Annotated in this window: 44 protein-coding genes, 4 tRNA genes, 3 rRNA genes and 1 riboswitch (2 of these 52 running past the window's edge); of the genes, 31 read left to right on the forward strand and 20 right to left on the reverse strand. The window is 55.5% G+C overall.

Annotation, left to right across the window (positions count from 1 at the left end; translation table 11 throughout):
* From hslU to priA, 5 genes are all read right to left on the reverse strand, one after another.
* On the reverse strand, nucleotides 1-353 hold the 5' end (the start) of the coding sequence (gene hslU / locus KTJ90_RS00805; RefSeq protein WP_003851236.1) for an ATP-dependent protease ATPase subunit HslU. The gene continues 985 nt to the left of window position 1, outside the view; only the first 353 of its 1338 coding nucleotides appear in the window; its start codon is at nucleotides 351-353; the stop codon falls past the left edge of the window.
* 10 nt (nucleotides 354-363) lie between these two features.
* The gene (hslV, locus tag KTJ90_RS00810; protein WP_003851234.1) at nucleotides 364-894 is read right to left on the reverse strand and encodes an ATP-dependent protease subunit HslV; all 531 of its coding nucleotides are present in this window, start codon (nucleotides 892-894) and stop codon (nucleotides 364-366) included.
* 88 nt (nucleotides 895-982) lie between these two features.
* The gene (gene ftsN / locus KTJ90_RS00815) at nucleotides 983-2005 is read right to left on the reverse strand and encodes a cell division protein FtsN (RefSeq protein WP_499025813.1); all 1023 of its coding nucleotides are present in this window, start codon (nucleotides 2003-2005) and stop codon (nucleotides 983-985) included.
* A 152-nt stretch (nucleotides 2006-2157) separates the two neighbouring features.
* Nucleotides 2158-3195 carry a DNA-binding transcriptional regulator CytR gene (cytR, locus tag KTJ90_RS00820; RefSeq protein WP_008926938.1) on the reverse strand — a complete coding sequence of 346 codons (1038 nt, stop codon included), beginning with the start codon at nucleotides 3193-3195 and terminating at the stop codon, nucleotides 2158-2160.
* 164 nt (nucleotides 3196-3359) lie between these two features.
* Nucleotides 3360-5555, reverse strand: coding sequence for a primosomal protein N' (priA, locus tag KTJ90_RS00825; RefSeq protein WP_438477457.1), 2196 nt, complete (start codon nucleotides 5553-5555; stop codon nucleotides 3360-3362).
* A 225-nt stretch (nucleotides 5556-5780) separates the two neighbouring features.
* Here priA and rpmE point away from each other — a divergent pair, with 225 nt between their 5' ends.
* A complete protein-coding gene (gene rpmE / locus KTJ90_RS00830) occupies nucleotides 5781-5996 on the forward strand; it encodes a 50S ribosomal protein L31 (protein ID WP_003851227.1) in 216 nt (71 codons plus the stop codon).
* 80 nt (nucleotides 5997-6076) lie between these two features.
* On the opposite strand, the gene metJ is transcribed toward rpmE, so the two are convergent.
* Nucleotides 6077-6394: a met regulon transcriptional regulator MetJ gene (gene metJ, locus KTJ90_RS00835; RefSeq protein WP_003851225.1), complete on the reverse strand. Its 318-nt coding sequence runs from the start codon at nucleotides 6392-6394 to the stop codon at nucleotides 6077-6079.
* A 273-nt stretch (nucleotides 6395-6667) separates the two neighbouring features.
* Here metJ and metB point away from each other — a divergent pair, with 273 nt between their 5' ends.
* The 3 genes from metB (at nucleotide 6668) to metF (ending at nucleotide 11365) form a co-directional block, all read left to right on the forward strand.
* On the forward strand, nucleotides 6668-7828 hold the full coding sequence (metB, locus tag KTJ90_RS00840; protein ID WP_003851223.1) for a cystathionine gamma-synthase: 1161 nt from the start codon (nucleotides 6668-6670) through the stop codon (nucleotides 7826-7828).
* Nucleotides 7829-7830: 2 nt separating this feature from the next.
* Nucleotides 7831-10266 (forward strand): bifunctional aspartate kinase/homoserine dehydrogenase II, encoded by a 2436-nt coding sequence (locus KTJ90_RS00845; protein WP_499025816.1) that lies wholly within the window; start codon nucleotides 7831-7833, stop codon nucleotides 10264-10266.
* A gap of 202 nt (nucleotides 10267-10468) precedes the next feature.
* Nucleotides 10469-11365 carry a methylenetetrahydrofolate reductase gene (gene metF / locus KTJ90_RS00850; RefSeq protein ID WP_499025818.1) on the forward strand — a complete coding sequence of 299 codons (897 nt, stop codon included), beginning with the start codon at nucleotides 10469-10471 and terminating at the stop codon, nucleotides 11363-11365.
* A gap of 94 nt (nucleotides 11366-11459) precedes the next feature.
* Here the strand turns inward: metF and ppc are convergent, their stop codons facing one another.
* Both ppc and argE read right to left on the reverse strand, forming a co-directional pair.
* Nucleotides 11460-14111 carry a phosphoenolpyruvate carboxylase gene (ppc, locus tag KTJ90_RS00855; RefSeq protein ID WP_499025820.1) on the reverse strand — a complete coding sequence of 884 codons (2652 nt, stop codon included), beginning with the start codon at nucleotides 14109-14111 and terminating at the stop codon, nucleotides 11460-11462.
* 353 nt (nucleotides 14112-14464) lie between these two features.
* On the reverse strand, nucleotides 14465-15613 hold the full coding sequence (argE, locus tag KTJ90_RS00860; RefSeq protein WP_003851216.1) for an acetylornithine deacetylase: 1149 nt from the start codon (nucleotides 15611-15613) through the stop codon (nucleotides 14465-14467).
* Nucleotides 15614-15780: 167 nt separating this feature from the next.
* On the opposite strand from argE, the gene argC reads away from it, so the two are divergent.
* From argC to argH, 4 genes are all read left to right on the forward strand, one after another.
* Nucleotides 15781-16785 (forward strand): N-acetyl-gamma-glutamyl-phosphate reductase, encoded by a 1005-nt coding sequence (argC, locus tag KTJ90_RS00865; protein ID WP_039660601.1) that lies wholly within the window; start codon nucleotides 15781-15783, stop codon nucleotides 16783-16785.
* A gap of 14 nt (nucleotides 16786-16799) precedes the next feature.
* The gene (gene argB / locus KTJ90_RS00870) at nucleotides 16800-17576 is read left to right on the forward strand and encodes an acetylglutamate kinase (RefSeq protein WP_039660602.1); all 777 of its coding nucleotides are present in this window, start codon (nucleotides 16800-16802) and stop codon (nucleotides 17574-17576) included.
* Nucleotides 17577-17600: 24 nt separating this feature from the next.
* Nucleotides 17601-18818, forward strand: coding sequence for an argininosuccinate synthase (locus KTJ90_RS00875; RefSeq protein WP_003851209.1), 1218 nt, complete (start codon nucleotides 17601-17603; stop codon nucleotides 18816-18818).
* Nucleotides 18819-18909: 91 nt separating this feature from the next.
* The gene (gene argH / locus KTJ90_RS00880) at nucleotides 18910-20283 is read left to right on the forward strand and encodes an argininosuccinate lyase (RefSeq protein ID WP_003851207.1); all 1374 of its coding nucleotides are present in this window, start codon (nucleotides 18910-18912) and stop codon (nucleotides 20281-20283) included.
* Between the two features lie 120 nt (nucleotides 20284-20403).
* Here argH and KTJ90_RS00885 read toward each other — a convergent pair whose 3' ends face one another.
* A complete protein-coding gene (locus KTJ90_RS00885) occupies nucleotides 20404-20550 on the reverse strand; it encodes a thioredoxin domain-containing protein (protein ID WP_153574532.1) in 147 nt (48 codons plus the stop codon).
* 180 nt (nucleotides 20551-20730) lie between these two features.
* Here KTJ90_RS00885 and oxyR point away from each other — a divergent pair, with 180 nt between their 5' ends.
* Nucleotides 20731-21648 (forward strand): DNA-binding transcriptional regulator OxyR, encoded by a 918-nt coding sequence (gene oxyR / locus KTJ90_RS00890; protein ID WP_003851204.1) that lies wholly within the window; start codon nucleotides 20731-20733, stop codon nucleotides 21646-21648.
* Here oxyR and sthA read toward each other — a convergent pair.
* Entirely contained in the window at nucleotides 21631-23031 is a 1401-nt protein-coding gene (gene sthA, locus KTJ90_RS00895) for a Si-specific NAD(P)(+) transhydrogenase (RefSeq protein ID WP_003851201.1), read from the reverse strand. The two genes, oxyR and sthA, sit on opposite strands and share 18 nt — an antisense overlap.
* Nucleotides 23032-23223: 192 nt before the next feature.
* Here sthA and fabR point away from each other — a divergent pair, with 192 nt between their 5' ends.
* A complete protein-coding gene (gene fabR / locus KTJ90_RS00900; RefSeq protein WP_003851200.1) occupies nucleotides 23224-23871 on the forward strand; it encodes an HTH-type transcriptional repressor FabR in 648 nt (215 codons plus the stop codon).
* A gap of 14 nt (nucleotides 23872-23885) precedes the next feature.
* Nucleotides 23886-24239, forward strand: coding sequence for a YijD family membrane protein (locus KTJ90_RS00905; protein ID WP_003851197.1), 354 nt, complete (start codon nucleotides 23886-23888; stop codon nucleotides 24237-24239).
* A gap of 49 nt (nucleotides 24240-24288) precedes the next feature.
* On the opposite strand, the gene trmA is transcribed toward KTJ90_RS00905, so the two are convergent.
* Nucleotides 24289-25392: a tRNA (uridine(54)-C5)-methyltransferase TrmA gene (gene trmA, locus KTJ90_RS00910; protein ID WP_003851194.1), complete on the reverse strand. Its 1104-nt coding sequence runs from the start codon at nucleotides 25390-25392 to the stop codon at nucleotides 24289-24291.
* A 110-nt stretch (nucleotides 25393-25502) separates the two neighbouring features.
* Nucleotides 25503-25685, forward strand: a riboswitch (cobalamin riboswitch).
* Between the two features lie 69 nt (nucleotides 25686-25754).
* On the opposite strand from trmA, the gene btuB reads away from it, so the two are divergent.
* From btuB to KTJ90_RS00955, 9 genes are all read left to right on the forward strand, one after another.
* Nucleotides 25755-27635, forward strand: coding sequence for a TonB-dependent vitamin B12 receptor BtuB (gene btuB, locus KTJ90_RS00915; protein ID WP_078805334.1), 1881 nt, complete (start codon nucleotides 25755-25757; stop codon nucleotides 27633-27635).
* Nucleotides 27580-28431 carry a glutamate racemase gene (murI, locus tag KTJ90_RS00920; RefSeq protein WP_033762375.1) on the forward strand — a complete coding sequence of 284 codons (852 nt, stop codon included), beginning with the start codon at nucleotides 27580-27582 and terminating at the stop codon, nucleotides 28429-28431. Before btuB ends, murI begins: the two co-directional genes overlap by 56 nt.
* Before the next feature lie 396 nt (nucleotides 28432-28827).
* Nucleotides 28828-30370, forward strand: a 16S ribosomal RNA gene (locus tag KTJ90_RS00925).
* Between the two features lie 73 nt (nucleotides 30371-30443).
* A tRNA-Ile gene (locus KTJ90_RS00930) sits at nucleotides 30444-30520 on the forward strand.
* A gap of 142 nt (nucleotides 30521-30662) precedes the next feature.
* Nucleotides 30663-30738 (forward strand) — tRNA-Ala (locus KTJ90_RS00935).
* 208 nt (nucleotides 30739-30946) lie between these two features.
* Nucleotides 30947-33854, forward strand: a 23S ribosomal RNA gene (locus KTJ90_RS00940).
* 94 nt (nucleotides 33855-33948) lie between these two features.
* Nucleotides 33949-34064: ribosomal RNA gene (rrf, locus tag KTJ90_RS00945) — 5S ribosomal RNA — on the forward strand.
* Together the 16S, 23S and 5S rRNA genes with 4 tRNA genes alongside form the textbook arrangement of a ribosomal RNA operon.
* An 87-nt stretch (nucleotides 34065-34151) precedes the next feature.
* Nucleotides 34152-34228 (forward strand) — tRNA-Asp (locus KTJ90_RS00950).
* 7 nt (nucleotides 34229-34235) lie between these two features.
* Nucleotides 34236-34311, forward strand: a tRNA-Trp gene (locus KTJ90_RS00955).
* A gap of 118 nt (nucleotides 34312-34429) precedes the next feature.
* Here the strand turns inward: KTJ90_RS00955 and hdfR are convergent.
* Entirely contained in the window at nucleotides 34430-35263 is an 834-nt protein-coding gene (gene hdfR, locus KTJ90_RS00960) for an HTH-type transcriptional regulator HdfR (RefSeq protein WP_008926363.1), read from the reverse strand.
* A 120-nt stretch (nucleotides 35264-35383) separates the two neighbouring features.
* Here hdfR and KTJ90_RS00965 point away from each other — a divergent pair, with 120 nt between their 5' ends.
* Nucleotides 35384-35722 (forward strand): MaoP family protein, encoded by a 339-nt coding sequence (locus KTJ90_RS00965; RefSeq protein WP_008926362.1) that lies wholly within the window; start codon nucleotides 35384-35386, stop codon nucleotides 35720-35722.
* Between the two features lie 26 nt (nucleotides 35723-35748).
* Here the strand turns inward: KTJ90_RS00965 and KTJ90_RS00970 are convergent, their stop codons facing one another.
* Entirely contained in the window at nucleotides 35749-37269 is a 1521-nt protein-coding gene (locus KTJ90_RS00970) for a YifB family Mg chelatase-like AAA ATPase (protein WP_182630277.1), read from the reverse strand.
* Between the two features lie 330 nt (nucleotides 37270-37599).
* On the opposite strand from KTJ90_RS00970, the gene ilvL reads away from it, so the two are divergent.
* From ilvL to ilvA, 6 genes are all read left to right on the forward strand, one after another.
* Nucleotides 37600-37698: an ilv operon leader peptide gene (ilvL, locus tag KTJ90_RS00975; protein WP_072101316.1), complete on the forward strand. Its 99-nt coding sequence runs from the start codon at nucleotides 37600-37602 to the stop codon at nucleotides 37696-37698.
* A 150-nt stretch (nucleotides 37699-37848) separates the two neighbouring features.
* Nucleotides 37849-39495, forward strand: coding sequence for an acetolactate synthase 2 catalytic subunit (gene ilvG / locus KTJ90_RS00980; protein ID WP_039661108.1), 1647 nt, complete (start codon nucleotides 37849-37851; stop codon nucleotides 39493-39495).
* A complete protein-coding gene (ilvM, locus tag KTJ90_RS00985) occupies nucleotides 39492-39749 on the forward strand; it encodes an acetolactate synthase 2 small subunit (RefSeq protein ID WP_008926359.1) in 258 nt (85 codons plus the stop codon). The genes ilvG and ilvM overlap by 4 nt, the downstream gene beginning before the upstream one ends.
* A gap of 18 nt (nucleotides 39750-39767) precedes the next feature.
* Nucleotides 39768-40697, forward strand: coding sequence for a branched-chain amino acid transaminase (locus tag KTJ90_RS00990; protein WP_008926358.1), 930 nt, complete (start codon nucleotides 39768-39770; stop codon nucleotides 40695-40697).
* A gap of 62 nt (nucleotides 40698-40759) precedes the next feature.
* Nucleotides 40760-42610 carry a dihydroxy-acid dehydratase gene (ilvD, locus tag KTJ90_RS00995; RefSeq protein WP_008926357.1) on the forward strand — a complete coding sequence of 617 codons (1851 nt, stop codon included), beginning with the start codon at nucleotides 40760-40762 and terminating at the stop codon, nucleotides 42608-42610.
* Nucleotides 42611-42612: 2 nt separating this feature from the next.
* Nucleotides 42613-44160, forward strand: a complete 1548-nt coding sequence (gene ilvA, locus KTJ90_RS01000) for a threonine ammonia-lyase (protein WP_499025829.1) — start codon at nucleotides 42613-42615, stop codon at nucleotides 44158-44160.
* Here the strand turns inward: ilvA and ilvY are convergent, their stop codons facing one another.
* On the reverse strand, nucleotides 44161-45042 hold the full coding sequence (ilvY, locus tag KTJ90_RS01005) for an HTH-type transcriptional activator IlvY (protein ID WP_008926355.1): 882 nt from the start codon (nucleotides 45040-45042) through the stop codon (nucleotides 44161-44163).
* Nucleotides 45043-45204: 162 nt separating this feature from the next.
* Here ilvY and ilvC point away from each other — a divergent pair, with 162 nt between their 5' ends.
* Entirely contained in the window at nucleotides 45205-46680 is a 1476-nt protein-coding gene (ilvC, locus tag KTJ90_RS01010; protein ID WP_008926354.1) for a ketol-acid reductoisomerase, read from the forward strand.
* A 593-nt stretch (nucleotides 46681-47273) separates the two neighbouring features.
* Here ilvC and KTJ90_RS01015 read toward each other — a convergent pair.
* From KTJ90_RS01015 to KTJ90_RS01025, 3 genes are all read right to left on the reverse strand, one after another.
* Nucleotides 47274-48605 carry an MFS transporter gene (locus KTJ90_RS01015; RefSeq protein WP_003852017.1) on the reverse strand — a complete coding sequence of 444 codons (1332 nt, stop codon included), beginning with the start codon at nucleotides 48603-48605 and terminating at the stop codon, nucleotides 47274-47276.
* A gap of 272 nt (nucleotides 48606-48877) precedes the next feature.
* Nucleotides 48878-49897, reverse strand: coding sequence for an inner membrane protein YhjD (yhjD, locus tag KTJ90_RS01020; protein ID WP_003852018.1), 1020 nt, complete (start codon nucleotides 49895-49897; stop codon nucleotides 48878-48880).
* Between the two features lie 45 nt (nucleotides 49898-49942).
* Nucleotides 49943-50842: a LysR family transcriptional regulator gene (locus KTJ90_RS01025; protein ID WP_008926352.1), complete on the reverse strand. Its 900-nt coding sequence runs from the start codon at nucleotides 50840-50842 to the stop codon at nucleotides 49943-49945.
* Nucleotides 50843-50957: 115 nt separating this feature from the next.
* Between KTJ90_RS01025 and KTJ90_RS01030 the strand changes: the two genes are divergently transcribed.
* Nucleotides 50958-51716, forward strand: a complete 759-nt coding sequence (locus KTJ90_RS01030; RefSeq protein ID WP_008926351.1) for an SDR family NAD(P)-dependent oxidoreductase — start codon at nucleotides 50958-50960, stop codon at nucleotides 51714-51716.
* Between the two features lie 39 nt (nucleotides 51717-51755).
* Here KTJ90_RS01030 and KTJ90_RS01035 read toward each other — a convergent pair whose 3' ends face one another.
* Nucleotides 51756-52604 (reverse strand): PhzF family phenazine biosynthesis protein, encoded by an 849-nt coding sequence (locus tag KTJ90_RS01035; protein ID WP_008926350.1) that lies wholly within the window; start codon nucleotides 52602-52604, stop codon nucleotides 51756-51758.
* A 106-nt stretch (nucleotides 52605-52710) separates the two neighbouring features.
* Between KTJ90_RS01035 and KTJ90_RS01040 the strand changes: the two genes are divergently transcribed.
* Nucleotides 52711-53334 (forward strand): glutathione S-transferase family protein, encoded by a 624-nt coding sequence (locus KTJ90_RS01040; RefSeq protein WP_003852022.1) that lies wholly within the window; start codon nucleotides 52711-52713, stop codon nucleotides 53332-53334.
* On the opposite strand, the gene KTJ90_RS01045 is transcribed toward KTJ90_RS01040, so the two are convergent.
* Nucleotides 53301-54788 carry an aminotransferase-like domain-containing protein gene (locus tag KTJ90_RS01045; protein ID WP_078805091.1) on the reverse strand — a complete coding sequence of 496 codons (1488 nt, stop codon included), beginning with the start codon at nucleotides 54786-54788 and terminating at the stop codon, nucleotides 53301-53303. The genes KTJ90_RS01040 and KTJ90_RS01045 overlap by 34 nt on opposite strands.
* A 134-nt stretch (nucleotides 54789-54922) precedes the next feature.
* Here KTJ90_RS01045 and KTJ90_RS01050 point away from each other — a divergent pair, with 134 nt between their 5' ends.
* Nucleotides 54923-55510, forward strand: a complete 588-nt coding sequence (locus tag KTJ90_RS01050; RefSeq protein WP_003852024.1) for a LysE family translocator — start codon at nucleotides 54923-54925, stop codon at nucleotides 55508-55510.
* On the opposite strand, the gene KTJ90_RS01055 is transcribed toward KTJ90_RS01050, so the two are convergent.
* Nucleotides 55507-57671, reverse strand: partial view of a phosphoketolase family protein gene (locus KTJ90_RS01055; protein ID WP_003852026.1) — the 3' portion only. 220 nt of this gene lie beyond the right edge of the window; 2165 of the gene's 2385 nt are visible here — the last part of the coding sequence; its start codon lies beyond the right edge, outside the window — the gene reads right to left on this strand; the stop codon is at nucleotides 55507-55509. The genes KTJ90_RS01050 and KTJ90_RS01055 overlap by 4 nt on opposite strands.

A 57671-nucleotide genomic window follows, 5' to 3' on the forward strand; every position in this document is an offset into this window, starting at 1 on the left:
TTTTCAATCGCCTGACTGCGCACCATCTTGATGGCGGAATCAGTCAGATCACGAATGATAGAGTCCACTTCCTTACCGACATAACCGACTTCGGTAAACTTGGTCGCCTCGACTTTGATGAACGGTGCATTCGCCAGCTTTGCCAGACGACGTGCGATCTCGGTTTTACCGACACCGGTCGGACCGATCATCAGGATATTTTTTGGGGTCACTTCATGGCGCAGCTCTTCGTCGAGCTGCATGCGGCGCCAGCGGTTGCGCAGTGCAATAGCCACGGCGCGCTTGGCGCTGTCCTGGCCGATGATAAAGCGGTTCAGTTCGCTAACGATTTCGCGTGGAGTCATCTCAGACATATTTATACCCTTACGCCTTAGACGTTAATTCTTCGAAATTAACGTTGTGGTTAGTGTAGATGCAGATATCACCCGCGATATTCAGCGACTTCTCGACGATGTCGCGTGCGCCCATTTCGGTATTCTCCAGCAGCGCACGTGCCGCTGCCTGGGCGAAAGGCCCACCGGAGCCGATGGCGATCAGATCGTTTTCAGGCTGGATGACATCACCGTTACCGCTGATGATCAGTGAGGCTGACTCATCCGCGACGGCCAGTAAAGCTTCAAGGCGGCGCAGCATACGGTCGGTACGCCAGTCTTTGGCCAGCTCCACCGCTGCTTTCACCAGGTGGCCCTGATGCATTTCCAGTTTACGTTCGAAAAGTTCAAACAGGGTGAAGGCGTCTGCGGTGCCGCCAGCAAATCCGGCAATCACCTTATCGTTGTATAAACGACGCACTTTTTTAACGTTGCCTTTCATCACGGTATTGCCGAGCGTAGCCTGGCCATCACCGCCAATCACTACCTGGCCGTTGCGTCGTACACTTACTATTGTTGTCACGGGCAGACCCCTTGTTGCTGTCGGAAAAGGACTCCGCGCACGGGGCGCGGAGTATCATGCAACAGATATGGGGCGGGTTTGACGGGTTTCAACCCCCAACGGAGAGCGGAATACAGCTGGAGTGTCCGGAACTGCGAAGACGTTTCAGGGTGCTGTCAGCGGATGCGCGATCTTTATACGGACCGATCACCACACGATTCCAGCCGCCACCGGTGGTAATGCGGCTTTCAAAGCCTTCAAAGGCTAAGCCCGCACGTACCGACTCAGCCTGGTCAGTGCCTTTGAACGAACCACACTGCACCATCCAGCGCTGCGAAGAGGCTTTCTCCGCCGGTTTCGCCTTCGCGGTCTCCTGTGGCTTTGTCTGCACGTCTGGTTCCCGCGTTACTGGCGCAGGTTGCGACTGGCGCTGTACGTTTTGCTGCTGCTGCTGCTGCTGCTGCTGCTGCTGCTGCTGCTGCTGCTGACGTTGCAACTGCTGCTGTTGTTGACGCTGTTGTTGTTGCTGCAACTGCAGCTGGCGTTGCTGTTGTTGCTGAGCCTGCAACTGCTGACGTTGTTGCTGAACCTGTTGCTGCTGCTGAACCTGCTGCTGTTGCTGAACCTGCTGCTGTTGACGTTGCAGCTGTTGCAATTGCTGCTGATGCTGCAGCGTCTGCTGACGTTGCGCCGGCGTCTGTTCATTCCACGGCACTTCATTGAGCTGTGTTGGCTGCTGACGCATATCAGCCTGCATCTGCTCCAGCAACTGGCGCTGTTCATCGGTCAATTGGGTCTGCGACTTCACTTCGCCACCCGAAGAGGGTTCGATCGGTGTCGGCACAGTAACCTGACGGTTTTCCAGCTCTTTAATGTATTTCCAGCGTTCTTCAGGCTTCGGCGGTAAGCCATTGCCGTTGGCTTTATGATCCGTAATGACCGGCACGTCTTCTTTCTTATGATGCGCCAGGAACCATAAACCACCGGCAAAGGTCACCAACACAGCGACCGCCAGTACAATCATCAATTTAGAAGTTCCCGAACCGCCTTTGCTCTTCTTGCCACGGCTGGGGCTTTTTTTGCGACGCGTCCCTGTTGAACGCCCGCGGCCTACATAATCTTTTTGTGCCACTCTCGTTCTTATACCCTTCAAAAATAGTGCCAGTTGGGCGAAATGATGATTTTTACGCGCCCGGCAAGGAGTCCGCCATGTTACTTAAGGGCCGGAACTTTGACCAGCTGTGTTCGCCTTAAGAATCTACTGAAAAAACCAGACGAATACGCTTATTTTTCACGCTTTTTTGCGCGTGCCGTACTGCCCCGAATCGTTAAACCGGCATCCAGCAGCCGCGAGCCGCTGATCACCCGTTTGCCATTTAACTCATCCAGCAGCAGAAGCATCGCTTCCCGGCCTATCTGATAGCGTGGTTGTGTGACCGTCGTCAGCGGTGGCTCGCAGTAACGTGATAACTCAATGTCATCAAATCCCACCACAGAGAGATCTTCCGGTATCCGCAGCCCGCAGCGTCTGGCCTGATTCATCGCGCCCAGCGCCATAATGTCGCTGTGACAGAACAACGCGCGCGGCGGTTGCGGCAGAGTCATCAGCTGATTCATGGCGGCAACGCCTGCTTCAAAGGTGAAGTCACCGCGCACAATATAGGTGGGATCGACCGTCAGCCCGCTGCGACGCATCGCCTGGACATAACCCTGTAAACGATACTGACAGAGTGGCATCTCTTCCGGCCCGGCGATACAGGCGATCTGCGTATGACCTAACTGCAGCAGATGATTTACCGCTTCAAACGCGGCAGTCAGGTTATCAATGTGAACCGTGGGCAGCGACATTTCCGGTGCAAACTCATTCGCCATCACCATGGGTGGCAAGTTGCGTTGCTCATCAATGCTGGCATCAAAAGGCAGTTGTGAGCCAAGCAGCACCATGCCATCGATCTGTCGTGTGACCATCAGGTTAAGAAAGGTTCTCTCCTGCTGATTCTGATGGGCGCAGTCGCCGATCAGCACCAGATAGCCCTCTTCGGCGGCTGTGACTTCGACGCCGCGAATGATTTCACTAAAGAAGGGATCGCAGATGTCAGGGACAATGACCAGAATGGTACGCGTCTCATTACGACGCGCGTTGCGTGTGGGGCCATGGGCCGCATAGCCGACGGCGGCAACCGCCTTCTCGACTTTATGGCGGGTAGCCGCAGAAACCTTCTCTGGATTCATCAGCGCACGCGATACGGTGGCGGTTGAGACGCCCGCGTGTTCCGCGACATCCTTCATCGTGGCGGCGGGCGGTTGTTGATTCTGCTCCAACACATGCTCCTGACGCGTTATGGCGCGTTCGATTTTGTTTTTGCCTGACCTGAAAGCAAACCGGGCAACATTGTTAACGATTGCCCGGCTGGTTGTTACTTAATTTGCATAAAAATTGTGACTTATGCGACATTTTTCGATCTGGCTCGCAGTGTCAGAAAAAATCAGCTCTCTGTCGGGTCAATATCCAGCGTCCATTTCACTTTGCGCGCGGCGGGTAGCGTGGAAACCAGCGGCAATGAACTGCTCAGCAGCTGTTGCAAACGCTGTCGGGAAGGATGCTGCAGCAGCAGTTGCCAGCGCCAGCGTCCGCTGCGTTTTGGCTGCAGAGCCGGCAATGGACCCATAAACCACATCGCCTTGTCATTGAGCGGGCTCGCCTCCAGCAAGTTACGGAGTTGTTGCAGAAATTCCGCCGCCTGCTGATTGTCCATATCTTCCGCGCGGAACAGCGCATGGCGGCTCCAGGGCGGCAGGTGAACTGCCTGTCGCTCCAGCAGCGCCTGCTGCGCAAATGCCGAATATCCCTGGTGCAGCAGTGTCTGAAGCAGAGGATGTTCCGGATGATGCGTCTGTAATAACACCTCGCCCTGCTTGCCAGCGCGGCCAGCACGACCGGCGACCTGAGTATAGAGCTGCGCAAAGCGTTCTGCCGCGCGAAAATCGGCTGAGAACAGTGCGCCATCAACATCCAGCAGCGACACCAGGGTGACATCCGGGAAATGATGCCCCTTGGCCAGCATCTGGGTGCCGACCAGAATGCGTGCGCCGCCGCGATGAACGTCAGCCAGATGCTGCTCCAGCGCCCCTTTGCGGCTGGTGGTATCACGGTCAATTCGCGACACCGGCACGCCAGGGAAGAGTGTACCGAGCTGCTGCTCCAGCTGTTCGGTTCCGACACCTACCGGCAGCAGATGCGTTGAACCACACTGCGGGCATTGATTAGGCAGCGGACGCTGGCTGTCGCAATGGTGGCAGCGTAACTGGCGATGATGCTGGTGCAGCGTGTAATAGCGATCGCAGCGGGTACATTCGGCAATCCAGCCGCAGTCGTGACAGAGCAGGGCGGGCGAAAAGCCGCGGCGGTTAAGAAACAGCAGCACCTGATTATCGGCCTGCAGATGCTGGCGCATTTTACCAATCAGGCCCGGTGCCAGGCCGCCGATCAGCTGCACACCTTTTAAGTCGATAAGCTGTTGCAGCGCCGGTCTGGCATTGCCGGCGCGCTTTGTCAGATCGAGCTGGCGATACTTGCCGCTGCGGACATTGTGCAGCGTCTCCAGAGCGGGGGTCGCCGATCCCATAACAATCGGGATATCCTCTTCATGCGCACGGAAGACGGCCAGATCGCGCGCCTGATAACGCCAGCCCTCCTGCTGTTTGTAAGAGCTGTCATGCTCTTCATCAATGATGATGACGCCAGGACGGGCCAGCGGCGTAAACAGCGCCGATCGCGTGCCAATCACAATCGCCGTTTCACCGCGCCGTGCACGTAACCACACCGCCAGCCGCTCACTGTCATTTAAGGCGGAGTGCAGCACATCGATGGGCGCATCGAAACGTTCGCGAAAGCGGGCGATAGTCTGCGGAGTTAAGCCAATCTCCGGCACCAGCACCAGCGCCTGTTTACCGCGTGCCAGCACATTTTCCAGCACGCTGAGGTAAACCTCGGTTTTGCCGGAACCGGTAATGCCCGCCAGCAGCCACGCAGCATAATGCTCATCATCTGCCCGAATCGCACCTACGGCCATCGCCTGATCCGTATTCAGTCGCAGACGCTCGCCTTTCACAGCATAGGTAGTACGCCAGTCGTGCATCTGCGGCTGATGCTCATGCAGTTCGCACAACCCTTTGGCCCGCAGCGCCTGCAGCGTGGCTTCCGTAAGGTCATGTTCACTGACCTGATGACGATAGAGGGGTTGCTGACGCAGTGCTGCCAGTGCCTGCTGCTGTTTCGGGGCCCGCTTTAAACTTTCGGGTGCCGTTGCCCGGCCCTGCTCGGTAATTTCCCAGCGCCATAAGGGATTATCCTGCGCCGCTTTGCCCTGGCGCAGCAGCACTGGAATGGCATGACTCAGCACTTCTCCCTGCGGAGAATGATAGTAGCTGGCGGCCCAGTTAAGGATGCGCCACAGCGACGGCGGATAGAGTGACTCACTATCCAGCACCTCGATCACTTGCCTGAGTTGTGCTTCCGGCAGATCGCTGCTGTCACGAAAGGTGACCACAATCCCGATCATCCTGCGATTGCCAAAGGGCACACTTACGCGACCGCCGATGACCGGCTGCGCACCCTGTGGCGGCAGATAGTCAAACAGGCGGGGCAAGGGGACGGGCAGGGCGACCTGGACTACGGGCATAACTCTCTCTTTCCGGCATCATCATCGGGGAAGCTAGTGTACACGCTGACCCTGATGGCGGGTATCTCAGCAGATATTTGCAGCAATCGAAACTTACCTGTATAATATGCCGCCTTCGGTGAGAAATATCTGGCCGGAGTACACCCTATAATGTTCAACCGCGTGTGGTGCTGTGCAGGTCAAAGCCTGGCACGGAGAGCGACACGGCCTTCTATGAGGTTTCCCATGAAACAAGGTATTCACCCGAAATACGAAGCAGTTACTATCAAATGTACCTGCGGCAACGAGATCCACACCCGTTCAACACTGACTCACGAACTGAACCTGGACGTTTGTGGCAAATGCCACCCGTTCTATACCGGTAAGCAGCGTGAAGTGGCAACTGGTGGCCGTGTTGACCGCTTTAACAAGCGTTTCAGCGTGCCAGGCGCTAAAAAATAAGATTAAAAGGCACCTGAACCTGCGGGTTCGGCGGCAAGAAAAAACCCAGCTTCGGCTGGGTTTTTTTATGCGCTGACGAATTAATATTCCCAGGTGTCGGGATCGATGCCCATATCGCGCATGATCTTTTTCGCTTCTTCAGGAATTTCATCGCTGCGTTCTTTACGCAGGTCCACGTCGTCTGGCAACGGTTGCCCGGTAAAGGCATGCAAAAAGGCTTCGCAAAGCAGCTCACTGTTGGTGGCGTGACGCAGGTTGTTCACCTGACGACGGGTACGCTCATCCGTTAAAATCTTCAGCACGCTCAATGGGATAGATACTGTAATCTTCTTGACCTGCTCGCTCTTCTTACCGTGCTCAGCGTACGGGCTGATATATTCGCCGTTCCATTCAGCCATGGGTTACCTTAATTAATAAACGTTAAATGTGAGGAAATCAGCGAATTATGCCTGATTTTTTCCTGCCTGACCCCTGATATGGCGGGTTTTCTTCGCTCACTGCCTCTGCATCACAGAGGGGAACGCCAGGCGATGACGCATAATTTTAGCGGTTATTGCGTTTTTGCTCAATCTATACGCAAAGACATTTAGATGTCCAGATGTATTGACGTCTAATTAGAGGGTGATATCCTGTGGCCTACATTTTATTCACTCTTCAGGAACAATTCGCTCATGACGCGTAAACCGGCAACCATCGCAGTGCGCAGCGGTCTGAATGATGACGAGCAATATGGCTGCGTTGTCCCGCCAATCCACCTCTCTACGACCTACAACTTCCTGGATTTTAATGAGCCTCGTGCGCATGACTACTCCCGTCGTGGCAACCCCACGCGTGATGTCGTACAGCGTACCCTGGCCGAACTGGAGGGAGGAGCGGGCGCGGTTTTAACTAATACCGGGATGTCGGCGATTCACCTGGTGACGACGGTGTTCCTGAAGCCTGGCGATCTGCTGGTTGCGCCACACGACTGTTATGGCGGCAGCTATCGGCTGTTTGACAGCCTGAGCAAGCGCGGCGCGTATCGGGTTAAATTTGTCGATCAGGGCGACCCGGTGGCGCTGCAGGCGGCACTGGATGAAAACCCTAAACTGGTGCTGATTGAAAGCCCCAGCAATCCGCTGCTGCGCGTAGTGGATATCAGCGCGATTTGCGCCGCTGCCCGCGCAGCAGGTGCTATCAGCGTGGTGGACAACACCTTTATGAGTCCGGCGCTGCAGAACCCTCTGGCGTTGGGTGCCGATCTGGTGATCCATTCCTGTACCAAATACCTCAATGGCCACTCCGATGTGGTAGCGGGCGCAGTGATTGCCAAAGATCCGCAACTGGCAACCGACCTGGCCTGGTGGGCGAATAATATTGGTGTAACCGGCGCGGCATTTGACAGCTATCTGCTGCTGCGCGGAATTCGTACCCTGTCGCCGCGCATTGCGGCCGCACAACGCAACGCACTCGCGATTGTTGAGTATCTGAAGCAGCAGAAGCGGGTGAAAAAGTTGTATCATCCTTCGCTGCCGGAAAACGCCGGACACGAACATGCCGTACGTCAGCAGCGCGGCTTTGGTGCCATGCTGAGTTTTGAAATCGACGGTGATGAGGCACTGCTGCGCCGCTTCCTGAAAGCGTTGCGGCTCTTTACGCTGGCGGAATCGCTGGGTGGCGTGGAAAGTCTGATCTCCCATACCGCCACCATGACGCACGCGGGTATGTCAGCAGAAGCACGCGCGGCAGCGGGCATTTCCGATACGCTGCTACGGGTTTCTGTTGGTATTGAAGATCACGAAGATTTAATTGCCGATCTGGATAATGCATTCCGGATCGCAGCCGAGGGTTAAGTATGACGATTTCAGCAGGCGCGGGAACGCCGACTATCAGGCAGTTGCATAAGTTTGGTGGCAGCAGTCTGGCCGATGCGCGTTGCTATCAGCGCGTTGCCAGCATTATGGCGGATTACAGCCAGCCGGGCGACCTGATGGTGGTCTCTGCGGCAGGTTCAACCACCAACCAGCTGATTAGCTGGCTGAAGCTGAGCCAGAGCGATCGCCTCTCTGCGCACCAGGTGCAACAGGCCTTGCGTCGCTACCAGAGCGAACTGATCGGTGCGCTGCTGCCTGCTGAGATCGCCGAACCTTTAATTACTGCGTTTATTCGCGATCTGGAAAAGCTGGCGGCCCTGCTGGATGCGCCGATTACCGATGCGGTCTATGCCGAAGTGGTCGGGCACGGTGAAGTCTGGTCAGCACGCCTGATGTCAGCGGTCCTGAGCCAGCGTGATCTGCAGGCCTGCTGGCTGGATGCGCGTGAGTTTTTGCGTGCTGAACGTGCCGCTCAGCCACAGGTGGATGAGGGTAAATCCTGGCCACTGCTGCAGACTTTGCTGGCGCAGCATCCCCATAAGCGCATCGTGGTCACCGGCTTTATCAGCCGTAACGATGCCGGTGAAACCGTCCTGCTTGGCCGTAACGGCTCCGACTATTCCGCTACGCAGATCGGTGCGCTGGCGGGTGTCGGACGTGTGACGATCTGGAGCGATGTGGCGGGCGTTTATAGCGCCGATCCCCGCAAAGTCTCTGATGCCTGTCTGCTGCCGCTGTTAAGGCTGGATGAGGCCAGTGAGCTGGCGCGTCTGGCGGCACCGGTGCTGCATACCCGTACGCTGCAGCCGGTTTCCGGCAGTGATATCGATTTGCAATTGCGCTGCAGTTATCAGCCGGAGCAGGGCTCAACCCGAATTGAACGCGTGCTGGCCTCCGGAACAGGCGCGCGCATTGTCACCAGCCATGACGATGTTTGCCTGATTGAGATTCAGCTGCCAGAGCAGCGTGACTTTGCCATCCTTCACAAAGAGATCGACCTGTTGCTGAAGCGCGCGCAGCTGCGACCGCTGGCGTTTGGCGTTCATCCTGACCGTCAACTGCTGCAGCTCTGTTATACCTCCGAAGTGGTTAACAGTGCCTTTACGCTGCTACAGGATGCCGGTTTACCGGGCCATCTGCAGCTGCGCGATGGCCTTGCGCTGGTGGCGCTGGTTGGCGCAGGCGTTACCCGCAATCCGCTGCATACCCATCGCTTCTGGCAGCAGTTAAAAGATCAGCCGGTTGAGTTCATCTGGCAGTCAGAAGAGCACATCAGCGTGGTCGCGGTGCTGCGCGTCGGCCCGACGCAGCATCTGATTCAGGGACTCCATCAGTCGCTGTTCCGTGCAGAAAAGCGCATCGGCCTGATGCTGTTTGGCAAAGGGAATATCGGTTCGCGCTGGCTGGAGCTGTTTGCCCGCGATCAGGAAACGCTGTCAGCGCGGACCGGCTTTGAATTTGTGCTGGCGGGTGTCGCGGATAGCCGTCGCAGTCTGCTGAGCTATGAAGGTCTGGATGCCAGTCGGGCACTCGCCTTCTTTGATGATGAAGCGGTGGAACGCGATGAAGAGTCGCTGTTCCTGTGGATGTGCGCGCATCCGTTTGATGACCTGGTAGTGCTGGATGTCACAGCCAGCACACCGCTGGCACAGCAGTATCTCGACTTTGCCAGCCACGGCTTTCACGTGATCAGCGCCAATAAGGTCGCGGGTGCGTCAGACAGTCAGACCTGGCGGCAGATTCGTGATGCCTTTACCAAAACCGGGCGTCACTGGCTCTATAACGCCACCGTAGGCGCAGGCCTGCCGATCAACTACACGGTACGCGACCTGCGCGACAGCGGCGATACCATCCTGGCAATCAGCGGGATCTTCTCCGGTACGTTGTCCTGGCTGTTCCTGCAGTTTGATGGCACGGTGCCGTTTACCGAGCTGGTGGATCAGGCCTGGCAGCAGGGCTTAACCGAGCCGGATCCGCGCGCCGATCTCTCGGGTCAGGATGTGATGCGTAAGCTGGTGATCCTGGCGCGTGAAGCAGGCTACAACATCGAGCCGGATCAGGTACGGGTGGAGTCGCTGGTGCCAGACAACTGTCAGCAGGGCTCAGTAGACCACTTCTTTGAAAATGGTGAAGAGCTGAATGAGCAGATGCTGCAGCGTCTGGAAGCCGCGCAGGAGATGGACCTGGTGCTGCGTTACGTTGCCCGGTTTGATGCCAACGGTAAAGCACGTGTCGGTGTCGAAGCGGTGCGTCCGGAACATCCGCTGGCTTCGCTGCTGCCGTGCGACAACGTCTTTGCGATTGAAAGTCGCTGGTATCGCGACAATCCGCTGGTCATCCGCGGACCCGGTGCAGGCCGTGATGTTACCGCAGGTGCAATACAGTCAGATATTAATCGCCTCGCACAGTTGCTGTAATTTCTCTTTAACAGGCGCTTCGGCGCCTGTTTTCAATGCGTTATCTCTCCTCTGTTGAAACTTCTTCAAGTTGATTGAAAATTGATCACGTCTGTTGATCATTTTTAAGTTGACGACATCCGCAGATTACGTCATTTTGAACATCTGGACGTCTAAACGTGTAGATGTTCGCAGGCCGATTGTTAATCGATGAGGGTGCAGGATGAGTTTCTTTCATGCCAATCAGCGCGAAGCGCTAAACCAGAGCCTGGCTGAGCTGAACGGGCAAATTAATGTTTCATTTGAGTTCTTCCCGCCGCGTACCAGCGAAATGGAAGAGACCCTCTGGAGCTCCATCGATCGTCTGAGCAGCCTGAAACCAAAATTCGTTTCCGTTACCTACGGCGCGAACTCAGGGGAACGCGACCGCACCCACAGCATTATCAAAGGCATTAAAGATAGAACCGGGCTGGAGGCTGCACCCCATCTGACCTGTGTTGATGCCACGCGGGATGAACTGCGCACCATTGCTCAGGATTACTGGAACAATGGCATTCGCCATATTGTGGCGCTGCGCGGTGACCTGCCTACCGGCAGCGGCAAGCCTGAGATGTACGGCAGCGATCTGGTGTCGCTGCTGAAAGAGGTCGGCGATTTTGATATTTCCGTCGCCGCCTATCCTGAAGTCCATCCCGAAGCGAAAAGCGCCCAGGCCGATCTGATTAACCTGAAGCGAAAAATTGATGCCGGCGCAAACCGGGCAATTACCCAGTTCTTCTTTGACGTTGAAAGCTATTTACGTTTTCGCGATCGCTGTGTTTCGACCGGCATTGATGTAGAAATTGTGCCGGGCATTCTGCCGGTCTCTAACTTTAAACAGCTCCAGCGCTTTGCCACGCTGACCAATGTGCGTGTGCCGGGCTGGATGAACGCGATGTTTGCCGGTCTGGATGATGATCCGGAAACGCGCAAAATGGTGGGCGCCAATATCGCGATGGACATGGTAAAAATCCTGTCACGCGAAGGGGTGAAAGATTTCCATTTTTACACGCTGAACCGTGCCGAAATGAGTTACGCCATCTGTCACACGTTAGGTGTGCGTCCTGCCGCTGCGGCTTAAGCCTCTTGTTACAGCCAATAAAAAAGTCGGGAACGTCCCGACTTTTTTGTTTTTCTGGCGGGCAGCGCTGACCGTTGTCAGCGCCTGACCACGATTAACCGGTATTGCGCATACCTGCCGCCACACCTGCAATCGTCACCATCAGCGCCTGCTCTACGCGGGCATCCGGCTCCTCACCACGGGCTTCCTGCGCACGTGAACGATGTAGCAGTTCTGCCTGGAGTACGTTGAGCGGATCGGTATAGACGTTACGCAGCGCAATCGACTCGGCAATCCACGGCTGGTCAGCCATCAGGTGTGAGTCATTGGCGATGGTCAGTACCGCTTTGATATCCGCAGCAAGCTGTTCGCGCAGTTGTTTACCCAGCGGCCAGAGTGATTTATCGACCAGACGCTGATCGTAATATTCCGCCAGCCACAGGTCGGCTTTCGAGAAGACCATCTCCAGCATCCCCAGACGGGTGGAGAAGAATGGCCAGTCGCGGCACATCGCTTCCAGCTGATCCTGATGACCGGCTGCCATCGCCTGCTGCAATGCAGCACCGGCACCCAGCCAGGCAGGCAGCATCAGACGGTTCTGCGTCCAGGCGAAAATCCATGGAATCGCACGCAGCGACTCTACGCCACCGGTAGGACGGCGTTTGGCCGGACGTGATCCCAGCGGTAATTTACCCAGCTCCTGCTCCGGCGTCGCCGAACGGAAATAAGGGACGAAGTCAGCGTTTTCACGCACATAACCACGATACATCGCACAGGAGTCAGCTGAGAGCTGATCCATAATGTCGCGCCATTCGCGTTTTGGCTCTGGCGGTGGCATCAGGTTTGCTTCCAGAATTGCGCCGGTGTAGAGCGACAGGCTGGCGATGGTCACGGCCGGTAAGCCATATTTAAAGCGGATCATCTCACCCTGTTCAGTCACACGCAGACCGCCGCGCAGGCTGCCTGGCGGTTGTGACAGCAGTGCGGCATGGGCGGGCGCGCCGCCACGACCAATGCTGCCGCCGCGTCCATGGAACAGCGTCAGTGAAATACCGGCTTTCTCGCAGGTTTTAATCAGGGCATCCTGTGCCTGATATTGCGCCCAGCTGGCGGCCATGACACCGGCATCTTTCGCCGAGTCAGAATAGCCAATCATCACCATCTGTTTGCCCTGAATAAAGCCGCGATACCAGTCGATGCTCAGCAGCTGGCTCATCACGTCGTTCGCGTTATTCAGATCATCAAGCGTTTCAAACAGCGGTGCAACCGGCATGGCATAAGCGATGCCCGCTTCTTTCAGCAGCAGATGCACGGCCAGCACGTCGGAAGGGGTTTTCGCCATCGAAATAACATAGGCGGCGATAGAACCCTGCGGGGCTTCCGCCGCGACACGACACGTCTCCAGCACTTCACGCGTCTCATCGCTGGGTTCCCAGGTACGAGGCAGCAGCGGGCGCTTGGAATTCAGTTCACGGATCAGGAACGCCTGCTTGTCCGCTTCAGACCAGCTTTCATAATCGCCGAGGCCCAGATAACGGGTCACTTCGGCAATCGCCTCTGTGTGACGGGTGCTCTCCTGGCGCAGATCGATACGCACCAGCGGCACGCCGAAGCATTTCACGCGGCGCAGCGTATCAAGCAACTGACCGTTAGCGATAATGCCCATGCCGCACTGTTGCAGTGACTGATAGATGGCAAACAGCGGGTCCCACAGTTGATCGTTGGAGACCAGCAGATCGGCCGGACGCGGCAGGCGTTCGCCTTTCAGGCGGCGTTCCAGGAACGACTGGGTCGTCATCAGCTGACTGCGCAGACGTTTCAGGATCACACGGTAAGGTTCCAGCGCTTCCGGCTCGCCGCTGAGTTCGCGGATCTCTTCACTGCACTCGGACATCGACAGCTCGGAGATCAACACGCCGATATCGCGCAGGAACAGGTCAGTGGCTTTCCAGCGGCTCAGCTGCATCACATGGCGGGTAATCGACGCCGTGACGTTCGGGTTACCGTCGCGGTCGCCACCCATCCACGAGGTGAACTGAACCGGCACGAAATCGACCGGCAGCCTGATGCCAAACGCCTCTTCGACCTGCTCGTTCAGCTCACGCAGGAAAGCAGGAACGCCTTCCCACAGGCTGTTTTCTACGACGGCAAAGCCCCATTTGGCTTCGTCTACTGGGGTCGGACGATATTTACGGATCTCATCGGTGTGCCACGCCTGCGCCACCAGCTGGCGCAAACGGCGCATAATCTGGTTGCGTTCGTAGTCGGAGACATCGCTGTGATCAAGCTGCTTCAGGCAGCTGTTAACTTCAACCAGCTTGTGAATCAGTGTACGACGGGTGATTTCGGTCGGGTGCGCAGTCAGCACCAGCTCCAGAGACAGTGATTCAATGGCCGCAAGGATGTCGCTTTCGCTGATATCTTTCTGCTGTTTCAGGGTATCAAAGGTCTTTTTCAGCAGTTCAGGATGGTTCTCACCCTCACCACTTTGCGAGATGGTCTGATACTGCTCAGCCACGTTAGTGAGGTTCAGAAACTGGCTGAAAGCGCGTGCAACCGGCAGAAGCTCCTCGTTGGAGAGGTTCTGCAGCGTATTGAGCAGTTCTTTACGATGAGTGTCATTTCCTGCACGGGATGACTTGGAGAGCTTACGGATGGTTTCAACCTGGTCGAGGATGTTCTCTCCCAGTGCATCCTTAATCGTATCCCCGAGCAGTTTGCCGAGCATACTGACATTACTTCGCATTGCGGAATATTGTTCGTTCATTGGACCCTGACACCCTTATCGTCTTGAAAAACTCATACACCCGACCTTTCAGGCAGCAGAAAAATCAGCAACATTGTGTCCCCGATAATCTACAGGGAACCGGCTCCGTTGCCGCCTGTCCACATTCTGAAACGTTCTGGATAATCACCCGGTGGGCATAACATCGTCTTTTATCTAGCCACGTAATGCTGCGTTCGTCAAATGCGTTAAAGTGCACTGAAGATGTGGCTAACTAACGGAAATTCGTAGAATTTATAGAGAAAGAAGCGGGATAAGTTATTCTTATTGTTAAATCCCGCAGATTGCGGGGGCATTTTGCTGTTAATACAGTGAAATGCCCCATTTGCTGTCAATCAGTGACAAAAATGCTGCACAACCTGACTGATTAGCGCCCGTGTCGGCTTAATAAATGCCGTATCAATAAATTCGTCGGGCTGATGCGCCTGATTGATTGAGCCCGGGCCCAGGACCAGTGTTGGGCAGAGTGTTTGAATAAACGGCGCCTCGGTACAGTAATTCACCACCTCGGTTGGCGTACCCAGTAATTTCTCAACCACACTCACCAGTTCATGATTTACCGGACACTCATAGCCCGGAATCGGCGGATGCAGTTCGGCCACGGTGACCCGGCCCGGCCAGCGTGCACTCACCGGTGCCAGCGCCTCGTTCAGCAACCCATCCAGATCGCTCAGCGACAGGCCCGGCAACGGACGAATATCCATATGCAGTTCACAGCAGGCGCAGATACGGTTCGCGGCGTCTCCGCCATGAATATGGCCGAAATTCATGGTCGGATAAGGGATAGCGAAGCCGTCATGGTGATAACGCTCCTGCAGCGTCGTGCGCAGTTGCATCAGATGAGTGATCGACTCATGCATCAGTTCAATGGCGTTGACACCGCGTGCCGGATCGCTGGAATGGCCCGATTTCCCCTCGATGCGAATCACATTCGACAGATGGCCTTTGTGCGCGCGCACCGGTTTAAGCGAAGTCGGTTCACCGATGATGGCACAGTCGGGACGCAGCTGCGTCGATTCAGAGAAATATTTGGCGCCAGCCATGGTGGTCTCTTCATCGGCCGTGGCAAGGATATAGAGCGGTTTGCTCAGCGTGCTGACATCCACATCGCGCAGCGTGTCGAGAATAAAGGCGAAGAAGCCTTTCATGTCTGCTGTGCCCAGGCCGTAGAGCTTGTTGTCATGCTCAGTCAGAGTAAAGGGATCGCGCGTCCAGCGGCCATCATCAAAGGGAACGGTATCCGTATGACCGGCTAACAGCAGGCCGCCCGCACCGGTGCCGGTTCGCGCCAGCATATTAAATTTATTGCGGGTGCCGGGCACCGGCTGCACTTCAACGCTGAAGCCAAGGTCGCGGAACCAGCCGGCCAGCAAATTGATTAAAGTTTCATTACTCTGATCCAGTGCGGCATCGGTTGCGCTGATCGACGGTGTGGCGATCAACTGGCGGTACAGTTCAATAAAAGGCGGTAATTTTGTCTTCACTGTTGGCGGTCCTTGGGTTAGGATGTATCCATATTCATGCAGTAATAGTGAATAAAAATACATTAACGTCCTCTGCAAGGGAACCATAAATCACTGCAGATGACAGGGTGGGTAACGGGGCAAGGCCGCGACCCGGAACGTGCGACTGTAAAAAGGGTTACAGCCTGATGTTGAATACGCTGATCGTTGGTGCCAGTGGTTATGCCGGTGTAGAGCTTGCCACTTTCCTGAATCGCCATCCACATATCAACATAACCGCTTTGGCGGTTTCTGCGCAAAGCCCTGATGCTGGCAAGCGCCTCTCTGACCTCCATCCACAGCTGAAAGGCGTAGTGGATTTACCGCTACAGCCGCTAAGCAGCGCAGCTGAGTGGGCAGACAAAGTGGATGTGGTGTTCCTGGCGACGGCGCATGAAGTCAGCCACGATCTGGCGCCGGAATTCCTTAAGGCCGGTTGTGTCGTGTTCGACCTGTCAGGCGCGTTCCGCGTTAATGACGCTGATTTTTATACGCGTTTCTATGGCTTTACCCATCAGCATGGTGACTGGCTGGACAAAGCGGTGTACGGCCTGGCGGAATATCAGCATGAGAAAATTCAGCAGGCGCAGCTGGTAGCGGTACCGGGTTGCTACCCGACCGCTGCGCAACTGGCACTGAAACCCCTGGTGGATGCCGGACTGTTGAACGATGCGCAGTGGCCAGTCATTAACGCCACCAGCGGCGTAAGCGGTGCCGGACGTAAAGCCAATGTCGGCACCAGTTTCTGCGAAGTAAGCCTGCAGCCTTATGGCCTGTTTAACCATCGTCACCATCCGGAAATTGTTGCGCACCTCGGTACACCCGTGATCTTTACGCCGCATCTGGGCAGTTTCCCGCGCGGTATTCTGGCAACGATTACCTGCCGTCTGAAAGCGGGTGTCAGCCGCGAAGATATCGCCGCTGTTTTCCATCGCGCCTATGACAATAAGCCACTGGTGCGGCTCTATGATAAGGGCGTGCCGGGGCTGAAAGCCGTTGTGGGCCTGCCTTACTGTGATATCGGTTTTGAAGTACAGGGCGAACATCTGATTGTCGTCGCCGCCGAAGATAATCTGCTGAAAGGCGCGGCATCGCAGGCGGTACAGTGCCTGAACATCCGGTTCGGCTTCCCTGAAACGCAGTCACTGATTTAACGGACAACTTAACCATGACCAATCCATTGATTATTAAGCTGGGCGGTGTGCTGTTAGACAGCGAAGAAGCGCTGGCCCGTTTGTTTGAAGCGCTGCTGAAATATCGCAGCGCCCATCAGCGTCCGCTGCTCATTGTCCACGGCGGCGGTTGCCTGGTCGATGAACTGATGAAAAAGCTGGCGCTGCCAGTCATGAAGAAAAATGGCCTGCGCGTCACCCCAGCCGATCAGATCGACATCATTACTGGTGCACTGGCGGGAACCGCAAACAAAACGCTGCTGGCCTGGGCAAAAAAATCGGGCATCAACGCGGTCGGCCTCTGCCTGGGCGATGCGGGCATTGTGAATGTCGCTCCGTTTGATGACGAACTTGGCCATGTTGGCCACGCAACGCCGGGTAATCCGGCCTTGCTGAACACGCTGCTGGCGGCGGGTTACATGCCGGTGGTGAGCTCAATTGGTATTACTGACAGCGGCGACCTGATGAACGTCAACGCTGACCAGGCGGCAACCGCGCTGGCCTCGACGCTGGGTGCTGATCTGGTTCTGTTGTCTGACGTCAGTGGTATTCTCGACGGCAAAGGTCAGCGCATCGAAGAGATGACCGCCGACAAAGCTGAGCAGCTGATTTCCCAGGGCATTATTACCGATGGCATGATTGTTAAAGTCCACGCGGCACTTGATGCGGCGCGTACACTGGGTCGCCCGGTCGATATTGCCAGCTGGCGTCACGCTGAGCGGCTGACTGATCTTTTTAACGGCGTGTCGATTGGCACCCGGATTCTCGCTTAACGACTCTGATTCAAGGATTACGAAATGCAAACGCAAAACATCAAAAAAATCGTTCTGGCTTACTCCGGTGGTCTTGATACTTCGGCCATCATTCCATGGCTGAAAGAGAACTACGGCGGCTGTGAAGTGGTCGCATTTGTAGCGGATATTGGTCAGGAGCGCGGCGATCTTGAAGGTGTTGAGAAGAAAGCCCTGCAGTCTGGCGCCTCTGAATGTCACGTGGTTGACCTGCGTGAAGAGTTCATCAGCGACTACGTTTATCCGGTACTGCAGACCGGCGCGTTGTATGAAGGGACCTATCTGCTGGGCACCTCTATGGCGCGTCCTATCATCGCAAAAGCGCAGGTTGAGCTGGCACTGAAAGTAGGCGCGGATGCGCTGTGTCATGGTGCAACCGGTAAAGGCAATGACCAGGTGCGTTTCGAAACCACCTACACCGCGCTGGCACCACAGCTGAAAGTCGTGGCACCGTGGCGTGAATGGAACCTGCGTTCACGTGAAGCACTGCTGGACTATCTGAAAGAGCGCAACATTCCGACCACCGCTTCGCTGGAAAAAATCTACAGCCGTGACGAAAACGCCTGGCATATCTCCACCGAAGGCGGCGTGCTGGAAAGCCCGGCCAATGCACCAAATAAAGATTGCTGGGTCTGGACTGTCGATCCGCTGGAAGCGCCTGACCAGCCTGAAGACGTGACTGTAACCGTTGAGAAAGGCCGTGTTGTGGCGGTTAACGGCGAAAAACTGAGTCCGTTCCAGTGTCTGGAAAAACTGAACGTGCTGGGCGCAAAACATGGCGTCGGCCGTATCGATATCGTTGAAAACCGTCTGGTAGGCATTAAATCCCGCGGCTGCTACGAAACCCCTGGCGGCACCATCATGGTGAATGCGCTGCGTGCGGTTGAGCAGCTGGTCCTGGATCGCGATAGCTTCAAATGGCGTGAGCAGCTGGGCCACGAGATGTCTTACGTCGTTTATGATGGTCGCTGGTTCGCTCCGCTGCGTAAGTCGATTCAGGCTGCTGCCGAATCGCTGGCGGAAGAAGTTAACGGTGAAGTGGTGCTGCAGCTCTACAAAGGCCAGGCGACAGCCACTCAGAAGCGTTCTGCGAACAGCCTCTACTCGGAAGAGTTCGCTACCTTCGGTGAAGATGAAGTTTACGATCACCGTCACGCGGGCGGCTTTATCCGTCTGTTCTCGCTCTCTTCGCGTATCCGCGCCCTGAACGAGCAGAAGAAGTAATTTTTCAGGCGGGGTGCGCCTCGCCTCACAGTTTTGATTCAGGGGCGGCATTTATGCCGCCTCTTGTTTAACGATTCAGAGGAGTTTTCACATGGCACTTTGGGGTGGACGGTTTACTCAGGCAGCGGATCAACGTTTTAAACAGTTCAATGACTCGCTGCGCTTCGATTACCGCCTGGCAGAGCAGGACATCATTGGCTCTGTTGCCTGGTCCAAAGCGCTGGTGACGGTCAATGTGCTGACTCAGGATGAGCAGCAGCAACTTGAAGCGGCCCTGAATTCGCTATTGAATGAAGTGCGTGAAAATCCTGAACAGATTCTGCAGAGCGATGCCGAAGATATTCACAGCTGGGTTGAAGGTAAGCTGATCGACAAAGTCGGCTCGCTGGGCAAAAAGCTGCACACCGGCCGTAGCCGCAACGATCAGGTCGCGACCGATCTGAAACTGTGGTGCAAGGTACAGATCGAAGCGCTGCTGGGCGCCACACGTGAGCTGCAGCAGGCGTTAGTGGTTACCGCTGAAGCCAATCAGGATGCAGTGATGCCGGGCTACACCCACTTGCAGCGTGCGCAGCCGGTGACGTTTGCGCACTGGTGTCTGGCCTACGTTGAAATGCTGGCGCGTGACGAGAGCCGTCTGCAGGATACCCTGAAGCGTCTTGATGTCAGCCCGCTGGGCTGTGGCGCACTGGCCGGTACCGCTTACGAGATTGATCGTCAGCAGCTGGCAGGCTGGCTGGGCTTCGCTTCCGCCACACGTAACAGTCTGGATACCGTATCAGACCGCGATCACGTGCTGGAACTGCTCTCTGACGCGGCCATTGGCATGGTGCATCTGTCGCGCTTTGCGGAAGATATGATTTTCTTCAACACCGGCGAAGCAGGCTTTATTGAGCTGTCAGATAAAGTGACCTCAGGCTCATCACTGATGCCGCAGAAGAAAAATCCGGATGCGCTGGAGCTGATTCGCGGCAAATGTGGTCGTGTGCAGGGTGCACTGACCGGCATGATGATGACGCTAAAAGGTCTGCCGCTGGCCTACAACAAAGATATGCAGGAAGACAAAGAAGGGCTGTTTGACGCGCTGGATACCTGGCTCGACTGTCTGCATATGTCAGTGCTGGTGCTGGATGGCCTGCAGGTTAAACGTCCGCGTTGCCAGGAAGCCGCTGAACAGGGCTACGCAAACTCTACTGAGCTGGCCGACTATCTGGTCGCCAAAGGCGTGCCGTTCCGTGAAGCACACCATATCGTTGGCGAAGTTGTCGTGGCGGCTATCGGGCAGGGCGTAGCACTTGAAGCGCTGTCGCTGGCACAACTTCAGCAGTTCAGCGCGGTGATTGGCGAGGATGTCTATCCGATTCTGGCGCTGCAATCGTGTCTGGATAAGCGTAATGCGCAGGGCGGTGTTTCTCCGCAGCAGGTTGCCCGCGCTATCGGTGACGCTAAACAGCGTCTGGCGTGATCAGCAGGTAAAAAAAAAGCGGGCACGTTAAAATGCCCGCCAACCTCTAGCTTCAGAACTACTATTTTTTATAGGCACATCATCAAAGCGCCCGCTCTCCCGGCCGACGCTCAGACTCTCTTACGCTGACAGCAAGTATTGACGCAGATCCTCACTGCCGCCAGCATGACGACCGCCCATGAAGACCTGCAGTACCGTCGCCAGGCCTGAAACGGCTCCTGAACTGACGGTTGTCGAATCCTGTCCCATCACAATTTTCGTACTCAATGACATGCTCACTCAGCCTCTGTATGGCCTGCGCACAGAAGCCGCAGCTGGCTTTATAGAGATGAAGACAGACTCCTGAGCTTTTTGTTGCGCGCATTATTCCCAACCACCCTTGATAGGGCCAATCGTTCATTGCTATTCTATCTATCGCCACGGGCTATCGTGGTTTGGAGGGTAATAATGAATATTCGTGATCTTGAATATCTGGTTTCGCTTGCTGAACACCGTCATTTCCGCCGTGCGGCGGATGCATGTCATGTCAGTCAGCCCACGTTAAGCGGGCAGATCCGTAAGCTGGAAGATGAGCTGGGTGTGATGCTGCTGGAGCGCACCAGCCGTAAAGTGCTGTTCACGCAGGCAGGTTTACTGCTGGTGGATCAGGCGCGTACGGTGCTGCGTGAAGTGAAAGTGCTGAAAGAGATGGCCAGTCAGCAAGGGGAAGCGATGTCAGGTCCGCTGCATATCGGCCTCATCCCGACCACCGCGCCGTATTTACTGCCACAGATTATCCCGACGCTGCACCAGACCTTCCCGAAACTGGAGATGTATCTGCACGAAGCGCAGACGCAACAGCTGCTGTCACAGCTCGACAGTGGCAAGCTCGACTGTGCGATTGTTGCGCTGGTCAAAGAGAGTCAGGCCTTTATCGAAGTGCCGCTGTTTGATGAGCCAATGAAGCTGGCTGTCTATGCCGATCATCCGTGGTGCGATCGCGATCGTGTGCCAATGTCCGATCTGGCCGGCGAGAAATTGCTGATGCTGGAAGATGGACACTGTCTGCGTGACCAGGCGATGGGATTCTGCTTTGAGGCGGGTGCCGATGAAGATACCCATTTCCGGGCGACCAGTCTTGAGACACTGCGCAATATGGTGGCGGCAGGCAGTGGCATTACGCTGTTACCGGCGCTGGCAGTTCCACCAGAGCGTATTCGCGACGGTGTCTGCTATCTCACCTGCTACAAACCGGTGCCACAGCGCACGATCGCGCTGGTCTATCGTCCGGGTTCACCTCTGCGCAGCCGTTATGAACAGCTGGCAGAGGCAATTAAAACCCACATGGCACACTATTTCGACGCTGCGTTAAAACAGGCGGTTTAAGCCGTTTAACGCCGCAACGCGATAGGCTTCGGCCATCGTCGGATAGTTAAAGGTGGTATTCACGAAGTACTCAATCGTGTTGCCACCATTTTTTTGCTCCATGATCGCCTGACCGATGTGAATGATCTCAGCGGCACGCTCGCCAAAGCAGTGGATCCCCAGAATCTCTTTGGTTTCCCGATGGAACAGAATCTTCAGACTGCCAACGTTCATGCCCACAATCTGCGCGCGTGCCAGATGTTTAAACTGCGCGCGGCCCACTTCGTAAGGCACCTTCATTGCCGTCAGCTGCTGCTCGGTTTTACCCACGGAGCTGATTTCCGGAATGGTGTAGATACCGGTTGGGATATCTTCAATCAGGTGTGCTGACGCTTCCCCTTTGATAATCGCCTGTGCGGCAATACGGCCCTGATCGTAGGCGGCTGAGGCCAGGCTTGGATAGCCAATCACGTCACCGACGGCATAAATGTGCGGCTGCGCTGTCTGATACATGCTGTTCACTTTCAGCAGGCCACGCCCATCGGCTTCCAGACCGACGTTTTCCAGCGAAAGGGAATCGGTGTTACCGGTACGGCCGTTGGCGTACAGCAGGCAATCCGCTTTCACTTTCTTGCCCGACTTCAAATGCATGATGACGCCATCTTCCACGCCTTCGATCTTCTCAAACTCTTCATTGTGACGAATCACTACGCCGCTATTCCAGAAGTGGTATGAGAGAGAATCCGACATCTCCTGATCGAGAAACGCCAGCAGGCGATCGCGGGTATTAATCAGGTCAACTTTGACGTTGAGACCACGGAAAATCGATGCATATTCACAGCCGATGACGCCAGCGCCGTAAATAATGACGTGACCCGGTTCGTGGTGCAGATTAAGGATAGAGTCGGAGTCGTAGACGCGGGGATGCGTAAAGTCGACATTATCAGGATGGTAAGGCCGTGAACCACAGGCGATAACAAACTTCTCTGCCGTCAGCGTCTCACGCGTGCCATCAGGTTGTTCAATCTCAATCGTATTGGCATCAACAAAATGGGCATCGCCCTGATAAAGCTCACAGCGGTTACGCTCGTAGAAGCCCTGGCGCATGGCTGTCTGCTGGCTGATCACGCTTTCAGTGTGATTAAGAATGTCGGCGAAAGAGGAGCGAAGCAGTCGGGTATGATCGCTGTAGAGCGGGTTTTGGTTGAATTCGATAATGCGACTGACGGCGTGGCGAAGGGCTTTGGAAGGGATGGTTCCCCAGTGCGTACAGCCGCCGCCGATGTTGTGGTAGCGTTCGACCACGGCGATGCGCGCTCCCTGTTTTACCAGCCCCATCGCCGCCCCTTCACCGCCGGGCCCTGAGCCAATCACAATGGCATCGTAATCGTAAGACTTTTGCATACCGATACGTCCTATTATTTATACATTTTTACAACGAGATTCTAACATCTCGTCGCGCACTTCTGAATTCTATCAGCGATTTTCATCACATTTTGACAAAGTGTGAGGTTCACAGGCAGTGACAAAGAATGCCAATCTGTACGCTGAAAATTTTGCTATAGTGCCCGCTCAACACCGCTAAAGGCAGAGAGAATGGGCGTCAGAGCGCAACAAAAAGAACGTACACGACGTACACTGATTGAAGCAGCGTTCAGTCAGCTCAGCGCCGAACGCAGTTTTGCCAGTTTGAGTTTGCGGGAAGTTGCCCGTGAAGCGGGGATTGCACCCACCTCCTTTTATCGTCATTTCAAGGATGTTGATGAGCTTGGCCTGACGATGGTGGACGAAAGTGGGCTGATGCTGCGACAGCTGATGCGTCAGGCACGACAGCGTATCGCCAAAGGCGGCAGCATCATTAAAACGTCGGTGTCGACCTTTATGGAGTTCATCGGCAACAACCCCAACGCTTTCCGCCTGTTACTGCGTGAACGTTCCGGCACCTCTGCTGCTTTCCGTGCCGCCGTGGCGCGTGAAATTCAGCACTTTATCGCTGAACTGGCTGACTATCTTGAGGTCGAAAATCGCATGCCGCGCAGTTTTACCGAAGCGCAGGCTGAAGCGATGGTGACCATTGTCTTCAGCGCCGGTGCAGAAGCACTGGACGTTGATGCTGAGCAGCGACGTAAGCTTGAGGATCGGCTGGTGTTACAGCTGCGGATGATCGCCAAAGGCGCTTATTACTGGTACCGCCGTGAGCAGGAACGACTGGCGGTCACCCTGGAAAAACCCGAAGAGCAATGAGTAAGGATCAGTTCATGACCCACCCAGGTACCCGCGATAAAAGCACTCTGGCACTGGCTTTTATTACCGGCTTAGCGATTAACGGTTCGTTTTCTGTGCTGTTCAGCGCCTTTGTTCCCTTTTCGATTTTTCCGCTGATTGCGCTGGGTCTGGCGGCCTGGTGTCTGCATCAGCGGTATCTCAACACCAACATGCCGGACGGCATGCCAGGCCTGGCGGCGGCGTTTTTCCTGCTGGGGATTCTGGTTTATAGCGCGCTGGTGCGGGCAGAATACCCGGACATTGGCTCAAATTTCGTTCCCACCGTTCTGATGGTCGCGCTGGTGTTCTGGATTGCGACGCGGTTTAAGCGCAAGCGTAATCAGTAGGGATATCGGCAGGGAAAAAAAACGGGAACTTCAGGGTTCCCGTTTTTGTTTACGCTTTACGCGTCAGCAGCACACCGCATTCCATGTGGTGGGTGTAGGGGAACTGATCAAACAGCGCCAGCCGCGTCACGTCGTGCGTTTCTGACAACGTTTGCAGATTGTCGCTCAGGGTTTGTGGGTTGCAGGAGATATAAAGGATGCGCGGATACGCCTGCACCATTTTCACCGTCTCTTCATCCAGGCCGCTACGTGGTGGATCGACAAATATCGTCTCGCACTCGTAGCTGGTCAGATCAATCCCTTCCAGACGATTAAAGCTGCGCACGCCATTCATCGCCTGAGTAAACTCCTCCGCCGCCATGCGAATGATCTGCACGTTATCAATCTGGTTCACGGCAATGTTGTATTGGGCCGACGCAACAGAAGGCTTGGCGATTTCCGTTGCCAGAACGCGGCGGAAATTGCGCGCCAGCGCCAGCGAGAAGTTGCCGTTACCGCAGTACAGTTCCAGCAGGTCACCCTGTGAATCCTGCGTCACATCCAGCGCCCACTCCAGCATCTGAATATTCATTGCCGCGTTAGGCTGGGTAAAACTGTTCTCGACCTGACGATAGATAATCTCGCGACCTGCAACCGGCAGACACTCATCCACATAGTCGCGATCCAGACAGATTTTGGTTTTGGTCGCACGGCCAATTAACTGCACATTCAGACCTTCCGCACGCAGTTGATCACGCAGCGCGGCGGCGGCCTGCTGCCACTCATCATCCAGCTTGCGATGATAGAGCAGTGAAATCACAATCTGATTGCTCATGGTTGACAGATAGTCGATCTGGAACAGCTTATGACGCAGGGTGCGGTTATCACGGATCGCGGCGATCATCTTTGGCATCAGCTGATTGATCAGCTGGCTGGCTGCCGGGAACTGATCGACCCGGATCCGCTCGCGCGTCTGCTGATCAAAGATGATGTGATAGATATCATCACCGTCGTGCCACAGGCGGAATTCGGCGCGCATCCGATAGTGGCTGACCGGCGAACGGAACACCTCCACGTCGGGCGCAGCAAACGGCGTCATCATCGTCTCTAAACGACTGACTTTTTCCGCCAGCTGTGCGTCATAGTCTTCAATGGGGAGATGTTCGGGTGTCATGAGCAATCCTGATTAATAGCTTACCAGCGGGCGATTGTAGGCATTCACTTGCTGATGTCCAGTCCCACAGCGATAAGATATTTGGCAGTCTGGACTTCCGTATCTCCACTCCGTAGACTGCAGACGCCGGCCTCAAGCCTGAGTTAATAGGGAATCCAGTGTGAATCTGGAGCTGACGCGCAGCGGTAAGGAATGTCGTGATGAGTGCAATTGCAGACACTGTCCTCCGGGATGGGAAGTCATCATCATTTATGGTTCCCAGCCCGAAGACCTGCCGGTGTAACGTCGCTACTCGTACAATCATCGCGTTCTATTGATTGTCGGCCTGCGGCATCCTGCTTCGTCTTATGGATGCGATTAAAATGACAAAAAAAACTGCATCGCTGTTCGCTCTGAGCGCAACGGCGATTTCTCTCTGGGCGCAAAACGGTTTTGCGCAGGGGAATGATGATACGCAAATCGTCACTGCCAACCGTTTTGCCGAACCTGTTTCCGGGGTGCTGGCGCCGACAACCGTCGTCACGCGTGATGAGATTGATCGCTGGCAGGCCAAAAGTCTGACAGATGTGATGCGCCGTCTGCCGGGTGTCGATGTCGCGCAAAGCGGCGGGCTAGGGCAGCAGAGTTCGCTGTTTATTCGGGGTACTGAGTCCAGACATGTGCTGATCCTGATTGATGGTATCCGGCTTAATCAGGCGGGTATTACCGGTTCGTCCGACCTCAGCCAGATCCCCCTGTCGCTGGTGCAACGCATCGAATATATTCGCGGCGCACGTTCCGCGGTTTACGGTTCTGATGCCATTGGCGGCGTGGTGAATATTATTACGGGCCGTTCGCAACCGGGCACGACGCTGACGGCGGGCATGGGATCCAACGGCTATCAATCGTATGACGGCTCAACCCAGCAGATGCTGGGCGACGCGACAAAGCTTACCCTGGCAGGCAACTATACCTACACCAAAGGGTATGACGTGGTGGCGGGCTATCCCAATGACTATGGCCCGGCGCAGCACGATCGCGACGGCTTCATGAGCAAAACCCTGTATGGCAACCTTGAGCATCAGTTCAGCGATGAACTCAGTGGTTTTGTGCGCGGCTATGGCTTTGATAACCGCACTGCCTATGACGGGTCTTACACGTATGATGACAGCTTCACGAATATCATCGGCCTGGCGGATACCCGTCAGCTCTACAGCCAGACCTGGGACACCGGTTTACGCTTCAACCGCGACGTCTACTCCACCCAGCTTATTGCCAGTTATGGCCATACCAAAGACATTAACTACGATCCGCGCAATGGCCGCTACGGCGCTGCATCCACCTTTGATGATGTCACCCAGTACAATCTGCAGTGGGGCAATACCGTGCAGGTGGGGCAGGGCGCCGTCAGTGCGGGTGTTGACTGGCAGAAAGAGACAACGGAACCGGGCACGAACTATTTATCAGATGGCTATGAACAGCGTAATACCGGCCTCTACGTGACCGGGCAGCAACAGTTTGGCAGCGTCACTCTTGAGGGTGCGGTACGTGGTGACGATAACAATCAGTTCGGCTGGCATAACACCTGGCAGACGGCGGCGTCATGGGAGTTTATTTCCGGGTACCGCGCGTTCGCTTCGTATGGTACTGCTTTCAAAGCGCCTAATCTGTCGCAGGTATACAGCCCATTTTATGGCAACCGCGACCTCGATCCTGAAAAAAGTAAGCAGTGGGAAGGCGGCTTTGAGGGGCTGACCGGGCCGGTGAACTGGCGCGTGTCGGGCTATCGCAACGACATTGATGACCTGATTGAAGGCGATCCGCAGACCTTCCGCTACTACAACATTGAGAAGGCACGTATTAAAGGTGTTGAAGCCACCGCTGGATTCGATACCGGGCCGCTGACGCATCAGCTCTCATATGATTATGTCGATGCGCGGGATGGCAGCACCGATCAGCCGCTCGTTCGCCGGGCTAAGCAGCAGGTCAAGTATCAGCTTGACTGGACACTGCATGAGTTTGACTGGTCCGTGACTTATCACTATCTGGGCGACCGTTATGATACCGACTTCAACAGCACGCCCAGCCGTCGTGTGAAATTAGGCGGTGTCAGCCTGTGGGATCTCGCCGTCTCATATCCTGTCACTTCACAACTCACGGTTCGTGGTAGAATTGCCAACCTGTTCGATAAAGATTACGAGACAGTGTATGGCTATCAGACTCCAGGACGAGAGTATTACCTCAGCGGCAGCTACAACTTCTGATTTGCGTCCCACCGTGCTGGTGTTTGATTCCGGCGTCGGTGGGCTTTCTGTCTATGATGAGGTCCGTCAGCTGTTGCCGGATCTTCATTATCTCTACGCCTTCGATAACGCTGGATTCCCTTACGGCGAGAAAAGCGAAACCTTCATCGTGGAACGCGTGGTCGCTATCGTTGAGGCCATTACACAGCGTTATCCTCTCTCATTAGTCATCATCGCCTGCAATACAGCCAGCACGGTTTCATTGCCTGCTTTACGTGAACGCTTTGCGTTTCCTGTCGTGGGTGTGGTTCCGGCGATTAAACCTGCCGCGCGCCTGACGCGAAATGGTGTGGTCGGGTTGCTGGCGACGCGGGCTACAGTGCGCCGTCCTTATACCCACGAGCTGGTGGCGCAATTCGCCGGTTCCTGCAACATCGAAATGCTGGGATCGGCGGAGCTGGTGGAACTGGCAGAAGCTAAGCTACACGGTGCTGAGGTTGCACTGGATGAGGTGCGCCGTATTGTTCAGCCGTGGCTGCGGATGGCTGAACCACCGGACACGGTTGTTTTAGGCTGTACGCACTTCCCTTTACTGCGCGAAGAGCTGCAGCAGGTGTTACCTGAAGGGACGCGTCTGATTGATTCCGGTGCGGCAATTGCCCGACGAACAGCCTGGCTACTGGAACATGAAGCGCCTGAAGTAAATTCTTCGCAACAGAACGTCGCATTCTGCACGGAGCTGGATGGTGAAGCGGTACAATTATCACCCGTTTTACAGCGTTATGGCTTCCCGTTGCTTGAAAAACTGGCGCTTTAGCGGCTTTTCGCTGAAAAAAGAAGCACTCGAAATTTTATTTGAAATTAGCACTTGTCAGCCTCCGAGAACTCCCTATAATGCGCCTCCACTGACACGGCACAACGGCTTACGAAGCGTCGGGTTGAGTAGGTTCGAAATCATACGAACCAGTGAGTTAAGCGAAAATAAATGCTTGACTGACAATGCGGAAAGCGTAATATACGCAGCCCGCGCCGCAGTAAATCGCGGCATGCTCTTTAACAATTTATCAGACAATCTGTGTGGGCACTCGCAGGATTGATATCAGCGTCTCCGGACGCAAAAAAATATCAAAGCCTCACGAGTGAACACATAATGAAATTCATTATGACGTTTTACAGATGAGCACCGCTTAACTTGTTTAAGCAAATCAAACTTAAATTGAAGAGTTTGATCATGGCTCAGATTGAACGCTGGCGGCAGGCCTAACACATGCAAGTCGGACGGTAGCACAGAGGAGCTTGCTCCTTGGGTGACGAGTGGCGGACGGGTGAGTAATGTCTGGGGATCTGCCCGATAGAGGGGGATAACCACTGGAAACGGTGGCTAATACCGCATAACGTCGCAAGACCAAAGAGGGGGACCTTCGGGCCTCTCACTATCGGATGAACCCAGATGGGATTAGCTAGTAGGCGGGGTAATGGCCCACCTAGGCGACGATCCCTAGCTGGTCTGAGAGGATGACCAGCCACACTGGAACTGAGACACGGTCCAGACTCCTACGGGAGGCAGCAGTGGGGAATATTGCACAATGGGCGCAAGCCTGATGCAGCCATGCCGCGTGTATGAAGAAGGCCTTCGGGTTGTAAAGTACTTTCAGCGGGGAGGAAGGCGATGTGGTTAATAACCGCATCGATTGACGTTACCCGCAGAAGAAGCACCGGCTAACTCCGTGCCAGCAGCCGCGGTAATACGGAGGGTGCAAGCGTTAATCGGAATTACTGGGCGTAAAGCGCACGCAGGCGGTCTGTTAAGTCAGATGTGAAATCCCCGGGCTTAACCTGGGAACTGCATTTGAAACTGGCAGGCTTGAGTCTTGTAGAGGGGGGTAGAATTCCAGGTGTAGCGGTGAAATGCGTAGAGATCTGGAGGAATACCGGTGGCGAAGGCGGCCCCCTGGACAAAGACTGACGCTCAGGTGCGAAAGCGTGGGGAGCAAACAGGATTAGATACCCTGGTAGTCCACGCCGTAAACGATGTCGACTTGGAGGTTGTTCCCTTGAGGAGTGGCTTCCGGAGCTAACGCGTTAAGTCGACCGCCTGGGGAGTACGGCCGCAAGGTTAAAACTCAAATGAATTGACGGGGGCCCGCACAAGCGGTGGAGCATGTGGTTTAATTCGATGCAACGCGAAGAACCTTACCTACTCTTGACATCCAGAGAACTTTCCAGAGATGGATTGGTGCCTTCGGGAACTCTGAGACAGGTGCTGCATGGCTGTCGTCAGCTCGTGTTGTGAAATGTTGGGTTAAGTCCCGCAACGAGCGCAACCCTTATCCTTTGTTGCCAGCGCGTGATGGCGGGAACTCAAAGGAGACTGCCGGTGATAAACCGGAGGAAGGTGGGGATGACGTCAAGTCATCATGGCCCTTACGAGTAGGGCTACACACGTGCTACAATGGCGCATACAAAGAGAAGCGACCTCGCGAGAGCAAGCGGACCTCACAAAGTGCGTCGTAGTCCGGATCGGAGTCTGCAACTCGACTCCGTGAAGTCGGAATCGCTAGTAATCGTGGATCAGAATGCCACGGTGAATACGTTCCCGGGCCTTGTACACACCGCCCGTCACACCATGGGAGTGGGTTGCAAAAGAAGTAGGTAGCTTAACCTTCGGGAGGGCGCTTACCACTTTGTGATTCATGACTGGGGTGAAGTCGTAACAAGGTAACCGTAGGGGAACCTGCGGTTGGATCACCTCCTTACCTGAAGATACCTTCCCGCGCAGTGTCCACACAGATTGTCTGATAAAAAGTAACGAGCAGAAAAAACCTCTACAGGCTTGTAGCTCAGGTGGTTAGAGCGCACCCCTGATAAGGGTGAGGTCGGTGGTTCAAGTCCACTCAGGCCTACCAAATTCGCACTCACGCTGCGTTATGTCTCCGGCTTGCATAGTTCACTATGCTTCGCGGAAACATGCCTTGCCTGAGCACGAATTGCATTTCTCACGAAGTGTACTCGGTTGAGTGGTAGTAGTGGTCTCTGCAGTAACTGTATGGGGCTATAGCTCAGCTGGGAGAGCGCCTGCCTTGCACGCAGGAGGTCAGCGGTTCGATCCCGCTTAGCTCCACCATACCGTTTTAACTGTTTTTTCTGAATACTTCAGAGCGTACCGGCAACGGTGTGCTGCGAAGTATTATGCTCTTTAACAATCCGGAACAAGCTGAAAATTGAAACGACGTGTCGTTTTCATTCTCCGTAATAAGAATGAAAAGCGCGACACGTTCGAGTCTCTCAAATGCTTGCAGCTCGCAGCGTTGTAAAACGCCTGTGGGTTGTGAGGTTAAGCGACTAAGCGTACACGGTGGATGCCCAGGCAGTCAGAGGCGATGAAGGACGTGCTAATCTGCGTAAAGCGACGGTAAGGTGATATGAACCGCTACAGCCGTCGATGTCCGAATGGGGAAACCCGGTGCACTCTGTGCATCATTGCAGCATGAATACATAGTGCTGCAAGGCGAACCGGGGGAACTGAAACATCTAAGTACCCCGAGGAAAAGAAATCAACCGAGATTCCCCCAGTAGCGGCGAGCGAACGGGGAGCAGCCCAGAGCCTGAATCAGCATGTGTGTTAGTGGAAGCGTCTGGAAAGTCGCAGGGTACAGGGTGATACTCCCGTACACAAAAGCGCATATGCTGTGAGCTCGATGAGTAAGGCGGGACACGTGGTATCCTGTCTGAATATGGGGGGACCATCCTCCAAGGCTAAATACTCCTGACTGACCGATAGTGAACCAGTACCGTGAGGGAAAGGCGAAAAGAACCCCGGCGAGGGGAGTGAAACAGAACCTGAAACCGTGTACGTACAAGCAGTGGGAGCCTTCTTTATGGGGGTGACTGCGTACCTTTTGTATAATGGGTCAGCGACTTATATTCTGTAGCAAGGTTAACCGTATAGGGGAGCCGCAGGGAAACCGAGTCTTAACTGGGCGTTAAGTTGCAGGGTATAGACCCGAAACCCGGTGATCTAGCCATGGGCAGGTTGAAGGTTGGGTAACACTAACTGGAGGACCGAACCGACTAATGTTGAAAAATTAGCGGATGACCTGTGGCTGGGGGTGAAAGGCCAATCAAACCGGGAGATAGCTGGTTCTCCCCGAAAGCTATTTAGGTAGCGCCTCGTGAACTCATCTCCGGGGGTAGAGCACTGTTTCGGCTAGGGGGCCATCCCGGCTTACCAACCCGATGCAAACTGCGAATACCGGAGAATGTTATCACGGGAGACACACGGCGGGTGCTAACGTCCGTCGTGAAGAGGGAAACAACCCAGACCGCCAGCTAAGGTCCCAAAGTCATGGTTAAGTGGGAAACGATGTGGGAAGGCACAGACAGCCAGGATGTTGGCTTAGAAGCAGCCATCATTTAAAGAAAGCGTAATAGCTCACTGGTCGAGTCGGCCTGCGCGGAAGATGTAACGGGGCTAAACCATGCACCGAAGCTGCGGCAGCGACACTATGTGTTGTTGGGTAGGGGAGCGTTCTGTAAGCCGTCGAAGGTGTGCTGTGAGGCATGCTGGAGGTATCAGAAGTGCGAATGCTGACATAAGTAACGATAAAGCGGGTGAAAAGCCCGCTCGCCGGAAGACCAAGGGTTCCTGTTCAACGTTAATCGGAGCAGGGTGAGTCGACCCCTAAGGCGAGGCCGAAAGGCGTAGTCGATGGGAAACAGGTTAATATTCCTGTACTCGGTGTTACTGCGAAGGGGGGACGGAGAAGGCTATATCAGCCGGGCGACGGTTGTCCCGGTTTAAGCGTGTAGGCGGAGGGTCCAGGTAAATCCGGTCCCTTATCAACGCTGAGGCGTGACGACGAGGCACTACGGTGCTGAAGTGATAAATGCCCAGCTTCCAGGAAAAGCCTCTAAGCATCAGGTAACACAGAATCGTACCCCAAACCGACACAGGTGGTCAGGTAGAGAATACCAAGGCGCTTGAGAGAACTCGGGTGAAGGAACTAGGCAAAATGGTGCCGTAACTTCGGGAGAAGGCACGCTGGCGCGTAGGTGGAGGGACTTGCTCCCCGAGCCGAAGCCAGTCGAAGATACCAGCTGGCTGCAACTGTTTATTAAAAACACAGCACTGTGCAAACACGAAAGTGGACGTATACGGTGTGACGCCTGCCCGGTGCCGGAAGGTTAATTGATGGGGTTATCCGTAAGGAGAAGCTCTTGATCGAAGCCCCGGTAAACGGCGGCCGTAACTATAACGGTCCTAAGGTAGCGAAATTCCTTGTCGGGTAAGTTCCGACCTGCACGAATGGCGTAATGATGGCCAGGCTGTCTCCACCCGAGACTCAGTGAAATTGAACTCGCTGTGAAGATGCAGTGTACCCGCGGCAAGACGGAAAGACCCCGTGAACCTTTACTACAGCTTGACACTGAACATTGAGCCTTGATGTGTAGGATAGGTGGGAGGCTTTGAAGCGCGGACGCCAGTTCGCGTGGAGCCAACCTTGAAATACCACCCTTTAATGTTTGATGTTCTAACGTAGGCCCGTGATCCGGGCTGCGGACAGTGTCTGGTGGGTAGTTTGACTGGGGCGGTCTCCTCCTAAAGAGTAACGGAGGAGCACGAAGGTCAGCTAATCACGGTCGGACATCGTGAGGTTAGTGCAATGGCATAAGCTGGCTTGACTGCGAGAGTGACGGCTCGAGCAGGTGCGAAAGCAGGTCATAGTGATCCGGTGGTTCTGAATGGAAGGGCCATCGCTCAACGGATAAAAGGTACTCCGGGGATAACAGGCTGATACCGCCCAAGAGTTCATATCGACGGCGGTGTTTGGCACCTCGATGTCGGCTCATCACATCCTGGGGCTGAAGTAGGTCCCAAGGGTACGGCTGTTCGCCGTTTAAAGTGGTACGCGAGCTGGGTTTAGAACGTCGTGAGACAGTTCGGTCCCTATCTGCCGTGGGCGCTGGAGAATTGAGGGGGGTTGCTCCTAGTACGAGAGGACCGGAGTGAACGCACCACTGGTGTTCGGGTTGTCATGCCAATGGCATTGCCCGGTAGCTAAGTGCGGAAAAGATAAGTGCTGAAAGCATCTAAGCACGAAACTTGCCCCGAGATGAGTTCTCCCTGACTCCTTGAGAGTCCTGAAGGGACGTTGAAGACTACGACGTTGATAGGCCGGGTGTGTAAGCGCAGCGATGCGTTGAGCTAACCGGTACTAATGACCCGTGAGGCTTAACCTTACAACGCCAGAGGCGTTTTTGAGAGACACGATTTTCAGCTTGTTACCGGATATATCTGCGCGGCCTTCACGGGCGGCGCGGAGAACAGAATCTGCCTGGCGGCTTTAGCGCGGTGGTCCCACCTGACCCCATGCCGAACTCAGAAGTGAAACGCCGTAGCGCCGATGGTAGTGTGGGGTCTCCCCATGCGAGAGTAGGGAACTGCCAGGCATTAAATTCGTTCCTTTTCCCCTGACAAGGAAAGCAACAGGAACAGACGGTTCTCAGCCGGTTGCTGAGAACCGTGAAAGAATCGGTGGAGCGGTAGTTCAGTTGGTTAGAATACCTGCCTGTCACGCAGGGGGTCGCGGGTTCGAGCCCCGTCCGTTCCGCCACCCTATTAGGGGCGTAGTTCAATTGGTAGAGCACCGGTCTCCAAAACCGGGTGTTGGGGGTTCGAGTCCCTCCGCCCCTGCCAGAAAACGATCCTTTGCTTCGGCAAAGGATTTTTTTTGCCTTTAAAAAAGCAAAAAAGAAAAACCAGCTAACGCTAACTGGCCTCTGATCTTCCCTGCTCACCTCTTTTTCCCGTAAATTCAGCTGTTTTGCCTGACCAGAATCGGGAATTTAAGCAACTGGCGGATGTGTGCCTGCTGATCGCTGTTCTGCAACCAGACAGCATAGAGCGGACGAACGGCAACGGGTGTATCCGGAATCATCATCAACTCACTGTAAACACTTTGCCAGAAGTCCGGCAGAAACGCGCATGCGCCGGTGGTATGCAGCAGTTCACGGGTGACATGCGCTGACGTTGTGGAGAGGACCGGCACATCATCAGCCCCCGAGAGATAGCTCTGATGCTGATGAAAATCAGCTCCCCATTCCAGCTTAATATAATCATATTTCTCACGCTTTTCGCTCTGCCGGGCGCAGAACAGCGCCAGTGAAATATGACCAATCTGCTGACTGGTTAACTCATCCATCTTAGGCGCTTCAGTGGTAATCAACAGATCCAGCTGGCGCTCATGAAGCTGTTTAACCAGCAGATGCCGCTGTGCTACGCGCGCTTCTAAATGCAGGCTCTCCCGATTCTCATACAGCGTCTGTAGCCATGGCGTCAGATAGGCTTCCCATAGAGATGCACTGGCACCAATAGAAAGCTCATGATGCTGCTGAGTATGAGAAACCTCCTTCTTCGCCATCATCCAGGTGCTCATCAGGCTTTCAGCATAGGGAAGCAGTCGCTCTCCTGCCGCTGTCAGACGTATGTTATTGCGATGCCGTGTAAAAAGATTAACGCCAAGCTGATTCTCTAACTGACGGATGCGAAAACTGACAGCAGATTGCGTAAGGTAAAGTGCTTCTGCAGCACGCCCAAAATGACGTGTCCTGCTCACTTCCAGGAAAGTTTTCAGTAATTCCGTATCCACAGCGTTCTCCCAAAAAATGTTTGTCGTATAGATTTAAATGTTTTGTTTTACACTCTGTCAAGCCTATCTAATACTCCGCGCCATTAACAGCACGGCATTAGAAAATCAGGAGCGTGTAACATGGCGGAAAGCTTCTCAACAGAGAATCGTTTCTTTGATAACAAACATTACCCGCGTGGTTTCTCACGCCACGGTGACTTTACTATTAAAGAGGCTCAGCTTCTTGAACGCCACGGTTTTGCCTTTAATGAGCTGGATTTATCAAAGCGTGAGCCTGTAACTGAAGAAGAACGTTTGTTTATTGAAGTGTGTCGTGGCGTGCGTGAGCCGCAAACGGAAGCTGAGCGCGTATGGTCTAAGTATATGACCCGCATTAAGCGTCCTAAGCGTTTTCATACGCTCTCTGGCGGTAAACCGCAGATGGACACCGTTGAAGACTTTACCGACAGCGACGATTAACAGAGAAGGGGCGAAAGCCCCTTTTTTTATTGCAGGCTGTTGTGCAGATGAATCATTAATCGATCTATTGTACGGTAACTGACCGCTTCCTGCAGATGTGACCGGCTAATATCTGTATCCCCCGCGAGATCGGCAACGGTACGCGCCACTTTCAAAATACGCTGCCATGCCCGCACAGACAAACCCAGTTTCTCCAGCACGGACTCCAGCCACTCCGCGTCTTCTTTGGCAGGCTGACACCAGCGCATAATCTCTGCATTGTTTAAATGCGCATTGATCTTGCCTGTACGGGCCAGCTGAATGTTACGTGCCGCGACCACCCGATGACGTACCTGCTCAGACGCTTCCGCTCTGGCGCGCTGACCGCTGAGCATCCCACCCGGCAGTAGCGGCACCTCCAGCGAAAGATCAAAACGATCCAAAAAAGGGCCTGATAGCTTGCTGAGATACCGCAAAACCTGTTGGGGTGAGCAGCGGTTGTGTTGTCCCTGATAATGCCCGGTTGGACTTGGATTCATCGCAGCGATCAGCTGAAACCGTGCCGGATAGGTAACTTTTGCCCGGGCACGGGAAATAGCGATGACGCCCGACTCTAATGGCTCGCGCAGGGAGTCCAGTACCTTGCGATCAAATTCCGGTAACTCATCCAGAAACAGTACGCCATTGTGCGCGAGGGATATCTCACCGGGCCGTGGCAATGATCCGCCACCAATCAAAGCATAGAGAGATGCGCTATGGTGAGGTGACCTGAAAGGCCGCGTGCGCCACTGTCGGTGCAGGGTATTGTTGTTCACCAGGCTGTCGATTGCCGCGCACTCCAGAGCTTCCTGATCGCTAAGAGAAGGCATTATGCCAGGCAGTCGGGTGGCGAGCATGGTTTTACCCGTGCCCGGTGGCCCAATCAGCAGCAGGTTATGACCGCCTGCCGCTGTGATCTCCAGTGCTCTGCGCCCCTGCTCCTGACCAATGACATCAGCGAGATCATCAGCTGGCGTGTCGCCCTGCTGTTCAGGGTATTGGGCCGTCGGTAATGTGAGCGCATTACGCAGAAAGGCGCATACCTCGCTGAGGTGAGAGGCGACCAGCGACAACCCCTGACGGATGAGTCCGGCATCACCCTGATTTTCAACGGAGAGCACCAGCTGCCTTCCCGCCTGTATCGCCACCATAGCCGCTGGAATCGCGCCCTGTACACCGCACACTGCGCCGTCGAGTGCCAGCTCACCCAGAAACTCATAGTGCGTCAGCTTATCGGCAGGAAGCTGCTCAGAGGCGACCAGAATGGCGATCGCCATAGGTAAGTCATACCGCCCGCCCTCTTTGGGTAAATCTGCCGGGGCCAGATTGATGGTGACGCGCTTAGCCGGAAAGGTAAAACCACTGTTGATAATGGCGCTGCGGACCCGCTCACGTGCCTCTTTCACGGTGGTTTCAGGCAAACCCACCAGTGTTAACGCTGGCAGGCCGTTACTGATATGCGCCTCAATGGTCACCAGCGGGGCTTCTACGCCTAATGCTGCCCGGGTCAGAACTTTTGATAATGACATACTCGCTCCTTGTTGCCGCCAGTCTGGTGACAGCGTCAAATGAAAGCGAGGGGATGATCAGCACTGTTCGGGCCATCGTCCAGCTCATCAGCGTTTTTTTCATGCCGTATTGAAACCTTGTGCGACTGCGCGCAAATTCATCAAAACATGATTACGCCACTAAAGTGATGAATAATTATCATCACGTAATTATTTCTTGTAATACAGGTTGATAGGTCGTTATCCAGCGCCAGTGGTTAAAAAAAGTCTGTAAAAAAAGTTGTGCCATAACCCCTGACTATGATAACTCTGTAGGCATTACTTCGAACACGTAAAAGAATTGAACAACACATGAAAGCCCTTCTACAAGTGATTAGCCTGGTCGTGATTAGCGTGGTGGTGGTTATTAACCTACCGTGCGGGGCAACGCTTGGAGAAAGAAAGGCTTAAAAATCAAGCCTCGAATCCGAAAAAACCCCCGCACCGAAAGGTCCGGGGGTTTTTTTTCGACCCGAGTAAATATCAGTAAATCCACAAGGAACAAACAATGAACAGTAGCATAAAATTCTGTTGTTCCGGTCAGGACACAGGAGAATAGCGATGACAGGTGCACAGTGGGTAGTTCAGGCTTTACGCGCGCAGGGGGTTAATACCGTATTTGGTTACCCTGGTGGCGCAATCATGCCGGTATACGACGCGCTCTATGATGGCGGCGTGGAACACCTACTGTGTCGTCATGAGCAGGGCGCAGTGATGGCGGCGATTGGCTATGCCCGCTCAACCGGCAAAACTGGCGTCTGTATCGCCACTTCAGGCCCTGGCGCGACTAACCTGATTACGGGCCTGGCGGATGCCATGATGGATTCGGTTCCGGTTGTGGCAATCACCGGTCAGGTGACCTCTGCCTTCATCGGCACCGATGCTTTCCAGGAGATCGACGTACTGGGACTCTCGCTGGCCTGTACCAAGCACAGCTTCCTGGTCGAGTCGCTGGATGAGCTGCCCGCTATCATGGCGGAAGCCTTTGCGCTGGCGCAGTCGGGTCGTCCGGGTCCGGTGCTGGTTGATATCCCGAAAGACATTCAGATTGCGCAGGGTGAGCCCGCACCGCATCTGGTGCCGGTAGAAGAGGGAAGCGCGCTGCCACATCAGGCAATTCACGAAGCACGTGCACTGATGGCGCAGGCCAGAAAACCCATGCTCTACGTTGGCGGTGGCGTCGGTCTGGCGCAGGCTGTTCCGGCACTGCGTGCGCTGGCAGAAGAAACCGGTATTCCGGCAGTGGCTACCCTGAAAGGCTTAGGCAGTGTGGATCCACGCAGTGAGGTCTATCTGGGCATGCTGGGGATGCACGGCACCAAAGCCGCTAACCTGGCCGTACAGGCATGTGACCTGCTGATCGCGGTCGGTGCGCGCTTCGACGACCGCGTCACCGGCAAGCTGGATACCTTTGCACCCCACGCCAGCGTGATTCATCTCGACATCGATCCCGCTGAGTTAAACAAATTACGTCGCGCACACGTCTCTCTGCAGGGCGACCTCAACGAATTGCTGCCTGCTCTGAGCCAGCCGCTGCATATCAACGCCTGGCGTGATGAGGTGAAAGCGCTTAAAGCCAGTCACTCATGGCGCTATGACCATCCAGGTGAAGCGATCTATGCACCGCTGTTGCTGAAGCAGCTTTCCGATCGCAAACCGGCCAATACTGTTGTGACCACTGACGTTGGTCAGCATCAGATGTGGACGGCACAGCACATGGCATTTAGCGCACCGGAGAACTTCATCACCTCCAGTGGTTTGGGCACGATGGGCTTTGGTTTGCCTGCTGCTATCGGCGCACAGGTCGCACGCCCGGAAGATACGGTTATCTGTGTCTCGGGCGATGGCTCCATCATGATGAACATTCAGGAACTGGGCACCATCAAGCGCGGCAAGCTGCCGGTTAAAATCGTACTGATGGATAACCAGCGTCTGGGCATGGTGCGCCAGTGGCAGCAGCTCTTTTTTGACGGTCGCTACAGCGAAACCAATCTGTCCGATAATCCCGACTTCCTCACGCTGGCCAGCGCGTTCAACATTCCTGGCCAGCGCATTACCCGTAAAGATCAGGTCGACGCCGCCCTTGATGCTCTGCTGAACAGCGAAGGTCCTTACTTCCTGCATGTTGCAATAGATGAGCATGAAAACGTCTGGCCACTGGTACCGCCGGGTGCCAGCAATGCAAACATGATGGAGAAAACCGTATGAACCAGCATCAATTGTCTATCGAAGCCCGTTTCCGCCCTGAAATATTAGAGCGCATTTTACGCGTCGTGCGTCACCGCGGTTTTCAGGTCTGTTCTATGAACATGGCCTCAGTCGCTAACGCAGAAAACATTAATATTGAAATGACCGTTGCCAGCCAGCGCTCCGTCGATTTACTGTCTTCGCAGTTAAGTAAATTGATCGACGTTGCATGCGTTCAGATTCAACAACAGACAACACAACAAATCCGCGCGTAGCCGCGAGAGGAAATAACAATGAGCACGAAGAAAGCAGACTTTATTTGGTTCAATGGCGAGATGGTTAAGTGGGAAGATGCGAAGGTCAGCGTCATGTCTCACGCGTTGCACTACGGTACGTCGGTATTTGAAGGCGTGCGTTGCTACGACTCTCACAAAGGACCGGTTGTGTTCCGTCATCGCGAACACATGCAACGTCTGCACGACTCCGCCAAAATCTACCGCTTCCCGATTAAAAGCAGCGTTGATGAGCTGATGGAAGCGTGCCGCGAAGTCATCCGCCTGAACAAACTGAAAAGTGCTTATATCCGTCCGCTGGCCTTTGTTGGCGATGTGGGCCTGGGCGTGAACCCGCCAGACGGCTTCACCACCGATGTGATCATTGCTGCCTTCCCGTGGGGCGCATACCTGGGCGCAGAAGCGCTGGAAAACGGCATCGATGCGATGGTCTCCTCATGGAACCGCGTTGCGCCAAATACCCTGCCAACCGCCGCGAAAGCGGGTGGTAACTACCTCTCCTCACTGCTGGTGGGCAGCGAAGCCCGTCGTCACGGTTATCAGGAAGGTATCGCGCTGGACACCAATGGCCTGATTTCAGAAGGTGCTGGCGAGAACCTGTTTGAAGTTAAAGATGGTGTGCTGTTTACGCCGCCATTCACCTCCTCTGCACTGCCAGGTATCACCCGCGATGCCATCATCACGCTGGCGCGCGATATGGGCATTGAAGTGCGTGAGCAGACGCTGTCGCGTGAGTCGCTCTATCTGGCTGACGAAGTCTTTATGTCTGGCACCGCCGCAGAAATCACGCCGGTACGCAGCGTGGATCGCATTCAGGTGGGCGAAGGCAAACGTGGCCCGGTCACCAAACGCATCCAGGAGGCCTTCTTTGGTCTGTTCACTGGCGAAACAGAAGACAAATGGGGCTGGTTAGATCCGGTTAACCCATAATCAGATACAGCGCGGGCGTCATCTGACGTCCGCGAGCTTATTCTTACTGGAGTAAATAGAGCATGCCTAAGTACCGTTCCGCCACTACCACCCACGGCCGCAATATGGCAGGTGCCCGTGCCTTATGGCGCGCGACAGGAATGACCGACGACGATTTCGGCAAGCCGATTATCGCTGTGGTTAACTCATTCACCCAATTTGTCCCTGGCCACGTTCACCTCCGCGACCTGGGTAAACTCGTCGCTGAGCAGATTGAAGCGTCAGGTGGTGTGGCTAAAGAGTTCAACACCATCGCGGTGGATGACGGTATTGCCATGGGTCATGGCGGCATGCTGTATTCACTGCCTTCGCGCGAACTGATTGCCGACTCGGTCGAGTACATGGTCAACGCGCACTGCGCAGACGCCATGGTCTGCATCTCTAACTGCGATAAAATCACGCCGGGAATGCTGATGGCGTCACTGCGCCTGAATATTCCGGTGATCTTTGTTTCCGGTGGACCGATGGAAGCGGGTAAAACCAAGCTTTCTGACAAAATCATCAAGCTGGATCTGGTGGATGCGATGATTCAGGGTGCCAACCCGAACGTCAGCGATGCCGACAGCGATCAGATCGAACGCTCTGCCTGCCCGACCTGTGGCTCCTGCTCCGGTATGTTCACCGCCAACTCGATGAACTGTCTGACCGAAGCTCTGGGCCTGTCGCAGCCTGGCAACGGATCACTGCTGGCCACGCACGCCGATCGCAAAGAGCTGTTCATCAATGCCGGTAAGCGCATCGTCAGTCTGACCAAGCGCTACTACGAGCAGGATGACGTCAACATGCTGCCACGTAACATCGCTAACAAGGCCGCTTTCGAGAACGCCATGATGCTGGATATCGCCATGGGCGGTTCCACCAACACCGTATTGCACCTGCTGGCGGCGGCACAGGAAGGCGACATCGACTTTAATATCTCCGACATCGATCGCCTGTCACGTAAAGTGCCTCAGCTTTGTAAAGTCGCGCCAAGTACCCCGAAATATCACATGGAAGATGTGCATCGCGCGGGTGGGGTTTTTGCGATTCTGGGCGAGCTGGATCGCGCAGGCCTGTTCGACAGCAGCGCCCGTAATATTCTGCAGCAGACGATGCGTGAAACGCTGGATCAGTACGACATCATGCTGACCAAAGATCAGGCGGTGAAAGATATGTTCCGCGCTGGCCCGGCAGGCATCCGTACTACCCAGGCGTTCTCACAGAACTGCCGCTGGGACACGCTGGATGATGATCGTGCCGAAGGCTGTATTCGCACCCGCGAAAACGCTTACTCGCAGGATGGCGGTCTGGCCGTGCTTTACGGCAACATCGCCGAAGATGGCTGTATCGTTAAAACGGCGGGCGTAGACAAAGAGATCCTGACCTTCACGGGTCCGGCTAAAGTCTATGAAAGCCAGGATGACGCGGTAGAAGCGATTCTGGGCGGCAAAGTTGTGGCAGGCGACGTGGTCGTCATCCGCTACGAAGGACCAAAAGGCGGGCCGGGCATGCAGGAAATGCTCTATCCGACCACCTATCTGAAATCGATGGGCCTGGGCAAAAGCTGCGCACTGATCACCGACGGTCGGTTCTCCGGCGGTACGTCGGGCCTCTCTATCGGCCACGCTTCGCCGGAAGCGGCTAACGGCGGCACCATTGCGCTGGTCAAAGATGGCGATACCATTGAAATCGATATCCCTAATCGCGGCATCAAACTCGCTGTGCCGGATAACGAACTGCACGCCCGCCGTGAAGAGCAGCAGGCACGTGGCGATGCGGCCTATACGCCGGTCAATCGTCAGCGTGAAGTCTCCTTTGCGCTGCGTGCTTACGCATTACTCGCGACCAGTGCTGACAAAGGCGCCGTCCGCGATAAGAGCAAGCTGGGAGGCTAAAAATGGCCGAGTCTCAACCGCTACCTGACGCGCCTGGCGGCGCCGAATATTTGCGCGCAGTGCTGCGTTCACCGGTGTATGAAGTGGCACAGGTGACGCCGCTGCAGGTTATGGAAAAAATTTCAGCGCGTCTCGGCAACACCATTCTGGTGAAGCGGGAAGATCGCCAGCCGGTGCACAGTTTCAAGGTGCGCGGTGCTTACGCGATGATTGCCGGTCTGAACGAAGAGCAGAAAGCGCGCGGCGTGGTGACGGCGTCAGCCGGTAACCATGCGCAGGGCGTGGCACTCTCCGCGACGAAACTGGGCATCAAGTCACTGATTGTGATGCCGCTGGCGACCGCAGACATCAAGGTTGATGCAGTGCGCGCATTTGGCGGTGAGGCTTTACTGTTTGGTGCCAACTTTGATGAGGCGAAAGCCAAAGCGATAGAGCTCGCTGAACAGCGCGGCTACACCTTCGTGCCGCCGTTTGACCATCCGGCTGTCATTGCCGGACAGGGCACGCTGGCGATGGAGCTGTTGCAGCAGGATGCGCACCTTGACCGGGTCTTTGTCCCGGTTGGCGGCGGCGGTCTGGCCGCCGGCGTGGCTGTGCTGATCAAGCAGCTGATGCCGCAAATCAAAGTGATTGCGGTGGAGTCAGAAGATTCAGCCTGCCTGAAAGCCGCACTGGAAGCGGGTCATCCGGTCGATCTGCCGCGCGTCGGGCTGTTTGCCGAAGGCGTCGCGGTCAAACGGATTGGCAGCGAGACCTTCCGGCTCTGTCAGGCTTACATTGATGACATTATCACCGTCGATAGCGATGCGATTTGCGCGGCGATGAAAGATCTGTTCGAAGATGTTCGTGCCGTGGCGGAGCCGTCTGGCGCGCTGGCGCTGGCGGGCATGAAAAAGTATATCCAGCAGCACGAGATCAAAGGCGAGCGGCTGGCGCATGTGTTATCAGGTGCCAACGTCAACTTCCACGGCCTGCGTTACGTCTCCGAGCGTTGTGAGCTGGGCGAGCAGCGTGAAGCGCTGCTGGCCGTCACCATCCCGGAACAGCAGGGCAGCTTCCTGCGCTTCTGTCAGACGCTGGGCGGACGTTCCATTACCGAGTTCAACTATCGCTACGCGGATGCGGACAAAGCCTGCATCTTTGTTGGCGTGCGTCTGACCCGTGGCGTAGAGGAGCGTAGCGAAATCATCAGCGAGCTCACCAGCGGCGGTTATCAGGTGGTCGATCTTTCAGATGATGAGATGGCGAAACTGCACGTGCGCTACATGGTGGGCGGACGTCCCTCCAAGCCGCTGCGTGAACGGCTCTTCAGCTTTGAATTCCCGGAGGCACCTGGCGCGTTGCTGAAGTTCCTGCAGACGCTGGGCACTCACTGGAATATCTCGCTGTTTCACTACCGCAGCCACGGCACCGACTATGGTCGTGTGCTGGCGGCTTTTGAACTCGGCAGCGATGAGCCACGTTTCGAGGAGCATCTCACCGACCTGGGTTACGACTTTCATGACGAAAGCCAGAACCCGGCGTTCCGCTTCTTCCTGTCAGGCAACTGATTACAGCTGACTCCAGAAAGCACTGATCAGCGGCTCTCCGAGCCGCTTTTTTTGCACGCAAATGCCGAGCTCGAACGGTGCAACCGAGTCAATATTCTCCAGTAACAGCACGCGGTTACGCACCGGGTCCGGGCTGTTCTCCAGCACCACATCCGGCAACAGTGCAATACCGCAGCCCAGCGCCACCATCGAGACAATCGCCTCATGACCCGATACGGTGGCGTAAATCACCGGATTCGGGATGCGCTGACGGCGGAACCAGAGGTCGATACGCCGTCGTGCAGGTCCCTGCACCGGCAGGATAAACGGAATTTTTGACCAGTCGGGCTGCGGCTGTGTGGCCTGAGTGCGAACAGCACAGGGCAGTGCAGGCGCAATCAGCACCAGCGGGATCAGCCCCAGTGGCATAAAATCAATGCTGGCGGGCAGAGTTTCAGGCCGTCCGGCAATCGCCAGATCGGCATCGCCGGAGTGCACTTTTTCCACCGCATCCGCGGCATCGCCGGTATCCAGTTTGATTTCGACCTGCGGATGTTCAGCGCGAAAGCGGTCAAGGATGGGCGGCAGATGACTGTAGGCCGCCGTCACAGAACAGAACAGTCGTAGTTCGCCGCTGAGTGACGGGCCGTTAAGATCCATCACATGGCGCAGTTGCTGATACTGCAACAGCGTCTGCTGGGCAAACTGGCGCAGGCGTTCGCCCGCTTCCGTCAGCGTCACGGTTCGGTTATCACGCAGAAACAGCGCATGGCCGACATCTTCTTCAAGCCGCTGGATCTGGCGTGACAGGGTGGAAGGGCTGACGTGCATCGCACGCGCAGTGCGCCCGAAGTGGCAGCTTTCTGCCAGATGAAGAAACAGTTTCAGATCCCGTAAATCCATGTGCGCGTCGCCTCTGAGTGGTGTTGCATTTATTGCAATGTGACGTTGTTAATATATCAATTTAAGCAACAGAATTCCTGTCATATGATGGGGTCATTCGCGGCGCTGCACGATTCGCCGTTCCTGAACAAAAAAAGCAAACACAACCTTACTGGAGTACCCATGGCTAACTATTTCAACACATTGAACCTGCGCAACCAGCTGGCGCAATTAGGCAAATGCCGCTTCATGGCACGTGATGAATTCGCGGATGGTGCCAGTTTCCTGAAAGGCAAAAAAGTCGTTATCGTTGGCTGTGGTGCGCAGGGCCTGAACCAGGGTCTGAACATGCGCGATTCCGGTCTGGACGTTGCTTATGCACTGCGTGCTGAAGCGATTGCGGAAAAACGCCCTTCATGGCGCAAAGCGACCGATAACGGTTTCAAAGTGGGTACTTACGAAGAGCTGATCCCGCAGGCTGACCTGGTGGTTAACCTGACGCCAGACAAGCAGCACTCTGCTGTAGTTCAGGCTGTTCAGCCGCTGATGAAAGATGGCGCTGCACTGGGCTACTCACACGGTTTCAATATCGTTGAAGTGGGCGAAAGCATCCGTAAAGACATCACTGTTGTGATGGTGGCGCCGAAGTGCCCGGGTACTGAAGTGCGTGAAGAGTACAAACGTGGCTTTGGTGTGCCGACGCTGATCGCGGTTCACCCTGAAAACGATCCAAAAGGCGAAGGCATGGCGATTGCTAAAGCCTGGGCTGCAGCCACCGGCGGCGATCGCGCTGGCGTGCTGGAATCCTCCTTCGTTGCAGAAGTGAAATCTGACCTGATGGGTGAGCAGACTATCCTGTGTGGCATGTTGCAGGCGGGTTCACTGCTCTGCTTCGACAAGCTGGTGGCTGAAGGTACCGATCCGGCTTACGCAGAAAAACTGATTCAGTTCGGCTGGGAAACCATCACCGAGTCACTGAAGTTTGGTGGCATCACCCTGATGATGGATCGTCTTTCTAACCCGGCGAAACTGCGCGCCTATGCGCTGTCAGAGCAGCTGAAAACCATCATGGCGCCGCTGTTCCAGAAGCACATGGATGACATCATCTCTGGTGAATTCTCTTCCGGTATGATGGCTGACTGGGCAAATGATGACAAAAACCTGCTGACCTGGCGTGAAGAGACCGGCCAGACCGCGTTCGAAACCGCCGCACAGTATGAAGGCAAAATCGAAGAGCAGGAGTACTACGACAAAGGTGTTGTGATGGTAGCGATGGTGAAAGCGGGCGTTGAGCTTGCGTTTGAAACCATGGTAGACGCTGGCATCATTGAAGAGTCTGCTTACTACGAATCACTGCATGAGCTGCCGCTGATTGCGAACACCATCGCCCGTAAGCGTCTGTATGAAATGAACGTGGTTATCTCTGATACTGCCGAATATGGTAACTACCTGTTCTCCTTCGCCGCGGTGCCGCTGCTGAAAGAGTTCATGACCACGCTGCAGCCAGGCGATCTGGGTAAAGCGGTTGAAGGGACTCAGGTTGATAACGCGCAGCTGCGTGACGTCAACGAAGCCGTTCGCCAGCACCCGATTGAAACCGTTGGCCGCAAACTGCGTGGCTACATGACCGACATGAAGCGCATCGCTGTCGCGGGCTAATCAACCTCATCACAATTTTCAGCAAAACAAACCCCGGCTCGCCGGGGTTTTTTGTTTGGGAACACTGCCTGGAAGGTTCGCTGTAGGAACGGAGCCTGCACTGCCTGCTTCGCTGTAAGATCGAGCCGGCACAGGCAATACGGTCAGATCGGAAAGACGCAAAACCCGCCATCCCTGGCATGCTCGGCCCGCGCCGTCCCTGGCGCGGGACGCTTTCCTCCTCTGCCCGTGTTGCCAGTGCCCTCAAGCTTCTTCATTGCTGCAAGAATCACCCTGCCTCATTAGCACTATGCAAGATCTTCAAACAGACAGCTAACCTGCTTCAGGCGATGGGAGCATACGCCTGTAGCAAAGCATCACGGGCCAGGGACAAAAACGGCGGGAGCGTTTTTGAATGACGCAATGCGTGGCCGCGCTGAGCCCGCCAGGGATGGCGGGTTTTGCGTCTTTGCGAAAGGCGTATGCTCCCTGAGCCTGGCGCCTGAACATAAGGCGATGCTTTGTTTAGCCTTTCAGAACGGTTGTACTCTGTAAGCCTGCGCCAAAAAAAAACCCGGCATCTGCCGGGTTTCACTGACATTCATCCAACCGGATTACACGTCATAAAGCGTCTGGTGACGCGTCTCTTTACAGGCCAGCAACGCGATCAGCGTCAGTACTGCCATTGACGCCAGATACAGCCCCACCGCCTGCAAACCATAATGGGCATTTAGCCAGGTCGCAATATAAGGCGCAACGGAGGCACCCAGAATCGAGGAGAGGTTATAGGAGAACGATGCGCCGGTATAACGCACTTCAGTCGGGAACAGCTCCGGCAGCAGCGCGCCCATCGGGCCAAACGTCAGCCCCATAATGCTCAGACCCAGCAGCAGAAACGCCATCACCAGCGCCTGTGAACCTGAACCAAGCATTGCCGGGAACAGGAACGAAAACCCGATAATCATCAGCGTAATGGTAATCATCGTCTTGCGACGACCAAAACGGTCAGCCAGCAAACCAGCAATCGGTACCATCACCCCAAAGCCAATCACCGCCAGCATCAGCATCCACAGCATACTGTTACGCGGAATGCCCAGACCCGCCGGTGCTGCCGTGGTGCCATAACTCATCGAATAGACGGTCATGATATAGAACAGCGTATAGGTCGCCAGCATGATAAAAGTGCCGAGAATCGTGGCGGTCAGATGCTTGCTCAGCAGCGCCGCAATCGGCACCCGAACCTGCTTCTTCTCTTTCTGCACTTTGGCAAACACCGGACTCTCATGCAGCGAAACGCGCACATACAGACCAACCAGCACCAGCACGGCAGAGAGAATAAACGGCACGCGCCAGCCCCACTGCATAAACTGCTCGTCGGTCAGCAGCCATGAAAGCAGCAGGAAAGTCCCGTTAGCGAAGAAAAAGCCAATCGGCGCACCCAACTGAGGGAACGAACCGTAAAGCGCACGCTTCTTCGCTGGCGCATTTTCCGTCGCCAGCAGCGCCGCACCACCCCATTCTCCACCCAGCCCCAGTCCCTGACCAAAACGCGCCAGCGCCAGCAGCAGCGGCGCCATCACGCCAATCGTCTCATAGCTGGGTAGCAGACCAATCACCACGGTGGAAATACCCATGGTCAGCAGCGAGGCAACCAGCGTGGCTTTACGCCCGACGCGATCGCCAAAGTGACCAAACACCGCTGAGCCAATCGGACGCGCGATAAAGGCGATAGCGAAAGTGGCCAGCGACTGTAGCGTTGCGACCGTGGCATCACCCTGCGGGAAGAAAATGTGCGGGAAAACAATTACCGCAGCCGTGGCATAAATATAAAAGTCGAAGAATTCGATGGCCGTACCGACCAGCGAGGCAATCACCACTTTACTGCGTGAGTTAACCGGCGTGGGATCCTGCTGTTTGTCGAGTGTGTCTGTGAGGGAGGCTTGCATAACTGTTTCTTATTTGTAAATACAGATAAAGAATCTTACGCATCTGCCAGGGCGCATTCAATGATGAAAACCCGCGCCGCGTCTGGCTTCAGAGGGCAAAAAGAGGATAATTTCTGTGGTGCTGTGAATACCGGGTGATACCGGGGTAAACCGGACGATATATGGCGGGATACTCTAAGAAAGGGCTAAATAAAAGTGACCCCTCAGCTATTCATCCTGTTATCTGATTAAAAAATAGCCGAGGGGAAATATTTTCCGCTGTTGTTAACGGATTACGATGATTTGTGTCGTGACGCGCTGCCCGCTTCAGGCATCTGTGGGTCGTCTTTATATTTGGCAGTGGCGATCCACGCTGCACAGAACAGCGTCAGACGAGCGAAGAAGTAGAAGAATGCCATCAGGCCGAGCACTGAACCAAAGGCGGCACCGGAAGGCGAGGTCGCCATCTTCGGCAGTGTCAGCGTCATCACAAACTTAATCACCTCAAAGCCGATTGCCGCCAGCAGTGTCCCGCGGAACAACGCTTTCTTACGTGGCTTATGACGTGGCAGAATCCAGAAAATCCACAGGAAAAGCAGATAGTTCGCCATAACGGAAATCGAGGTGGCGATAATGGTCAGCGCAGGCCGCAACCAGTCAATGCCATCCAGGCCCAGAGCACTGACGATAGAGGCCTGCGCAGAGCCGGCTACCGAGGTCAGCGACAGCGTAATCACCAGCGCCAGCATCAGACCCGCCAGCGACAGCAGATCGCGAATATAACGCTTCCAGATCTTCTCCTTGTCATCCGGTTTGCGTTCCCATACGTCGCGCGACTGGGCACGAATCGCTTCACGCAGGTTACCCATCCAGTTAAGGCCGGAGTAGAGCGCCAGCAGTAAACCGGTAATCCCCACGGTGGCACGCTGCTGAATCGCGGTATTCACAGTATTTTTCAGCGTGGTTGCCAGTGTCGGGTCGCTGATGCTGCTGACGATTTTGTTGATGATATCGGTCAGCAAATCCGGATTCGATGCCAGCACAAAACCCACGGCGGCGAACGACACCATCAGAATGGGAATCAGCGATAAAAACGAAAAATAGGTAATCGCCGCGCCAAACTGGCTGCCGAGCCGATCGTTAAAGCGGTCAAGGGCGCGAATGAAATGCGCCACCGCCGGAATAGCCTGAAACCAGGTGGCGAAACGCGACACGCGAACAATAGATTCGTCTACGGTGTGGTTGCCGGTTTTAATATCGATAAGCGGCTTTTGTGGCTGCAAATCCTGCGGATTTTCCTGCTTGTCTGTCATAGACCTTCACTGTCCTGTTTATCATTAAAATCAAAGTATAGCCGCTCAGGTGACGTACTCCTGTAACACCTGACTCAGCCACTCCATAAATACCCGCACGCGACGTGCCACATTGCGCCGGTGCGGATAGAGCAGATGGATCGGCATCGGCCTGGCGGGAAAGCGGTGCAGCACTTCCACCAGCTCACCCCTTTCCAGCAATGTCTGAATGCCGGCGGCAGGCACCTGAATAATCCCTAAGCCCGCCAGGCAGGCGGCGCGATAGGTTTCGGTGCTGTTCACCGTCACCACGCCGCCGGTATGAACGTAATGGCACTGCCTGCCATCAAAATATTCAAATCCGGGTGATGCCTGACCGAGCTGCTGGCTGTAATGCACCATCGCATGCTGCGACAGCTCTTCCAGCCGGATGGGCATCCCGAACCGCGAAAGGTAGCCAGGGCTGGCGCAGTTAATCAAGGTATGGGTACCAATTTTTCGCGCAATCAGCCCCGAATCTTTGAGTTCGCCAACCCGAAGGACACAATCAAACCCTTCGCGGATCACATCCACCTGACGATCGCTGCTACTCAGCTCAATCTCTATGCCGGGATAGTGCTGCAAAAATTCGGGCAGCCGTGGCAGGATAAAACCGGTGGCCATCGCCACCGACATATCCACCCGGAGTTTACCGCTGAGCGAGGCGGGTTCGTGCTGAAACAGGCTGTCCATATCGTCAATCATCGACAATAAATCCAGACAGCGATCGTAATAGACTAATCCATCCTGGGTGAGTTGCACCCGGCGCGTGGTGCGATGCAGCAAACGTGTTGCCATTTGATTCTCCAGCGCCTGAATCTGTCGCGATACGCTGCCTTTTGGTACGCCTAAACTCTCTGCGGCGCGGGTAAAACTGCCCATTTCGGCCACCCGCACAAACACCTGCATTGCGTGAATTTTGTCCATGTTGTTCACCGATTGTTGTTTTTATTGAAACAGTGATGCGCGTTTAACCCTGTTTATAGATCAATAATTCGCGAATATCCTTAACCCGTGTTCAATTTTTCAACAGGTGTGAGCGATGAATCAGAAAGTGGCGTTAATTACCGGTGGAAACCGTGGGTTAGGCCGGAATGGAGCCTTAAAACTGGCTGCCAGAGGCACCGATATCATTCTGACGTACCGCAGCCATGCCGATGAGGCGCAGGCGGTCGTAAAGGAAATTGCGGCGATGGGGAGGCGCGCCGTGGCGCTGGCGCTGGATGTCGGCGAAACCGGTCAGTTCGACCGCTTTGTTGGAGAGGTGAAACAGGCACTGCAGCAGCAATGGCAACGGGAGCGATTTGACTATTTAGTGAACAACGCGGGTCATGGACACTACAAGCCGTTTACCGACACCACCGAGGCGGAATTTGATGCGCTGGTCAATGTGCATTTTAAAGGGCCTTACTTTCTCACTCAGAAGCTGCTGCCGCTGATCAATGACGGTGGCCGCATCCTGAACATCTCCAGCGGGCTGACCCGACTGGTCTACCCTGGCTCCTCGACCTATGCGTCGATGAAAGGGGCGATGGAAGTCCTGACGCGCTATCAGGCGAAAGAGCTGGGCGAACGGCGCATTCGCGTCAATATTCTGGCACCTGGCGCGATAGAGACTGACTTTGGTGGTGGCCGGGTGCGTGATACCCGCGAGATTAACGATCAGATTGCCGGACTGACGGCGCTGGGTCGGGTCGGACTGCCGGATGATATCGGCGACGCCATCAGCGCGATCCTCAGTGACGAAACCGGCTGGATCACCGCGCAGCGGATTGAGGCTTCAGGCGGGCAGGGGATTTAACCGCGGGCGGCGTCGTTGAAAACACGACGCCGCCGTCTTTCACAGTGTAATGGTGCCATCGATGACGGTAACCGTATTGCCGCCAATCCAGATGGTCTCACCAGCGAAAGATACGTTCACCCGGCCTGCACGCTGCAGGGCCGTTCCCTGGCGAACGCGATAGGCGGTGGTATGGCCTGCGGCTGCGAAGTAACGCGCCAGACAGGCGTTGGCGCTGCCGGTCACCGGATCCTCGGTCAGGCTGCCATTTTCTACCAGCAGGCCACGCACTTCATACTGCTCAGGCTCGCCCTCAGGCAACCGGCCAAACGGCATCACTCCCGAAACACCCGCATGCTTAACCAGACGCTGCAAATCGCTGACATTGGGCTGCAGCGCCAGCACAGCGTCGGCACTGACCATCGGTACCAGCAGCCAGCGAATCCCCATATCGACCACCGTCGGGCTTTGCGTCAGATCGAACGCGTCGCTGTTTAAAGCGTTCCCCATCAGCGCATCCTGCCACGGCATCAGGGTGGCCGCCGGCGCGGCAAATGCCAGTTCGCCCGCCTCACCTATCTTCACCGTCACGTTTCCGACGCCACACTCCTGCACGATTTCACCCGGCGTTCGGGTAGGCCAGCCCGCCTCCAGCAGCGCATGTGCGGTGCCCAGCGTCGGATGACCGGCAAACGGCAGTTCGCCTTCAACGGTAAAAATACGCACCCGATAATCCGCCTCTTCGTGCTGCGGCGGCAGCACAAAGGTAGTTTCCGACAGGTTCGTCCAGCGGGCAATTGCCGCCAGCTGGCTGTCGTTTAGCCCCTGAGCATCCATGATCACCGCCAGCGGATTGCCATTAAAGGCGGATGAGGTAAACACATCGACTTGCTTAAACGCGACCTTCATTGTGACTCCTTGCTCTGGGTTCAGTGTGGCCTTTTCTCTGCCGGATGATTGCTTATAACAGCTAACAGCGTTATCAATAAGTTAAAGATTTTACCGGAGACTCTGAATGCTAACGATCCTGGGACGCGCCTCCTCAATCAACGTGCGCAAAGTACTATGGCTGTGTGACGAACTTGACCTTGATTTTGAGCGCGAAGAGTGGGGCGATGGCTTCCGCTCAACCCACCTACCCGAATTCATGGCACTGAATCCCAATGCGATGGTGCCGGTTCTGAAAGATGATGACTTTGTGTTGTGGGAATCCAATACCATTCTGCGCTATCTGGCGAACGCCTATGGCGGCGAGTGGCTCTATCCTCATGATCCGCAAACGCGAGCGCCTGTCGATCAGTGGATAGACTGGCAAGCTACCGAACTCAACACCTCATGGCGCTACGCATTTATGTCGCTGGTGCGAAACTCCCCGGCTCATCAGGATCCGCGTCTGCTGGCTGCGGCCAGTAAAGGCTGGGCGCACACCATGAGCATTCTCAATCAGCAGCTGGAAAAAACCGGCCGCTATGTTGCCGGACGTAATTTCACGCTGGCAGACATTCCGATTGGCCTGGCGGTGAACCGCTGGTTTGAGACCCCGCTCGACCATCCCGATTACCCTGCGGTGCGGACTTATTACGAGCGCCTGACTGAACGTCGCGGCTATACCGTCTGGGGCCGCAACGGTACACCCTGAGCCTCACCGCACGGTATTCCTGCCAGCTCACAGGCGATTTCGCCTGCACGCTGAATCGCCCGGCTGTAGCGCGCATCAAACGGATAGCAGCAGGAGAGTCGCAGCGCATGGTTGTAGCGCTCGCTCAGTGAGTAGAGTGCGCCAGGCGTAACGCAAATTTGCTCCTGCAGCAGCCGATCAAACATCTCGGTGGTATTCACGCCGCCCGGTAGCTCAACCCAGAAAACGAAGCCACCGCGCGGCAGTGTTGCGCGCGTGCCTTCCGGGAAGTAGCGGGCGATAAGACCCCGCGCCTCATCCAGATTAGCTGCATAGCGACGGCGCAGCGTGCGCAGATGGTGGTCGTAACCGCCGGAAGCCAGAAACTCCGCCAGCGTTTCGGAGAGCAGGGCAGATTCAGCCATTGAGGAGACGGCTTTCAGTCGGGCAATCGCATCATGAAAACGGCCTGCGGCGGTCCAGCCAATACGAAAATCGGGTGCCACGGTTTTAGTGAAACTGGTGCAGTAGATCACCCAGCCATCGCGATCAAAGGCTTTCACGGCGGGTGAGAGCGGCCAGTCGAACTGCAACTCGTCATACAGCCCATCTTCTATCAGCGGAACGTGGTAAGTGTTCACTAACTTTGCCAGCCGTTTCTTATTCTCCAGCGACATACCGCAGCCCAGCGGGTTCTGCGCGCTCGGCATCGCAATCAGCGCCTTGATACGCTGCTCCTGCAGCAGCATCTCCAGTGCATCCAGCGAGAGCCCGTGCTGTGGGTCAGTGGGGATTTCCAGTGCTTTCAGACCGAGCGAGGCCAGAAGCGGAAAGAGGAAAAAGTAGGTCGGCGACTCCAGTCCGACGCAGTCGCCGGGCTGCGTGACTGCTCTGAGCGCCAGCTGAAGCGCCTCCATGCAGCCGTGGGTCAGGGTGATCTCATCGGCGGTAATTGTCTGTCCGGCGTGCAGCGCCCGTCGCGCTATCTCCTCCCGTAAGCGCTCACTACCGGGCGGAAGCGCATAGCGACCGATCATGTTGGGATCACGACGCAACAATGAGGCGGTAATCCGGGCGATGCGTGCCGCAGGAAACAGCTCACTGTCCTGCGGGCAGGCCAGCGAAATATTGGTGTAGTCGGGATGATTCTGCGCCGCAAACACCTTATCGATCAGGTCGAGTTTACCGCTGCTGGGATCGCGTACCCGGGTCTTATGCTGACCGTGGCGGGTGACGGCGGGCAACACGCCGCGCACGTAATAGCCCGACTGCGGACGCGCCTCAATCAGCCCGCGATCTTCCAGCATCTGCCAGGCATTCAGCACGGTATTGACGCTGACCTGATGTGACTGCGCAACACGGCGGATCGCCGGCAGGCGTTTACCGGGTTTCAGCGTTCCCTGATGGATGGCTTCAGCGAAGCTCTCTGCCAGCTGCTGATAGAGGGGTTGTTCGGTCGTGGGAGCAAGGGACACAATAGCCTCCGGCCTGAATGGGTACAATTTCTGTTAACGATAACTGTAACCATAACAATAGTGATTTTGTGTCCCTGTTACCATCTTAATTCCCGCCTTAGCATAGAACTCTGTCTACCTTCAGGAGAGTCACCATGCTTGATCCCTCTTTCTTCAGTTACGTTACCGTGATGTCAATTACGCCAGGCCCGAACAATCTGCTGCTGGCGACCTCCGGGGTCAATTTTGGCATGCGGCGCACTCTGCCAATGGTGTTCGGTATTCTGGTGGGCTGTGCGGTGCAGACGGTGATTGCCGGGATGGCGCTGGAGGTGTTATTGCACTGGATGGCGGCGATTCGCCTGCCGCTGACGCTGGCAGGCTGTACTTATCTGATGTGGTTATCCTGGAAAATTTTTCGCGCTGCCGCACCCGAAGCGCGCACCCGTCCTCAGCCAATGACGATAGTGGGCGGCGCCTGCTTCCAGGCGATCAATCCCAAGGCCTGGCTGATGGCCACCAACGTCGCGCTGCTCTATAGCGGCAGCAGCGGCGTCCTGACGGTGATGATCGGCTTTATGCTGCTCAATCTGCCCTGCATCCTGATCTGGGCAGCACTGGGCGATCGCCTGCGCAGCCATCTGCAGATTGCCTGGAAGCGCCAGCTGTTTAACAGCCTGATGGCGCTGTCGCTGGTGGCGACCACCGTCTGGATGCTGACCGACGCGCTGCTGGCCGCTTAATCGGGCACACCCGGTGCAGTGGCCGACGGCCATTTCCAGTTCTGCACCTCCGGCAAATCTTCGCCATGCTCACGGACATAGCGATGATGTTCCGCCAGACGCTGCTGTAAATCCTCCAGCAGCTCAGGATGCGCGTCGGCCAGGCCCGGCACGCGCAGAATCGCCTCCTGCGCCAGATGATAGCGGTCAAGCTCGTTCAGTACCGTCATATCAAATGGCGTGGTGGTGGTTCCCTCTTCGTTAAAGCCGCGCACATGGAAGTTGCGGTGGTTGGTTCGGGAATAGGTCAGGCGATGTATCAGCGTCGGATAGCCGTGGAAAGCAAAAATCACCGGTTTATCCTGGGTAAACAGCGCGTCGAACTCCGCATCAGATTTGCCATGCGGATGCTGATCTTCCGGCTGCAGTGCCAGCAGATCGACCACGTTCACCACGCGGATGCGCAGTTCAGGCAGCATCTCACGCAGCAGATCGACCGCCGCCATCGTCTCCATAGTTGGGACATCACCGGCGCAGGCCATCACCACATCTGGCTGGTCATGTGCCGGCGTGGTGCCCGCCCAGCGCCACTCGCCCATACCCGCTTCACAATGGGTCACGGCACTGGCCATATCCAGCCACTGCGGCGCAGGCTGTTTGCCCGCCACAATCACATTGATGCGGTCCCAGGTGCGCAGGCAGTGATCGCCCACCCAAAGCAGCGTATTGGCATCGGGCGGCAGATAGATGCGCACGATGTCTGCTTTCTTGTTGGCAACATGATCGATAAAGCCCGGATCCTGATGACTGTAGCCATTGTGGTCCTGACGCCAGACGTGCGAAGAGAGCAGGTAATTCAGCGACGAAATCGGTTTACGCCAGCCCAGCTTGCGCGTCACTTTCAGCCACTTAGCGTGCTGGTTAAACATCGAATCGACGATGTGAATAAAAGCTTCATAGCAGTTGAACAGTCCGTGGCGGCCGGTCAGCAGATAGCCTTCAAGCCAGCCCTGACACTGATGCTCACTGAGGATTTCCATCACCCGGCCATCCCGCGCCAGCTGCTCATCGTACGGCTCTATTCGTTCCAGCCAGGTGCGGCTGGTCACGTCAAAGACCGGCGTCAGGCGGTTAGAGGCCGTTTCATCCGGGCCAAACAGGCGGAAATTATCGCGGTTACGCTGGAACAACACGCTGAGATAGCGCCCCAGATGCTCTGTGGCCTGCGCTATCTCTGTGCCTGGCTCGCTGATATCGCAGGCAAACTCCGCGATGTCAGGTGCATCCAGCTCACGGCGCAGCAGGCCGCCATTGGCATATGGCGAAGCCCCCATGCGTTTATCGCCTTCCGGTGCCAGCGCCTGCAGTTCCGGCTTCAGGCGACCCTGTTCATCAAACAGATCGTCGGGCTGATAGCTCCGCATCCACGTTTCAAGGATCTGGCGATGACCTTCATCTTCACGACAGGCCGCGACCGGCACCTGATGCGCCCGCCAGAAATCCTCCACTTTCTTGCCGTCGACCGTTTCAGGGCCGGTCCAGCCTTTGGGGCTACGCAGGATAATCATCGGCCAGCGCGGCACGTCGTTGCTGGCGTTGCCGCTGCGCGCCTCACGCTGATACGCAGCGATCTTACTGAAGGCGGTATCCAGCGTCTCCGCCATCAGCGGATGCATTTTTACCGGTTCATGCCCGCAGACAAACAGCGGCTCATAGCCGTAGCCGCTGAATAGCTGGTGCAGATCCTCATCGCTGCTGCGGCCCAGTAGCGTCGGGTTAGCAATCTTGTAGCCGTTAAGATGCAGAATCGGCAGCACTGCGCCGTCACGTTCAGGATTGAGGAATTTGATGCCGTGCCAGCTGGAGGCCAGCGGCCCGGTCTCCGCTTCGCCGTCGCCAATCACGCACGGCACCACCAGATCGGGATTATCGAAGGCCGCACCAAAGGCATGAGAGAGCGAATAGCCCAGCTCGCCGCCTTCATTAATTGAGCCCGGCGTTTCCGGTGCCGCGTGGCTGGGAATGCCGCCAGGGAAGGAGAACTGTTTAAACAGGCGCTGCATACCCGCCGCATCCTGCGAGATGTGCGGATAAATCTCACTATAGCTGCCCTCCAGCCAGGTATTCGCCACCATGCCGGGACCGCCGTGGCCTGGCCCGCAGATATAGATCATATCCAGGT

Source organism: Pantoea jilinensis (genome assembly GCF_019104105.1).
Taxonomy (GTDB): Bacteria; Pseudomonadota; Gammaproteobacteria; order Enterobacterales; family Enterobacteriaceae; genus Pantoea; species Pantoea eucalypti.

Coding starts and splice junctions, on each gene's coding strand:
- priA (WP_438477457.1), bottom strand. CDS start 5,555: ATGCCCGTAGTCCAGGTCGCCCTGCCCGTCCCCTTGCCCCGCCTGTTT.
- rpmE (WP_003851227.1), top strand. CDS start 5,781: ATGAAACAAGGTATTCACCCGAAATACGAAGCAGTTACTATCAAATGT.
- metJ (WP_003851225.1), bottom strand. CDS start 6,394: ATGGCTGAATGGAACGGCGAATATATCAGCCCGTACGCTGAGCACGGT.
- metB (WP_003851223.1), top strand. CDS start 6,668: ATGACGCGTAAACCGGCAACCATCGCAGTGCGCAGCGGTCTGAATGAT.
- KTJ90_RS00845 (WP_499025816.1), top strand. CDS start 7,831: ATGACGATTTCAGCAGGCGCGGGAACGCCGACTATCAGGCAGTTGCAT.
- metF (WP_499025818.1), top strand. CDS start 10,469: ATGAGTTTCTTTCATGCCAATCAGCGCGAAGCGCTAAACCAGAGCCTG.
- ppc (WP_499025820.1), bottom strand. CDS start 14,111: ATGAACGAACAATATTCCGCAATGCGAAGTAATGTCAGTATGCTCGGC.
- argC (WP_039660601.1), top strand. CDS start 15,781: ATGTTGAATACGCTGATCGTTGGTGCCAGTGGTTATGCCGGTGTAGAG.
- argB (WP_039660602.1), top strand. CDS start 16,800: ATGACCAATCCATTGATTATTAAGCTGGGCGGTGTGCTGTTAGACAGC.
- KTJ90_RS00875 (WP_003851209.1), top strand. CDS start 17,601: ATGCAAACGCAAAACATCAAAAAAATCGTTCTGGCTTACTCCGGTGGT.
- argH (WP_003851207.1), top strand. CDS start 18,910: ATGGCACTTTGGGGTGGACGGTTTACTCAGGCAGCGGATCAACGTTTT.
- oxyR (WP_003851204.1), top strand. CDS start 20,731: ATGAATATTCGTGATCTTGAATATCTGGTTTCGCTTGCTGAACACCGT.
- sthA (WP_003851201.1), bottom strand. CDS start 23,031: ATGCAAAAGTCTTACGATTACGATGCCATTGTGATTGGCTCAGGGCCC.
- fabR (WP_003851200.1), top strand. CDS start 23,224: ATGGGCGTCAGAGCGCAACAAAAAGAACGTACACGACGTACACTGATT.
- KTJ90_RS00905 (WP_003851197.1), top strand. CDS start 23,886: ATGACCCACCCAGGTACCCGCGATAAAAGCACTCTGGCACTGGCTTTT.
- trmA (WP_003851194.1), bottom strand. CDS start 25,392: ATGACACCCGAACATCTCCCCATTGAAGACTATGACGCACAGCTGGCG.
- btuB (WP_078805334.1), top strand. CDS start 25,755: ATGACAAAAAAAACTGCATCGCTGTTCGCTCTGAGCGCAACGGCGATT.
- murI (WP_033762375.1), top strand. CDS start 27,580: ATGGCTATCAGACTCCAGGACGAGAGTATTACCTCAGCGGCAGCTACA.
- KTJ90_RS00965 (WP_008926362.1), top strand. CDS start 35,384: ATGGCGGAAAGCTTCTCAACAGAGAATCGTTTCTTTGATAACAAACAT.
- KTJ90_RS00970 (WP_182630277.1), bottom strand. CDS start 37,269: ATGTCATTATCAAAAGTTCTGACCCGGGCAGCATTAGGCGTAGAAGCC.
- ilvL (WP_072101316.1), top strand. CDS start 37,600: ATGAAAGCCCTTCTACAAGTGATTAGCCTGGTCGTGATTAGCGTGGTG.
- ilvG (WP_039661108.1), top strand. CDS start 37,849: ATGACAGGTGCACAGTGGGTAGTTCAGGCTTTACGCGCGCAGGGGGTT.
- ilvM (WP_008926359.1), top strand. CDS start 39,492: ATGAACCAGCATCAATTGTCTATCGAAGCCCGTTTCCGCCCTGAAATA.
- KTJ90_RS00990 (WP_008926358.1), top strand. CDS start 39,768: ATGAGCACGAAGAAAGCAGACTTTATTTGGTTCAATGGCGAGATGGTT.
- ilvD (WP_008926357.1), top strand. CDS start 40,760: ATGCCTAAGTACCGTTCCGCCACTACCACCCACGGCCGCAATATGGCA.
- ilvA (WP_499025829.1), top strand. CDS start 42,613: ATGGCCGAGTCTCAACCGCTACCTGACGCGCCTGGCGGCGCCGAATAT.
- ilvY (WP_008926355.1), bottom strand. CDS start 45,042: ATGGATTTACGGGATCTGAAACTGTTTCTTCATCTGGCAGAAAGCTGC.
- ilvC (WP_008926354.1), top strand. CDS start 45,205: ATGGCTAACTATTTCAACACATTGAACCTGCGCAACCAGCTGGCGCAA.
- KTJ90_RS01015 (WP_003852017.1), bottom strand. CDS start 48,605: ATGCAAGCCTCCCTCACAGACACACTCGACAAACAGCAGGATCCCACG.
- yhjD (WP_003852018.1), bottom strand. CDS start 49,897: ATGACAGACAAGCAGGAAAATCCGCAGGATTTGCAGCCACAAAAGCCG.
- KTJ90_RS01025 (WP_008926352.1), bottom strand. CDS start 50,842: ATGGACAAAATTCACGCAATGCAGGTGTTTGTGCGGGTGGCCGAAATG.
- KTJ90_RS01030 (WP_008926351.1), top strand. CDS start 50,958: ATGAATCAGAAAGTGGCGTTAATTACCGGTGGAAACCGTGGGTTAGGC.
- KTJ90_RS01035 (WP_008926350.1), bottom strand. CDS start 52,604: ATGAAGGTCGCGTTTAAGCAAGTCGATGTGTTTACCTCATCCGCCTTT.
- KTJ90_RS01040 (WP_003852022.1), top strand. CDS start 52,711: ATGCTAACGATCCTGGGACGCGCCTCCTCAATCAACGTGCGCAAAGTA.
- KTJ90_RS01050 (WP_003852024.1), top strand. CDS start 54,923: ATGCTTGATCCCTCTTTCTTCAGTTACGTTACCGTGATGTCAATTACG.